54 protein-coding genes and 1 tRNA gene (1 of these 55 running past the window's edge) are annotated in these 57,671 nt (G+C 48.1%); 21 read left to right on the top strand and 34 right to left on the bottom strand.

The window, feature by feature from the left end; translation table 11 throughout:
- Positions 1 to 123: 123 nt before the first annotated feature.
- From BUB16_RS18355 to BUB16_RS18415, 14 genes are all read right to left on the bottom strand, one after another.
- Positions 124 to 579 carry a MerR family transcriptional regulator gene (locus BUB16_RS18355; protein ID WP_211483230.1) on the bottom strand — a complete coding sequence of 152 codons (456 nt, stop codon included), beginning with the start codon at positions 577 to 579 and terminating at the stop codon, positions 124 to 126.
- Positions 580 to 634: 55 nt separating this feature from the next.
- A complete protein-coding gene (locus BUB16_RS21665; protein WP_170864465.1) occupies positions 635 to 781 on the bottom strand; it encodes a hypothetical protein in 147 nt (48 codons plus the stop codon).
- 79 nt (positions 782 to 860) lie between these two features.
- Positions 861 to 1,310, bottom strand: coding sequence for a nuclear transport factor 2 family protein (locus tag BUB16_RS18360; protein ID WP_073067809.1), 450 nt, complete (start codon positions 1,308 to 1,310; stop codon positions 861 to 863).
- Positions 1,311 to 1,318: 8 nt separating this feature from the next.
- Positions 1,319 to 2,395: a DUF2231 domain-containing protein gene (locus BUB16_RS18365; protein WP_244545743.1), complete on the bottom strand. Its 1,077-nt coding sequence runs from the start codon at positions 2,393 to 2,395 to the stop codon at positions 1,319 to 1,321.
- A gap of 60 nt (positions 2,396 to 2,455) precedes the next feature.
- Positions 2,456 to 4,003 (bottom strand): multicopper oxidase family protein, encoded by a 1,548-nt coding sequence (locus BUB16_RS18370; RefSeq protein ID WP_073067812.1) that lies wholly within the window; start codon positions 4,001 to 4,003, stop codon positions 2,456 to 2,458.
- Between the two features lie 125 nt (positions 4,004 to 4,128).
- Positions 4,129 to 5,919: a protein-disulfide reductase DsbD family protein gene (locus BUB16_RS18375; RefSeq protein WP_073067814.1), complete on the bottom strand. Its 1,791-nt coding sequence runs from the start codon at positions 5,917 to 5,919 to the stop codon at positions 4,129 to 4,131.
- A 30-nt stretch (positions 5,920 to 5,949) separates the two neighbouring features.
- Positions 5,950 to 6,525: a TlpA disulfide reductase family protein gene (locus tag BUB16_RS18380; RefSeq protein WP_084088430.1), complete on the bottom strand. Its 576-nt coding sequence runs from the start codon at positions 6,523 to 6,525 to the stop codon at positions 5,950 to 5,952.
- A 13-nt stretch (positions 6,526 to 6,538) separates the two neighbouring features.
- On the bottom strand, positions 6,539 to 7,270 hold the full coding sequence (locus tag BUB16_RS18385) for a plastocyanin/azurin family copper-binding protein (RefSeq protein WP_073067818.1): 732 nt from the start codon (positions 7,268 to 7,270) through the stop codon (positions 6,539 to 6,541).
- A gap of 46 nt (positions 7,271 to 7,316) precedes the next feature.
- On the bottom strand, positions 7,317 to 7,808 hold the full coding sequence (locus tag BUB16_RS18390; protein ID WP_073067820.1) for a DUF411 domain-containing protein: 492 nt from the start codon (positions 7,806 to 7,808) through the stop codon (positions 7,317 to 7,319).
- 18 nt (positions 7,809 to 7,826) lie between these two features.
- Positions 7,827 to 10,355 (bottom strand): heme lyase CcmF/NrfE family subunit, encoded by a 2,529-nt coding sequence (locus BUB16_RS18395; protein WP_073067822.1) that lies wholly within the window; start codon positions 10,353 to 10,355, stop codon positions 7,827 to 7,829.
- A gap of 124 nt (positions 10,356 to 10,479) precedes the next feature.
- The gene (locus BUB16_RS18400) at positions 10,480 to 10,926 is read right to left on the bottom strand and encodes a hypothetical protein (protein WP_073067824.1); all 447 of its coding nucleotides are present in this window, start codon (positions 10,924 to 10,926) and stop codon (positions 10,480 to 10,482) included.
- Positions 10,927 to 11,055: 129 nt separating this feature from the next.
- A complete protein-coding gene (locus BUB16_RS18405; RefSeq protein ID WP_139240378.1) occupies positions 11,056 to 12,318 on the bottom strand; it encodes an Lnb N-terminal periplasmic domain-containing protein in 1,263 nt (420 codons plus the stop codon).
- Between the two features lie 48 nt (positions 12,319 to 12,366).
- Positions 12,367 to 13,158, bottom strand: a complete 792-nt coding sequence (locus BUB16_RS18410) for a cation diffusion facilitator family transporter (RefSeq protein WP_073067828.1) — start codon at positions 13,156 to 13,158, stop codon at positions 12,367 to 12,369.
- 39 nt (positions 13,159 to 13,197) lie between these two features.
- Positions 13,198 to 13,527, bottom strand: coding sequence for an ArsR/SmtB family transcription factor (locus tag BUB16_RS18415; protein WP_073067830.1), 330 nt, complete (start codon positions 13,525 to 13,527; stop codon positions 13,198 to 13,200).
- Between the two features lie 122 nt (positions 13,528 to 13,649).
- Between BUB16_RS18415 and BUB16_RS18420 the strand changes: the two genes are divergently transcribed.
- A complete protein-coding gene (locus tag BUB16_RS18420; protein WP_073067832.1) occupies positions 13,650 to 14,204 on the top strand; it encodes a signal peptidase II in 555 nt (184 codons plus the stop codon).
- A gap of 6 nt (positions 14,205 to 14,210) precedes the next feature.
- On the opposite strand, the gene BUB16_RS18425 is transcribed toward BUB16_RS18420, so the two are convergent.
- From BUB16_RS18425 to BUB16_RS18470, 10 genes are all read right to left on the bottom strand, one after another.
- Positions 14,211 to 14,585, bottom strand: coding sequence for a hypothetical protein (locus BUB16_RS18425; protein WP_073067833.1), 375 nt, complete (start codon positions 14,583 to 14,585; stop codon positions 14,211 to 14,213).
- Entirely contained in the window at positions 14,582 to 15,049 is a 468-nt protein-coding gene (locus tag BUB16_RS18430) for a hypothetical protein (RefSeq protein ID WP_073067835.1), read from the bottom strand. Before BUB16_RS18430 ends, BUB16_RS18425 begins: the two co-directional genes overlap by 4 nt.
- Entirely contained in the window at positions 15,021 to 15,380 is a 360-nt protein-coding gene (locus tag BUB16_RS18435; RefSeq protein ID WP_073067837.1) for a hypothetical protein, read from the bottom strand. Before BUB16_RS18435 ends, BUB16_RS18430 begins: the two co-directional genes overlap by 29 nt.
- Positions 15,377 to 15,814: a hypothetical protein gene (locus BUB16_RS18440; protein ID WP_244545744.1), complete on the bottom strand. Its 438-nt coding sequence runs from the start codon at positions 15,812 to 15,814 to the stop codon at positions 15,377 to 15,379. Before BUB16_RS18440 ends, BUB16_RS18435 begins: the two co-directional genes overlap by 4 nt.
- Positions 15,815 to 15,911: 97 nt before the next feature.
- Positions 15,912 to 16,175 carry a hypothetical protein gene (locus BUB16_RS18445; protein ID WP_073067841.1) on the bottom strand — a complete coding sequence of 88 codons (264 nt, stop codon included), beginning with the start codon at positions 16,173 to 16,175 and terminating at the stop codon, positions 15,912 to 15,914.
- Between the two features lie 585 nt (positions 16,176 to 16,760).
- Positions 16,761 to 17,036 carry a hypothetical protein gene (locus BUB16_RS18450; RefSeq protein ID WP_073067844.1) on the bottom strand — a complete coding sequence of 92 codons (276 nt, stop codon included), beginning with the start codon at positions 17,034 to 17,036 and terminating at the stop codon, positions 16,761 to 16,763.
- A gap of 188 nt (positions 17,037 to 17,224) precedes the next feature.
- Positions 17,225 to 17,647 (bottom strand): ubiquitination-like system serine protease family protein, encoded by a 423-nt coding sequence (locus BUB16_RS18455; RefSeq protein WP_073067848.1) that lies wholly within the window; start codon positions 17,645 to 17,647, stop codon positions 17,225 to 17,227.
- Positions 17,628 to 18,812 (bottom strand): ThiF family adenylyltransferase, encoded by a 1,185-nt coding sequence (locus BUB16_RS18460; protein ID WP_073067849.1) that lies wholly within the window; start codon positions 18,810 to 18,812, stop codon positions 17,628 to 17,630. The genes BUB16_RS18455 and BUB16_RS18460 overlap by 20 nt, the downstream gene beginning before the upstream one ends.
- The gene (locus BUB16_RS18465; RefSeq protein WP_073067851.1) at positions 18,787 to 19,071 is read right to left on the bottom strand and encodes a multiubiquitin domain-containing protein; all 285 of its coding nucleotides are present in this window, start codon (positions 19,069 to 19,071) and stop codon (positions 18,787 to 18,789) included. Before BUB16_RS18465 ends, BUB16_RS18460 begins: the two co-directional genes overlap by 26 nt.
- 35 nt (positions 19,072 to 19,106) lie before the next feature.
- A complete protein-coding gene (locus BUB16_RS18470) occupies positions 19,107 to 19,355 on the bottom strand; it encodes a DUF2188 domain-containing protein (RefSeq protein WP_073067854.1) in 249 nt (82 codons plus the stop codon).
- Positions 19,356 to 19,479: 124 nt separating this feature from the next.
- Between BUB16_RS18470 and BUB16_RS18475 the strand changes: the two genes are divergently transcribed.
- The 3 genes from BUB16_RS18475 to BUB16_RS18485 are packed head-to-tail and all read left to right on the top strand — an operon-like array spanning position 19,480 to position 21,227.
- The gene (locus BUB16_RS18475; RefSeq protein WP_073067855.1) at positions 19,480 to 20,052 is read left to right on the top strand and encodes a hypothetical protein; all 573 of its coding nucleotides are present in this window, start codon (positions 19,480 to 19,482) and stop codon (positions 20,050 to 20,052) included.
- A 13-nt stretch (positions 20,053 to 20,065) separates the two neighbouring features.
- Entirely contained in the window at positions 20,066 to 20,452 is a 387-nt protein-coding gene (locus BUB16_RS18480) for a hypothetical protein (protein ID WP_073067856.1), read from the top strand.
- Positions 20,442 to 21,227 carry an ImmA/IrrE family metallo-endopeptidase gene (locus BUB16_RS18485; RefSeq protein ID WP_073067858.1) on the top strand — a complete coding sequence of 262 codons (786 nt, stop codon included), beginning with the start codon at positions 20,442 to 20,444 and terminating at the stop codon, positions 21,225 to 21,227. The genes BUB16_RS18480 and BUB16_RS18485 overlap by 11 nt, the downstream gene beginning before the upstream one ends.
- A 102-nt stretch (positions 21,228 to 21,329) precedes the next feature.
- Here the strand turns inward: BUB16_RS18485 and BUB16_RS18490 are convergent, their stop codons facing one another.
- The 3 genes from BUB16_RS18490 to BUB16_RS18500 all read right to left on the bottom strand — a co-directional run bounded on the left by BUB16_RS18490 (position 21,330) and on the right by BUB16_RS18500 (position 23,711).
- Entirely contained in the window at positions 21,330 to 22,286 is a 957-nt protein-coding gene (locus BUB16_RS18490; RefSeq protein ID WP_073067859.1) for a nucleotidyl transferase AbiEii/AbiGii toxin family protein, read from the bottom strand.
- Positions 22,287 to 23,012 carry a DUF6088 family protein gene (locus BUB16_RS18495; RefSeq protein ID WP_073067860.1) on the bottom strand — a complete coding sequence of 242 codons (726 nt, stop codon included), beginning with the start codon at positions 23,010 to 23,012 and terminating at the stop codon, positions 22,287 to 22,289.
- A 611-nt stretch (positions 23,013 to 23,623) separates the two neighbouring features.
- Positions 23,624 to 23,711 (bottom strand) — tRNA-Leu (locus tag BUB16_RS18500).
- Positions 23,712 to 24,613: 902 nt separating this feature from the next.
- On the opposite strand from BUB16_RS18500, the gene agaR (BUB16_RS18505) reads away from it, so the two are divergent.
- On the top strand, positions 24,614 to 25,378 hold the full coding sequence (gene agaR / locus BUB16_RS18505; RefSeq protein ID WP_073067861.1) for a transcriptional repressor AgaR: 765 nt from the start codon (positions 24,614 to 24,616) through the stop codon (positions 25,376 to 25,378).
- A gap of 211 nt (positions 25,379 to 25,589) precedes the next feature.
- On the opposite strand, the gene BUB16_RS18510 is transcribed toward agaR (BUB16_RS18505), so the two are convergent.
- Complete coding sequence (locus BUB16_RS18510; protein ID WP_073067862.1) at positions 25,590 to 26,606, bottom strand: amidohydrolase family protein; 1,017 nt, start codon at positions 26,604 to 26,606, stop codon at positions 25,590 to 25,592.
- Positions 26,607 to 26,632: 26 nt separating this feature from the next.
- Here BUB16_RS18510 and BUB16_RS22080 point away from each other — a divergent pair, with 26 nt between their 5' ends.
- Complete coding sequence (locus BUB16_RS22080; RefSeq protein WP_280173670.1) at positions 26,633 to 26,758, top strand: hypothetical protein; 126 nt, start codon at positions 26,633 to 26,635, stop codon at positions 26,756 to 26,758.
- A gap of 76 nt (positions 26,759 to 26,834) precedes the next feature.
- Here BUB16_RS22080 and BUB16_RS18515 read toward each other — a convergent pair whose 3' ends face one another.
- The 5 genes from BUB16_RS18515 to BUB16_RS18535 all read right to left on the bottom strand — a co-directional run bounded on the left by BUB16_RS18515 (position 26,835) and on the right by BUB16_RS18535 (position 31,901).
- A complete protein-coding gene (locus tag BUB16_RS18515) occupies positions 26,835 to 27,746 on the bottom strand; it encodes a DMT family transporter (protein WP_073067863.1) in 912 nt (303 codons plus the stop codon).
- 115 nt (positions 27,747 to 27,861) lie between these two features.
- Positions 27,862 to 28,692: a class II fructose-bisphosphate aldolase gene (locus tag BUB16_RS18520; RefSeq protein WP_073067864.1), complete on the bottom strand. Its 831-nt coding sequence runs from the start codon at positions 28,690 to 28,692 to the stop codon at positions 27,862 to 27,864.
- Positions 28,693 to 28,765: 73 nt separating this feature from the next.
- Entirely contained in the window at positions 28,766 to 29,731 is a 966-nt protein-coding gene (locus tag BUB16_RS18525; RefSeq protein ID WP_073067866.1) for a carbohydrate kinase family protein, read from the bottom strand.
- 6 nt (positions 29,732 to 29,737) lie between these two features.
- Complete coding sequence (locus BUB16_RS18530) at positions 29,738 to 30,652, bottom strand: 1-phosphofructokinase family hexose kinase (RefSeq protein WP_073067868.1); 915 nt, start codon at positions 30,650 to 30,652, stop codon at positions 29,738 to 29,740.
- A 103-nt stretch (positions 30,653 to 30,755) separates the two neighbouring features.
- Positions 30,756 to 31,901, bottom strand: a complete 1,146-nt coding sequence (locus BUB16_RS18535; protein WP_073067870.1) for an SIS domain-containing protein — start codon at positions 31,899 to 31,901, stop codon at positions 30,756 to 30,758.
- Positions 31,902 to 32,825: 924 nt separating this feature from the next.
- On the opposite strand from BUB16_RS18535, the gene BUB16_RS18540 reads away from it, so the two are divergent.
- From BUB16_RS18540 to agaR (BUB16_RS18585), 10 genes are all read left to right on the top strand, one after another.
- Positions 32,826 to 34,160 carry a Gfo/Idh/MocA family protein gene (locus BUB16_RS18540; protein WP_073067872.1) on the top strand — a complete coding sequence of 445 codons (1,335 nt, stop codon included), beginning with the start codon at positions 32,826 to 32,828 and terminating at the stop codon, positions 34,158 to 34,160.
- 42 nt (positions 34,161 to 34,202) lie between these two features.
- Entirely contained in the window at positions 34,203 to 35,531 is a 1,329-nt protein-coding gene (locus BUB16_RS18545; protein ID WP_073067873.1) for an amidohydrolase, read from the top strand.
- 3 nt (positions 35,532 to 35,534) lie between these two features.
- The gene (locus BUB16_RS18550; protein ID WP_073067875.1) at positions 35,535 to 36,770 is read left to right on the top strand and encodes a DUF6807 family protein; all 1,236 of its coding nucleotides are present in this window, start codon (positions 35,535 to 35,537) and stop codon (positions 36,768 to 36,770) included.
- Positions 36,771 to 37,107: 337 nt separating this feature from the next.
- The gene (locus BUB16_RS18555; RefSeq protein ID WP_073067877.1) at positions 37,108 to 38,214 is read left to right on the top strand and encodes a FecR family protein; all 1,107 of its coding nucleotides are present in this window, start codon (positions 37,108 to 37,110) and stop codon (positions 38,212 to 38,214) included.
- Positions 38,215 to 38,276: 62 nt separating this feature from the next.
- A complete protein-coding gene (locus BUB16_RS18560; RefSeq protein WP_084088431.1) occupies positions 38,277 to 41,807 on the top strand; it encodes a SusC/RagA family TonB-linked outer membrane protein in 3,531 nt (1,176 codons plus the stop codon).
- 78 nt (positions 41,808 to 41,885) lie between these two features.
- A complete protein-coding gene (locus BUB16_RS18565; protein WP_073067880.1) occupies positions 41,886 to 43,463 on the top strand; it encodes a SusD/RagB family nutrient-binding outer membrane lipoprotein in 1,578 nt (525 codons plus the stop codon).
- 180 nt (positions 43,464 to 43,643) lie between these two features.
- Positions 43,644 to 45,995 carry a fibronectin type III domain-containing protein gene (locus BUB16_RS18570; protein WP_073067882.1) on the top strand — a complete coding sequence of 784 codons (2,352 nt, stop codon included), beginning with the start codon at positions 43,644 to 43,646 and terminating at the stop codon, positions 45,993 to 45,995.
- 197 nt (positions 45,996 to 46,192) lie between these two features.
- On the top strand, positions 46,193 to 48,466 hold the full coding sequence (locus BUB16_RS18575) for a carboxypeptidase-like regulatory domain-containing protein (RefSeq protein WP_073067884.1): 2,274 nt from the start codon (positions 46,193 to 46,195) through the stop codon (positions 48,464 to 48,466).
- A gap of 18 nt (positions 48,467 to 48,484) precedes the next feature.
- Positions 48,485 to 50,707, top strand: a complete 2,223-nt coding sequence (locus BUB16_RS18580; RefSeq protein WP_073067886.1) for an alpha/beta hydrolase family protein — start codon at positions 48,485 to 48,487, stop codon at positions 50,705 to 50,707.
- Positions 50,708 to 50,949: 242 nt separating this feature from the next.
- On the top strand, positions 50,950 to 51,714 hold the full coding sequence (gene agaR, locus BUB16_RS18585) for a transcriptional repressor AgaR (RefSeq protein ID WP_073067888.1): 765 nt from the start codon (positions 50,950 to 50,952) through the stop codon (positions 51,712 to 51,714).
- A 101-nt stretch (positions 51,715 to 51,815) separates the two neighbouring features.
- On the opposite strand, the gene BUB16_RS18590 is transcribed toward agaR (BUB16_RS18585), so the two are convergent.
- Positions 51,816 to 53,012, bottom strand: coding sequence for an SIS domain-containing protein (locus tag BUB16_RS18590; protein ID WP_073067890.1), 1,197 nt, complete (start codon positions 53,010 to 53,012; stop codon positions 51,816 to 51,818).
- Between the two features lie 203 nt (positions 53,013 to 53,215).
- Here BUB16_RS18590 and BUB16_RS18595 point away from each other — a divergent pair, with 203 nt between their 5' ends.
- From BUB16_RS18595 to BUB16_RS18615, 5 genes are all read left to right on the top strand, one after another.
- Positions 53,216 to 53,869, top strand: a complete 654-nt coding sequence (locus BUB16_RS18595; protein ID WP_073067892.1) for an RNA polymerase sigma-70 factor — start codon at positions 53,216 to 53,218, stop codon at positions 53,867 to 53,869.
- A 193-nt stretch (positions 53,870 to 54,062) separates the two neighbouring features.
- Complete coding sequence (locus tag BUB16_RS18600; RefSeq protein WP_073067894.1) at positions 54,063 to 55,403, top strand: Gfo/Idh/MocA family protein; 1,341 nt, start codon at positions 54,063 to 54,065, stop codon at positions 55,401 to 55,403.
- 89 nt (positions 55,404 to 55,492) lie between these two features.
- Entirely contained in the window at positions 55,493 to 55,699 is a 207-nt protein-coding gene (locus BUB16_RS21285) for a PQQ-dependent sugar dehydrogenase (RefSeq protein ID WP_280173671.1), read from the top strand.
- Positions 55,700 to 55,842: 143 nt separating this feature from the next.
- A complete protein-coding gene (locus BUB16_RS18610; protein ID WP_084088433.1) occupies positions 55,843 to 56,973 on the top strand; it encodes an amidohydrolase family protein in 1,131 nt (376 codons plus the stop codon).
- A gap of 297 nt (positions 56,974 to 57,270) precedes the next feature.
- The coding region annotated (locus BUB16_RS18615; RefSeq protein WP_211483231.1) for a sulfatase-like hydrolase/transferase crosses the window boundary (this coding region is incomplete at its 3' end): on the top strand, positions 57,271 to 57,671 show 401 of its 793 nt. Its footprint extends 392 nt past the window's final position.

Consider the following 57,671-nt stretch of genomic DNA (forward strand, 5'->3'; position numbering starts at 1 on the left):
ATTGAATGTTTTTATGAACTAAAATTTAGAATGAACCGAAAAATAACAGAATCCCATTAAAAACGCACTGAATCAGGGGGTTTTGCAAAGCCTTCATAAAGATAAAAATATCTCTGTTCACTATTATCTTAAATTCTGTCCTGTATCAGTCTCTCCTTCCAAGGCAACAAGAATAGGACAATCTCCCTTAGGTCCTTCACCAGCACACGAATCAATTAAATTTACCAGGGTATTTTTGATTCGCTGTAGATCTTCGATCTTTTCGACCACATCCTGGTATTTTTCCTGTGCTTCGCTTTTAATTTCCGAGCATGTAGTATCTTCATCCATACGCAGCTCCAGCAGTTCTTGGATTTCGCTAAGGGTAAACCCAAGTTCTTGTGATCGCTTGATAAACTTAATCTGATCGATATGCCGTTGGGTGAAAATGCGGTAGCCAGAGCGACGGCGGTCAGGTTTTGGGATTAGTTCTCGTTTCTCATAGTACCGCACCGTTTCTTTATTCACGGAAGCTCTACGGGCCACTTCCCCGATTTTGTATGTGGTGATGTCATATTTTTCCTGCATATCCTCAATCATAATAAACCAATTATTTAAAGCACCTGAGGTACTACACCTCAGGTGCTCGTTAATCTTAATTTTTCTTGACCATGGTTTTACCACAGCAACAGGTCGGGTTTTGAGTGCCCGAGCAGTCGCTGGGCGCCCCTTTGGTTACGGTAACTTCACAACCACAACTATCATCGGGACACCGGTAAACTTCTCCTTTTTTAAGTGGCATAAGAATTCCTCCTTTTATTACAGAATACAATTCACTTATAATATAAGGGCTGTACCATGGTCGAGAGTCAAATAATATATTAATTATTGCTAGACGACCAATGAAGCGCGGTGATTTTCCAGTTTCCTTCTACCTTTTTCAGGACAGCCAGTTCAAGACTGTTCAGATCCAATTTTCTATCGCTGTAGGTGCCCCAAGTTCGCGAGTGAGTTGAGACCCAGGCGGTATTGCCTTCAATCGTAACATTTCGTGCTTCAACTTCCCGTTTCATGGCACTGAGAAATTTCCCATCAGAGTGAAAGTGGTGGGACAAATATTCTTTTTTGGTTTCAATATTTCCGCCTTCCAGGATTCGCACAGATTCTGATAGCAGGTTTTTGGCTGCCTGACTGTCATTATCGATAATTGCCTGATGGAATGCGTCAAGGGTATTGATTACCTTTTTCTCTGATGCAGAAGGTTGACTTACAGATATAGAAGTTCCAATTATAAATAGGAGAACTGCAGTTAATGATATTCGAGGAGACATAATATTAGTTAATGATTATTGAGTTGTGTTAAGGAAATTCTATCGATCAGCACCGTTCCACTTCCATTGAGGCGGAGTCCCACGCTTCCAGCCTCGGGGGCATCACCATGTCCATGGACCACCATCTCTTTGTTGATGTAGCCGCGGAAATGCGTGCCGTTGCCAACCGTACGAATAAAGAGCATGCCCGAAGCTGAATAGGATTCTTCGGCAAATACTTGACGGTTGCCCCCGCTTACCCGTCCCTGGGATACGGTGCCATCAGAAGACAGCATCACAAAATCATAGTTTTGGTCATCCCCCACGTGATTGACGAGAGATATCTCTCCATTGAAATCGGACAGATCCAGGTAGTAGTCAACCTGCACGTTTTGAAATGAGTCCTTTCCTACAAAGAAATTCGTGATAGAGTCAGCCGATATCCTAAGCAGGTGATTGTTGCCGCTGTTAACTATGGTTGGCTGCAGCTGGGAGGCTGACCCTTCCAGCCACCGGAACCGAGAAAGTAGGGTGCTAACGCCATTGGCACCGATTTTCCATGACCAGTTGCCGTTATCACTGACGTTAAATGTTGATTCATCTTGTTGCAGACTATCAGTAGAGACGGAGGTATTGCTTTGCTGCTCTACTAGCTGACCGGTACCCGCTCCATAGCCAAAGACCATTTCAGCACCATGATCTCCTGTTTCATAGAGAAAGAACACTCCGGGCAAGGCAAGGGCAAACAGCCCAATTCTAATCGCTTTATGATCCATTTTTTGATACCAGTGGAGCAGAATCCGCGATGCGGCATAGATTCCAAAGAACCAGACGGTCCACAGGGCCCAATCAGCATGTTCATTCAAAACCGATTGCGCTCCCGAGGGCAAAAACACGCTGTCGGCCGCCCAGGTCCCGGTATAGTAAGCGGCAATAGCTGAGACAGCACCTATACCGTAAAGGATGGTCGATTTTAGATCATCCCACCATTTATCAGGTAGAAAGAAGTTTAGCAAGTCCATCAATACCGCCAGCAAGATAATAGCAATGGGAAAATGTACTAGCATCGGGTGTATGTTGGGGGCCCATTCTGGTATCAATTCCATAAGCATGTGGTTTCAATAGAGTATTTTTGTGATTGACATCTTACAGAGCTATGTACAACATCAGGATATAATCTCGAAATTGGCCATCATTCCGTTGTCGGCATGTTCCAGGTTGTGACAGTGAAATACGAACATGCCTTCAGGCGCATCAAAGTTTACAAGCACTCGTACCGTTTCATCTGTGTTGACCAGCATGGTGTCTTTCCATCCCCGTTCGTGGGGAGCAAGCTCGCCGCCACTGCGGTCCAACACCTTGAACTGCGTAGCATGGATATGCATCGGGTGTGCCATCATCCGATCACCATGAAACTCCCAGACTTCAAGTGCATTCCGAGGCACTTCCTCATCCACTCGCATCATTTCAAAGAAACGACCGTTGATGGATGATCCCTGCATCATCTCCATAGACAGATTAAACCGCCGGGTGCGCTCGGCTTCGGATTCATTTGGAAAAGAGGGGCTGGTAAGTTTTTCGGGAAGTTGGAAGGAGTCCTGTTCCTCTTCTGTGATTCGAAATTCAACAATGGGCACAACTTTATCTGAAGACCGGCTTCTCTGCATCATCATACATCCGCCACCCATTCCTCCGCTGCCTTCATTCTGCATCATTCCGCCACTTCCATCCATCATGCCTTCTCCATTATTCATCATTCCGTCCATCATGCCGCCCATGCCGTTTCGGGTACGGGCTTCGAGACGTAGAGAGTCACCTACTTCATACCGACCGAAATCAACGAGCAGGTCGGCCCGCTCGGCGGGGGATAACGTGACCGAAGAAACTTTATAAGGCTGTTCAAGCAGGCCACCATCACTACCGATAACATAGAAAGGGTTATCATCACTCAAGGAAAGCTCCAGAATCCGGGCATTGGAGCTGTTCAGAAGCCTCAGCCGGTAAAATCGGGTTGTCACTTCATGGTAAGGGGCATGAATGCTATTGACAAACAACCGATTTCCAAAGAAACCCATCATACGATCCATCATGTTAAGGCTGTAGGTCGCCTGCCCCTGCTCGTTGATCTGCTTTTCCTGTATATTTAGCGGCAGCTCATATTTTCCGGAGGGAAGATTCAACGCCTGCTCTTCCTCATCTTCGATGATAAAAAATCCCGCCAGCCCGTGATAGATTTGTGAACCTGTTCGCCCGTGTGGATGAGGATGGTACCAATGGGTCGCTGCCCGCTGGTTCACATCAAAATGGTAATCATATGCTTCGCCCGGCCCTACGACATCTTTGGGATGGCCATCCATCTCCGGCGGTACCGTTAGTCCGTGCCAGTGGAGAATACTCTCCTCGTCAAGCCGGTTTTGAAAATTGATATCGAGAGTTTCGCCTTTCTTGACACGGATGGTAGGGGGCGGAAGAGAGCCGTTAAGGGTATAAACATCCGAATTAACACCACCAATCAGCTTTCGTCGGGCTGTTTCTGCCGCCAGTTCGAATTCAGAGGCACGAATTTCCTCCGGGAACGATAACGGCCGGGAAAAAGCATTTTCAGGCAATGTCAGTTCTTTGCCTGCTTCTGACCTGCAAGCTAGCAACGCCGGAGACAGGGCTAATATTCCCGTGCCGGTGCTCATCAATTTGAGAAACTCTTTTCGTTTCATAACAGTGTAGTTCTATGTTTGATTCTTATTTAGATGTTTTTCAGCTTCTCAGACGGCAAATGTATTACCAAACGGAGCCTAAAAGTATACTAACAACAGTTAGAAATTCAGTAAGTACCAATAGTCTATTCAGGTATTCGTTTCAGAAATTCCTCGGCGTTAACAAATCCCACAATGCGGGCTCCCTCGATTTCATTTCCCTCATCGTCCAGGAAGATAATCGTCGGTACACCAGCCACACCGAATTTTTTGCGGAGTGCCTCGGACTCGGCCGACTCATAATCGGTGAGATCTACCTTGATCGTCCGGTACGGTTGCAATGCCGCGATAACTTCCGGATCGGTAAAGGTGATCCGGTCCAGTTCCAGGCAGGGCACGCACCAGTCGGCCGTAAAATCCAGCACCACAGGGGTGTCTTTAGAAGCCGCGGCCTCCAGTTTGTCCGGGCTGTAGGTCTCCCAGTCCACCGTTGGCTTGGCTAGATTCATGATCACGAGCAATCCGCCGATCATACCGGCGATACCCACTACGCGCTTCACGCGCGAAAATATCTTTAAACTACGTCCCGAGGACTCCAAGAAACCAAGATAAATGCCGCCCAGGATCAATGTTGGAGGCAGGGTGTACAATACGTATTTAGGGAACCAGGCTAACGCCAGGAAAAATAGGGCAGCGCTGACCAACACCACGCCAAACACCTTTTTCACCCATACCATCCACTGGCCGGATTTCGGCAGCTTGGAAAGCAGGTTGCTAAAGGTACCGAGGATGAGATACGGTAGTCCGAGTCCGACGGCCATAACAAAAAAGGTGAAGAAGCCGAACAGGGGGTCGCCCTGGGCTCCCACGAAGGTCAGCAGCGCAATGACCGGCGGACCGATACAGGGCGCGGCAAAAATGCCCACCATGATGCCGGAAAGAAAAAGACCTGTGGGTCCGACAGCCTGTTGAGAACCACCAAGTTTTTGGAGCACCCACTGTGGTGGCTGTAGCTCGTACAGCCCGAACATGCTCAACGCCATTGTCAACAGAATAATACCGACGGCACCCAACACTACCGAACTCTGCAGCCAGCTTCCAAACAGGCTGCCGGTATAGGCAGCGGCTACTCCGAGTACGCTGTACATACTTACGATGCCCAGCACATAGATCGAAGCCATTCCAAAAGACTGCAGGGTATTCGTTTGCTGATCAGCTCGTCCGCCAAACAGGGACACCGTAACCGAGAGCATGGGATACACGCACGGCGTAAGATTCAGCGCCAGCCCGATCAGGAAAATTCCCAGAAAGCCCAGAATCGCACCCCGTTCGTCAAACATGGAAGCAATGGAATTATCTCTGAGTGAGACAGAGGATGAGCTTATAGATTCCCCGGCATTTGCAGAAAAGAGTTTCTGATTGATCGATTTAAAGCCCGTATTGGCTGCTGCAATGTCAACCGGGATTGCAATGTCAATCGTGGACGGTGGCAGACAAGATTTGTCGTCGCAGGCTTGCACGCGCAGGCTGCCGTTCAGCGAATAGGTGCCGGGCTCCAGTTCAGAAGAAGCTTTCAGTGTGACAAATACAGGGGCACTTCCATGGTACACATCCAGTGGTTCCCCGGCAAAAGCAAAGGTAAACCGTTCTGACTTCGGGTATTGAATTCCTGTAATCGTAAATTCAGGGTGGTCGTCAATCTCCAATTCCGTACCAATCAGGTAATCGAGGGTGGGCTCGTGAGCATTGACGTGCCATCCCTCCTCGATATTCATTACCACTGCAGCAGCAACTGTGTCTCCAGCCGGAACCACATTTTGAGAAAGCCTGATCTCTGTGGCCACTTTTCCGGCGCTACCCGTAGGTTGAGCAGAGAGTAATCCTTCAAAACCAAATAGAAGGATTGCCAGTAAAAAGATAACTCGTTGAACTTTCATAGGTGGCTAAAATAATTCTTGGATTTACAATTAGCTGTCTTCCGCCAGCAGTTCTTTAATACGCGGTTCTAATTCTTTGTTGGTTAGCGCTCCGACCGCAAAATAGCGCAGGTTCCCTTGCCGGCCGATAATATAGGTGGTCGGGATGCCCATAGTAGGGCCATATTTTTCCATCACAGTTCCATCAGTGTCGATGTACATCGGATACGTTACGTCATATTCTTCTATAAACGGACGTACCACCGATTCGCCCTGCTCGTCGATGGAAACCCCGAGAGTGACGTAACCCTCGTCTTTATATTTTTCATACAGATCAACGAGGTCGGGGGTTTCTTCTCGGCAGGGCGGACACCATGTGGCCCAGATATTTATCAAGACGACCTTCCCTTTTTGATCGGAAAGCCGGAATGGTTCGCCGCTCAGGAGCGACACTTCGAAATCGGTGGCCGGTGCCTCGTTTTGAGCGGCGTGCAACGGAGCGGAAGTAGGATCAAGCTGCTCGATGCGTTCACTTTTACTGTTTTGCATCTGCTGCGGCGATTCACTTTGTTCCGCTCCACAAGCGGTCAGAAAGACAAATAAACCTGATAATAGTACGTACTTCATAATTTCATTTTGTTTATGATTGAACGATTAATTTTCCCCGCATTCCGGCGGCAAAATGAGCCATAAACGAGCACACGTAATCATATTGGCCGGGCTCTTCCGGGACGGAAAACGTAATTTCTACCGTTTTACCATCGGCAGCCAGACCGGTGTTCGCAATAATGGCATTTTCTCTGCCGGGAGGGATGTAGTCGTTTTTGCGGTTGGCGGCGTTGACAAAAGCCTGAGCATTGACATCTTGATCCAACAGTACCCAATTATGAGCCATCATCTCGGGTTTGTGCTGACTGAGCGTTCTCAGGCGAATCCTGAGCTGCTCTCCAGGTTCGGCCGTTATTTGATTTAGCAACAGATAGGACTTGCCGTTGAAAGCTTCGGTGGACCTGCCTGTACTGATACGCTCACCTTCCTCTTTGACTGTAAACTTCATTTGATCAGTACCGATGATCTCAATAGTTCGGATATTATCATCGATATTTTGTTTTTGTTCCTGGTTCCATTCATCCTTTGGGATAATTTGCCCGGTCGGGGTAATCATTTCTCCGGGCGCCGGTTCTTCCATCGGGAATTTGTTGATGCCGACACCAGCATCTCGGTTTTCCGGCACATAGTGATTATGCGAACCGTGGTTTACCGCCGTGTAGGGCTTCGGATTAAAAAAGCCCAGTGAATCCGCCAGAGCGAAACCGGCGGCAATAAGTACTCCCAGAATAAACAGGTATTTAAGTTTGTTTTTGGATGTCATAGCAAACGTTGGATTAGGTGGAATTGAATTTTTTCCTCGTCATTTATCAGAACCTGTCAAAATAGGCCACTTGTTCTGGTCCGTTGAAAAAATACACGTCCACCGGGCTGGGATCTTCCGCCATTCCCGGCGATTCGGCCGGCATGCCAGGTACGGCGATTCCTTTGGCACCGGGCCGTTCCTTCAGCAGCTTGCTGATCGCTTCCACCGGTACATGGCCCTCCACGATGTAGCCATCGACAACTGCGGTGTGGCAAGAACTGAGCTTGTCTGGAACGCCTTTTTGCTTCTTAACGGAAGCAAGTGTATCCGTCGGCTGTTCTGTTACCGAAAATCCATTTTCCTTCATATAAGTGGCCCATTTGGAGCAACACTTACAGTTCGGATTTTTGTACATGGTTACATTGACCGGTTCGGATTGAGCAAGGATTACATAATCGGTATTGGTTTTATGTTGTTTTTCCTGAGAGCAGCCAGTAATGCCGATAATCAGGACGAGAACTGTCAGGAAATATGATCGTGTAATTTTGTATTTCATATTTTAAAGGATATTTAATTAAAGTTGTGTTGACTTTTTCCGTTCGCGGTCCCAGTGTCGATGGATGGATACGCTGAAACCGGCCATCAGCACGAAGGTGCCCAGCCATACTAAGGAGACAAAAGGTTTCTCCTCTGCCGTAAGCAGGATCCACTCTTCCTTTGGTTTTTCGCTGATACCTTTGACGGTCAGTTCAATTTTGCCGGATTCGGGAAACACGCGGGTAAATTGGACCTCAATATCCTGTTCGGAAAAAATAGCTGGTGGGGAATAGACCCAGTTTTTGCCTTCATCCGAATAAAGCGCGAATAAGGGTTTGATACGGTATGGGGTTTGGTTGGCATCATATTTTATGTCCACCAGTGCCCGAACAGCGATGGAGGTACTGTCGGGAAGCTTGGATTGATCCACTTGACCATATTTCCGGAAAGTGAACCTGTAATTGCCCATGCAAACGGAATCTCCTTTTGCGAAGGTAATTTTCTGTGTTGGCACTGAGTCCTGTTGCGCTCTTTGTACCTTTACTGATTGAGAGGCCGGCTGGATTGTATTTCTATTTTGTTTTTTCTTTCTGTTCCGATAATGTTCATTCTTACGTTCCACATAGGAGCTGCCAGCAACATAGAGATAGATGTCGCTGAAAAATCCAGCCATAACATCCACATCTACAGACCAATTAATTGTGGTGTCTGCCCTGCCCATTGGATACACCTGGGGAGACAGGAAAAAGGTGTCATCGATTCCAGATTTATTCAGCTCTTCAAATTTGATCTTATATTCCTGCTGGCCGGGTCGCTCCTGATTGCGTAGAGTGTATCCTTTGTACGTAACCTTGTATTTATTATTCACTATCTTGGGTTCATTGAGATTCAGTTCCAAAAAGTCGACTGGTTGCGTAACGAGATTTCCTTTTTCGTCGGTCACCTTGCCTTGTTTAATCGCTTCATTGTATTGCCTTACAGAAGGATCCAATAAATTGCCTTCATAGGCCGAGGAAGCCAGAAAACCCAGCAGCATGATGCCGAAACCGATATGGCTGAGCGTTCCGCCAATGAGCTTGGGCTTTTTACGGGCCAAGCGGAACATGATGGATGCATTTCCAAACAAAGCAAACCAGGCGGAAAGCAGGTACAGCATATAATACAGATCGCGCACGTCTCCTATAAAGATGGTAGCCAGCGTAGCGATGCACGCTCCGGCAACAGGCCAGAGCAGTTCATTGGCCAGCGATTCGGCGTTGTGGCGTTTCCAGAATAGGTATTGTCCCAGTACGGTCAACATAGCGGCAAGGATGGCCAGCGGCATGGTCCACTCGTTATAGAAGCTAATTTCAGGCGGCGTCGGGTTCTCCACAAACAGGCGTCCGATGATCGGGGAGCTGGTGCCGAGAGCCATTACCATCCCAATCAGGAACAGTACCATAGCCCCGGCAAAGGTCATAAATTCCCGGCTGAGGAATTTGGACTCATTCTGCTGGGAGGGAAGGTCCTTGTAGCGGTAGATCAGCATGCCTATGCCGACGCCCAGAATGGCTGCCATAAACAGCAACAGCTGATTATATAATCCCAGATCCACAAAACTGTGGACGGAGGAATCGGAAAGTACGCCCGAGCGGGTCAAAAAAGTCTCATAGACCACGGCTACGTATGCCAGCATGGCCAGAATAATGGAAGCTTTCTGTGAGGTGGAACTTTTGCGCTGAATGAGCATGGTATGGATGCCAGCGGTCCCGATCAGCCAGGGGATGAAGGAGGCATTTTCGACCGGATCCCACGCCCAGTAGCCGCCGAAGGAGAGGGTAACATACGCCCAGTAACCGCCCAGAAAAATAGCGGTAAACAGCGACAGGTTGGCCCCGAGCGTCCACGGTAGGGCCGCATTGACCCATGCGTGGTATTTGCGTTTCCAGAGGGCCGCCATGGCAAAGCAGTAAGGCACGGCCATCATGGAGAAGCCCAAAAAAAGTGCTGGCGGGTGGATAATCATCCACGGGCTTTTCAGCAGGTCATTTAAACCTTTGCCATCAGAGGGAACAAAGTCGGGATTGGACTGGATAAACGGGGCATTGGGCATGGCCTCGGCCAGCGAGCGGAAGGGCGAAGCTCCGATTTTGAAGGTTCCCAAGTCAACCCCCAGAATCATCGATAGCAGAAACAGCTGATTCAGGGTCAAAAAGAACAGCACCGGGCCGCGGTAGGGCTCGCGTACCCACCTCATCAGGCCCAATCCCATCAAGGCGGAGAACAAAATCCACAGCATAAAACTGCCTTCCTGTCCACCCCAAAAGGCGGAGATCAGGTATTTAAACTGTAGGCTGCTGCTGGTATAGTTGTAGACGTAATAGTAATTGAACTGGTGCGTCAGAATAAGGTAGAGCAGTATACCGGAAGCAGCAAGAATCAACAGGCCTTTGAGGCCAAAGAGCCAGTTTGAGATGGTCAGATATCGATTGTTCTCTTTTTGGGAATACAGGAAGTATCCGATCAGAGACAAAAAACCTACCAGAAAAGCGGAATTAATTAGTATGTTACCGATTGTGCCAAGCATTGGAAACCTGAATTAGTCGAAATGAAAAATAATGTAGAGGGTATCATAGTATTCCGCACGCGGAATACATGTTAGCGGATGGAAAAGGGGGCCGGAAAGAAGCGACAGTCCTTGCAAGAGATGTCTAATTCAGAAAAGTGCTGTTCATTAGGAAGATCGGAGGAGTAGAAAAAGATAACGAGGTGTTCAGCGAAAGGTAGTTGAATAGTCCTTTATCCTGTATGTGATTGGAAACCGTTTGTGTCGGCCAGATAGCTTTGGCAAACAACTTTTCCATGGGCAACGGGCTCGTCAGGTCGATAAGGGAATGGGAAAAAGATTGCTGGCAAACTGCCCTGAAAGTACAACTTTCAATTTGATCTGTACTTGCCGACTTATCAGCATTCTCTGTCTTAACCTCAGGGCAGCATTCGACAGACTTATCGGAAACACTGGCCACAAGTTGCGGGGTGGTCTCCATTTGACAGAACAGGGTTACCGCATGGTGAGCTGATGGCAAAACTATATTTGCTGCAAACGTGATCAGCAGCAACAATATAGCATGACGGTATTTCCTGATATTTTCTTTCAATGTAGAACCGCGATTATAGAATTCGGTAGGAAGATAAGAAATTAGGTAATCATAATAAATTGAGGGAAACAATAGGTCATGAGGGGATTACAAACCAGGGCTTCTTAAATCGTCTTATCTGGGTTAATATTAATTGGAGTTGACCTCTAACAAGGTAGCATACTTTGGCTTACTCATGAAAAAACACATCCATCCTCTAAAAATTAAAAGAACCAATACGGGATAGAGGGCAGGCGGGATATCCTGATGAATTAAGAAAAATATCATTGCCATGAAAACAATTCCCAAGATGACCGGTTCTGTCAACTTCCATGTTTGTAACCGGCATTTCTTTTTATGGATAACTACGTATAGAATTATGGGAGCTATTAATGTCCATACTATATTGGCATTCCATGTGGTAGTCGGATACGCAGAAAACAACCAAAGAATTAGGATGAGAAATCCAATCCCGCCCACAATCCCAAAGAGCACGCAATCAAACCAACGCCAGAGAGATTGCTTATTAGAGAAAGCAATTCCAAGTGGTATCACAAGAACGAACAACGACCAAAAAACAAGTTTAGGGGTTAAGACCGGCGGGTTAAGGACAGCTTTATTAGCGGGAGTATAAATTGTTTGATCATCGACCAAAGCGACAGAAGTGTCAGCATTTTGAATTTTGGCATTAGCAAAACGTTTTTTGAGAAGATTGGGTAAAAATAGCATTTCTGACCCTGAAGGAATTTCATCGGTTGGAAGACCCAGTACCAGATTAACACCCAGTTTAACCCAAGGAACGGGTTCCAGGTAGGAATTGATAAACTGCCGAAAACTATTCTTTGCCGGATTTATTGGCTTTTGGAGCCGCAGCGAATCACCGATGACTGCGTTAAGGGCCTCATATACTCGGGTGGTGCAATTATCATAAAAGAACTCGTAGGAGTAGTACCGATTTTCGGGCCGAGCGTTGGTTTGTAAATAGCGGAACAATTGTTGGGTTTGCTCCGGGCTTAGGTTTAGTCGTTGCTCGGTGATGGTCCGCCCATCTCCTAGATATGTGTTCTTCGCATTTTCATACGGGGTGGTGGAAAGAAAGTACCGAAGGTTGCCCATAGCGAATTTCCAATAGAAGCCTTTGGTATCGAAATCAAACGTGCCGTAATTATAGGTACGGTCAATTTCGGTTTTAGGATCGTAGATTCGCAAGGCCGTATGGCCAAAAATCGTATAGAGTTCATTGCCCGGTGAGGCTGTGATAAGACTTACCTTAGTCTCCGACGAAAGCTGTGCCTGCTGTGCCCAAAGCGGAGTGGTTAAAACCCCAAAAAATACTGCTATCAGGGTGCAGAACTTTTTGTATTTGTATATGAAACATGGATCAACAGTCAAAAGGGGCATGACTTTATACAATCTCGAAATATTTTCATAGTAAACTAAAATATTATCGCTAATTACATTCTACTTCGATAACTTCAAAATCCGTATGGCGCCCCACATTACAAAACAAAATACGACGGCTCCAATAACTAAGTCCGGCCATTTAGAGCCTGTAAAATAAACCAGAATTCCGGCTGTAATTACGCCGCTATTTACAATGATATCATTCGATGTGAAAATAGAGCTTGCTCTCATGTGGGCTTCCCGACTTTTGGCTTTGTTGATGAGCCAAAGAGTAACGAGATTCGCGACAAGTGCTATAGAGGCAACGATGATCATCCATTGAAACAAGGGCGTTTCGCCTACGCCCAAAAAGCGGCGGAGTACTTCCAAAAATCCCAGAGAAGCCAATCCCATCTGGAGATATCCGCTTATTTTGGCCACCTTCTTTTTCCTTGCAACAGTAGTGCCTACCGCAAACAGGCTAAGTCCATAAACGGACGCATCTGCCAGCATATCCAGGGAGTCAGCAATCAGGCCCATTGAGTTGACGAGCCAGCCGGCCGTCATTTCTATGACAAAAAAGACAGCATTGATACCCAGAACCCACCATAATATATTTCTCTCTTGCTTTTTGTCTGAAGAAGGTACATCTGTCGCTTTTACTGTCGTCTCCAGTGAAGAGTTTAGATTTAATGATTTGAGGGCCTCTTCTATGTCTGAAAGCCCTTCTTCATGGTAAACACTCAATGTACGATTTGGAATATCAAAGTCCAGCGATTGTATAGTTCCAATGTCTTCCAGCTTCATTCGGATCATTTGCTCTTCAGAAGAGCAGTCCATTTGCGTAATTTTAAACGTTGATTTCTTCATGGTTTGTTAACTCAGGGAATATAGTATGGTAAGGCTGTATTACTCGTACCGTGTACATTCGTAGATTCCTTTGGCGCTGTCGGCCAGCAGTTCTTCAGCAAGCTGTATGATTTTGTGCACGCGGGGATCGCTGGCCCGGTAATAGATATGGCGGCCGTCCCTGCGGCTTAGAGCAAGTCCGCACTCGCTGAGGCAGCGCAGGTGACTGGACACGTTGGGCTGGCTCAGGCCGGTCTGTTCCACGATCTCACCCACGGTGGTATCTCCCTCTACCAAAATCTTTAAAATGGAAAGGCGGGAGCCGTCGGAGAAGCCGCGGAACAGTTTCGATTTTAATTCGATGCCGGGTTCAGCTGTTATGGAAGGCATAAAAAGGTTGATTAATTATGTTTATATAAATATATAATTATATATTATTCAAAACAACATAACGATCCAATCCTTGTACCGGATATTCTTCTAACCCCAATATATTTGTAATATCAGCCCTTATGAACAGAAAAAAATTGTGGTTTTTGTTTGCGCCGGTCCTGCTGGCGGCACTCATCGATCAACTCACCAAACAACTGGTTCGTACGACCCCGTCCCTGCAGAACCTGGAAATCATTCCGGGTTGGCTGATCTTTGCCTACACCCAAAATCCGGGTATGGCGCTGGGAATTGACTGGTTTCCCACCTGGGCTATCAGCCTGATTTCCATTGTGGCGGTCGCCGGTATTTTTATATACATAGCAAGGAATTTGAGCCAGGCAACCCCCGGGTACCTTATCTGCATGGGACTGATACTGGGCGGAGCGCTGGGGAATATCATCGACCGGCTGATTATGGCCAAAATAGAAGGCTACGGACATATCTTGCAGGGTCGCGTAAATGACTTTCTGTACTTTACCTTTTCCATCGGCGGTGATCCGGTATTCCCCTATATTTTCAATATGGCGGATGTGTTTATAAGCACTTCTATCATTCTACTATTATTGTTTAATCGGCGCCTGTTACCGGAACCATCAGAACAAAATAAGTCGTTAACCGACCATTCCCCTGCCTGAAATCAGTTATGCCTTATATCCAAACAGCTTATCAAACACCTTCCTAATAAATCCACCTATCCGAATAACTATTTTCCCACCAAATTGCTCAATTACCATCCGCAACTCATGTAGAAAAAGATCAAGCAGTCGCTCCTTTTCCTGTTGAGAGAGTTTTTTACCTTCTTCGCTGGTGGGGTTGGTGTATCGGGCATACAAGCGAAGAATATCTTGGGCTTTTTCAAATAGTGTTCGGATTTGCAGGGATGCGGAAAGGGCAATCATTCCGAGTATAACCACGCCTATCTCAGCCAGATTATTCGGAGTTATCAGGCTGGCTATCCATTCGTTGGTGGTAAGCAGCAGGAGGGCGGTAAATAAAAATGTTAAGAAGATAGTCATTGGTTGTTCTTATTAGGTTTATGGGTTTTGTAACGGGAAATATCCATGGCTTTGACTCGGAGGTCGGAGCGGTCGTCATCAAACAAAGAGTTGCCTGGTAGCTTTTGATGTTGGTTCTTCTGGATCTGTTTGAGCCACTGGCTTCCCAGGGCTTTTGCCTGTTGTTTTTGTAGGCCTTCTCCGTTGCCTTGGAGTAGTTGGTCTATGCCGTTGGTTTGGGCCGCACCTGAAGAAATGGCTATCATGCCATAGAGATATCCTATGATCTCTAGGATGGAGAGGATGAGCAGCAGGGTCGAGTCAATACCAGATGTAGACAGTTTTCCAGTGGAGATAAGTCCAGCTATTGAAAGACTGGCCACTCCGCTTTTTACGATTCCTTTTCCCTTTTCAGGGGTTTTGCTTTTGAACAAACTGATTAAGGACGGTACTGCCTTAATGATGATGTGAATGATCTTTGGCATGTGAAGTGTCTTGGGTTGAAGGGAAGGTCTTTGAGGATGGCTTGTATGGCAGGACCTCAAATTCGATTGTTCTAATTCGCTTATTATGATCGTTGAAACGACCATCCGTGCGCTGGACATGTGTTTCTAAGCTTTTTTCTAATTTGTTTAGATTATTAGCTTGCACTTTGACTTTCTCGTTGATCCCAATCATCAAATCGTACCACTTTTTGATTTCAGCGGTTTGGTTGTTGATGGAATCATATATCCCTGTCAAAAACAGGCAGATAATCGTGGTGACGATCAGTTCCTTGTAGGTTTTGAAAAAGCTGCCAGTTTTAGAGTTGTTCACGGGGCGTACCTCATTATGGCATTATCCAAGGTGATGGATTGCTGGTTGGCCCTGCAGGAGAACAACCCGCTGGCAAGAGATTGATAATAATACTGCCCATTGATTCGCAGCCACCGGAGCGGACGCTGGGACCGACTGTTGCCAGTCCATCCGTCCACGTGCAAACCGATAGCCGGTACTTTGTTACCTTCTTTGTTGGTGTAGCTCCAATCAAAGTACAAGCCTACGCCGTTGAAGCCCCAGGTGGTGGCCAGTAGCCAGTGTTGGAGAGCGGAAGGTTGACTTTCAAGCCATTGGTCAAAAAGAAGTACATCAAATGCCATTCCGTGGCCGTGGGATTTTAGGTCCCCTTTTCGCCAGGCGGAGCTGATCATGGTTGGCAAGCCGTGCCATTGTCGCCAAGACAAAAAGGAGCGCAAAAATCCAATGTCCATGCGTTTGATTGTTCCAGGGCCCTGAATTTCAAGTTCGGCCAGCGAAAAGTGATTGTCGTAGCTGTCTAAAAGGGCTGTGTAATCTTCGGTTTTCATATTAGCGTCGTCGTTTTTTTGCCAGCAGAAGCAGTCCGATAACTCCGATGCCCGCAGCTACTTTTACCTTGGTTGGGATTTCTCCGTTGATATATTTCTTGGCTTCCGTAATGAGGTCCTTTTGCGTTTCCGTAGAATCCTCTGTCGGGGACTCCCCTAAGCCTTGTCCGCAACCACAGGGATTGCTAATAAATCCCGTTGAGTTGCCAAGGCCGCCCTTACATCCACAATTACATTTGTTTACGTGGGTATATTCTGTTTTCATAGTTGGGTACCTATTTCAGTGTTTAATTTGAAGTGAGTTAAAACAGTAGTTTCCAAAGCAGGAGCCCACCGGCCGTGGCACTACCGGCTACGGCGGCATGTTTCTTTTCAATTTCTATGCCTCCGACCTTGACAGTTCCATCCAGAATACCTCCACTTCGATTGACCGTTTTTGCAGCAGTCGGTTTTGCCGAACTCTGAATGCTGACACGTGAGGTAGTTTTTTATCCGACTTAGACCGTTTCTTGGGTTTGGTTATTCTCCTCGGTATAGGTTTAACTCTGGCAGGAGGATGCAGGGGGTTTTTGTCGATAGCGGGTCGCAGTTTTGGTAGGAGTCGTGGTTTTATCGTCGGTTTCGGAAGGGTTATTCGTTTGGGCTGAATAATCCTTCTGTTGCGAACCGTTGGTTTATTAATGGTTGGTAAACTGCGACTGAGGGTAAGGGGCGGGATACGTCCCAGTCCTTGATCCTTTTGGGAGTCAGAATAGATATAGCTAGATTCGCTGTTCATTGGTCTTTTGTGGTCATATAGTTATAAGTTGCAAGGGCGATAAAGGCCATTGGCACCGCGTAAACAGATAGGCTAGTAGCTTTGGAGGTCAATACGAAAGCCGATCACAATATCTTCGTCAATGCCAGTGTGGAGAGAGTAGAGCCCCGGTTCCAGTTTGAATATGGCTTTTACCACATTAAAAGGCTGTCGGAAATTAAAGGGGAGCTCCTTTTCTACTTGCTGGAGCCCGTCGGTGGTACCAGTGATGCGGCCAAAGATGGGTAGCCCCTGCTCCAGCTCTTGCAGGCAGGTGGCGTAATCCCGCTCTTGGGTTTTGTTTGGTTTATTTTCCAGCGTTTCAGGCATCGGGCTTAGCGTTGGTTAGCGTAATGCAATAGCACCACTGTGATCAATAACTGATGCTAACGTAACACTAATTGAAATCAGGAAAAATACCCCGGGATGGGCTGGAACAGGGTGCAATGGGGTGTTAAAGAATGGGACGGGTTGGGAATGAATGAGACAATAGTAATAAGAAAAATTTAAGAGCAGTTCTATTTCATGAGGTTTGAAATCCAACTTTTAAACTTATTCCATAAGCTTTGGTCCTCAGATTCTGACTCTTTAGAACTTGTTTTTGAAGAGTTGAAGTAACGTTTTTTATTTATCTGTTGTTTTGCTCTATTTGCCTGAATCTTTTCTTTAGACCATTTATCTGCCCATCTGATCTCATCATTAATAATCCAGTAATGAGATTGGCATGGATAGCTCCAATTGCCAATTGATGGGTTTAGGGATATAGATTCTCCGTTATATTTTAATTCCCAATCTGTTGGTGAAAGTGGAGTAACAGTTTTATTGCCACAACCACAAGCACATTTATGAACTGCTGTACCAAATCTTATTGAGATATAAAGAACTCCTTCTTCAAGATTTTTTGGTATGTATTCTACAAATCTATGATTCAGTTTCTTCATTCAACATTTTGTTTGAATTAATCCGATAAAAACTAGTATGCTCATTATTTCGGTCATGGTAAAAACCAAACAGCTTTTTCCATTTTATAACAGCAAGGGTCGCATTGAGTGAATTTAGCTCAGCTATTTGAATGTTAGAATCATAATCATTATCCGGATCTTTGGTAAAAGGAATATAATTTTTATCCCAGATATGATCTGTTTTTGAAGGCGTTCCTGTTGTTGTCCTTACTAAACCAGTAAGTGCACCCTGATTATTATTTACACCAATCCCGACATCAATAAATGGGATACCTTCTTTTTCTAAAAACTTGATTATATCCTTTTTAATGTCACCTGAATCTAGAGATAGGAAGACAAAATCAAACTTATCTAACGTCGTAACGGTTTCTGATTTTAGGTATTCAGGATGAGCCTTAATCCCTTTGTGCATCTTGGAGTATATGTTCTGAAGATATACTACTTTTTTCTTGGGTACAGTGAGATCATCTATTGAGGGTGCGCCCGGAGCTCGGAACGCATTATTATTGTAAAACCAGTCTCCATCATAGATATGAATTTGTTCAACTGGCACCTTGGCAACCAAATCTAAAATATATGACCCAGTGCCACCCAGACCAATGATTGCAATTTTTTGTTCTTTGAGCTCATTTTCTAAAGTACTCAATTCAGGCTTACTTGAGTTAGTATTTAAATAGTTAAATACATATTCATCTTTGCTTTGGGTTATCTGCGCCTTTCCTTTTTCAGTTACTGAGTTGTCTTTTGCTTTGGCTGGCGCTGTTATCATAGTGATATAGGTGTTCATCTTATGATGGTAATCTGAATACCCATTGGGTTTGGGCTTGCTAGAAAATCTAAAGTTTACCTCAAAGCCATCGGCAATTTGTTGAGTATTGCTATTATTTAGGATCGAATTAAATTTGGTGCCATCTAACCTGCATGGCATTTCTCCAGACCAATAAACAGTATGTTCAGGGTTCTTTCTCGTTTTATTACCTGACAACTGTAGTTTGGAAACGAATGTCCCATATTTAATTTCACTATTAGAGTTTAAATATGGGATTCTGTGAATCAGCAGGAAGTTATTTTTGATTTCTACAACTAACCCACTCTCTACTAACTTTTTGAGATCCTCATTATGATCTATCAGTTGCGCTGACATCAAACTCTGTACCTTCTTTTATCTTTATGGTTTGTCCTTCAGCTAATGTCCCTTCTTTATTTCCCCGGGCTTCTGAGTATACTACTTGGTACTCAGTGTATTCTCCGTATGGAGGATTTTCGAAAGCTAACTTGGTAACTTCACTAAATGATATCTCTTTGCCGGTCCAAGTTTCAGGGGTTGCATTTACATATATTGTAAACTCCTTATTTTGGCCTGGAGCATCTTCCTTACCTTTTCCTTTATCTGAGTTATTCATAACATTGAAATAATTAATTAAAAATTGACTGTTTGTTAATGTTCCTTATCTCTCGGTGGGAAAGGATCATTGCCCGGAGAGATGGTGTCTTTGCTTCGAATCTTACCATCTGTTCCCATTATTTTTAGTTCACCACCACCTTGGTTTTTTAAATTCTGCTTGGCCGCTTTGGCAGCATCCTTTTGTCTATTGTGAACAGAGGATGCTTTAGATGCAGAATCCTTTTTATTTACCCATTTTCCATCGCTTCTTCGATAAACTGATCTATCCTTATCTTTGTTCATAATTGTATGATTTTTTGTGTTTTTGGTTGCCTTCTATTATATATAGCTGAAAAGTTGACCGGATTTTCCATCCCGTGGAAAATTGTTATGAGAAACCAGCTATAGTTTATGTAGAGATACTACTATGAGTTCAAGAGCTTTTGAATATATTGATGGTTTAACTGATGATGAACTTGATGATCTGTATAAAAATTTAATCAGTTTTGCTGACTTCAGACTTAATTTTATTACTACACAAGGAATGAGTGCCAAAGATTTTGTTGGTAGGGCAATACGAAAGGTATTAGATGAGAACAGTGATGATCATAGATCTTGGGATCCTGATACAAACCCGAGTTTCACGAATTTTCTAAAAGGTTGTATTTCCAGTGAAATTAGCAATCACTTTAATTTAAAAAGTACCTCATCAACTTATCATGCCAGTAATGAGCAATCTGCTGATAGCTTTTTCGATTTGTTGGAAAGTGATGTAAGCGTACTTGAAGAGGTTCACGGAAAAGATTTAAGGGACCAATTGTTTGATCATCTTGTAGAAATAGATGAAGAACTTGCAGAATTGCTTTTTTTCGAAGAAGAAGGTTATTCAGCAGATGAAATAGCGGGTAAATTAAACTATGACTCACGACAAAAGGTATATAATGCTAAAAAAAGGCTTCGAAGAGCTTGTGAAAAGTTTATTGATAATTTGAAAAACTGATGGTAGAACTAATATGAAGAAATTAGCCGAAATACTATCTTGGTTAGGTGAGTTTGAAGATAAAATGGCAAGAGATGAATACCTGAAAAGTAAGGGTTATGATTTGGATAAACTTGAAGAGGAAGGAGTAAATACTTTCAAAAAAGCTTTAGCTGAAAATAAACTTAAAAAAGCACAAGAAAAGAAAAGTCTCCTAAAAAGAGCCCAAGAACTGCTTAAATCACAAAGCCAGGCTATTTCTCTAAAGTCCATACTTTCAAATATGGAGTCGCCTGAGTCTAAGTTTGCCTTTCAATTCTCCAAATTAGATGATATAAGCGATGAAGATGCTTTAAAAATGTTCAATGATGAACAGCTTTTACAACTTATTGAAAAGCTAGAAAAAGAAGATGAGCAATAGGGCTGCAAGAGTCGCTAATCAAATAAGAAAAGAATTTTTTATCCATGGAAGGATAGATCTAGGAGAAATAGAAGACCTTTGTGCAGTTAGAAATGCCTTTGTCAAATATGAACAGATAGATGGGGCGCAAGGAAGAATTCTATTTTCGGGAGCGTCTGATAAATCTATGATTACCGTTGATGATTGTATTGACTATCTACCTAAGGAAAAGTTCGTATTAGCACACGAATTCGGTCACCATTTGTTACATAAACAACTAATGAACTTCGTTTGTCAAGAGTATGATTTCAACAAATGGAATAAAAACTCAAGTCGAACAGATTATCGGGAATACGAGGCGAATAACTTTGCAGCAGAGTTATTGATGCCTAAATACTTGGTGCGAGATATAACAAGTGGCAAAGGATTAAGTGTCAGTCTCATGGAAGACCTTTCTGATGAGCTGGGTTCTAGTATTACATCAGCATACATTCAATACACAAAATATGGGGATATCCCTTGCTATGTAGTTTTTTCTGAGAATGGTTTAATTGAATGGGTGACTAAAACAGATGATTTCTACCTTGGTTTTTTAGATGAAGAAGATTTGCCAATTAATTCGACACCAAAAGTTTTTTTTGATAATGGAAAAAAGAAAAAGAAGGAGGTCTGTGATGCCATTGATTGGTTTCCTAAACTAGGAGATGAAGGTTTGTTGCTTAATGAAGAGTCAATTTATTTAGATAGTTATTCTTCTGTGATTACGCTATTGTGGATTTGCGAAGATTATGGTTGAGCGTCTTTTCTTTTACACATTTAAAAGTAATAATCAGGTTTTAAGAGATGGGGCAAGTGAATGGAATTAAACTTTCGGGATTTAAAGCTCCCAATCAATAGATTACAGCCGATCAGAGACCCTTTTAATATCCTTAAACACGGCATCATCTTCCGGAAGCTTGCCAATAACCAATTCTTTAAAAGTGCCGTTATAAACAGATCTGATCTTATTCCAGGTCTCTTCGGGTTTGTAAAAAAGCAGGGCTGAGGCAGGATGCTCGTATAGCCAATCGTACTGGTCGCCATAACTTTCGATATCATCGGCTCCAACTTGAAGCAGCATCTCATCCAGCTTATCGCTTTCAAAGAATTCTTGAATTGCAGGTTGCTTTAACAGCTTGTGAATATCGTAGGTATGGCGGACTTTATTACCGAGATCCTCATACGGGTTTTCGGCATGTGAAAACCGGACCAACGACATTATTTTTTCGCAAAAGGTCCGTTCTATAGTTAGTACTTTTAAGGGGAAGGGAGCTAATCCATATTTTTCAACAAGCTCTTCCTGACCTCTTGCTTTCATGATGTCGGCTATAAACGAGTGAACCGCTACTTCTTCATGAGGTTCGAAATGTCCCAGCCTCGATATTTCTACAATGATTTTGTCGCGGACTTGGCCATAGGTTTGGTCATATCCATGTTTCGCATACTCGTAGGCTACTTTTCTATTCTTCCCACGTTTCATGGTAATCCCGGGTAATTCTATTTCCTCCAAATCAGTATCATTAACTACTTTGCTAACATTCCTGACTCTTTTATCCATTTGGTTGTTGGATAGGTCGGGATCTTCTAACACCACAAGATCTATATCCTCCGAAAACCGGTTGATCGCCTGGTAACATTTGGAAAGCGATGTGCCGCCCTTAAATACGGCAACGTCTTTCATGTCTGAATGAAAGATCGCATGAAGGGCATAGGTTACCCAGTAGTCTTTCTCGATATAGATTTCCCGAATATTCTTATGATCGGCTGTAGCCCTTATGGCATCCCTAAAAATTTCGGCATCTTCGTGTAGATTCATCTAAACAATATTCCAGTTTTGAGCTGTGGACAAGCTACTACTAAGACTACCAAATTCATAACTTGATAGTGGATTCAAGCTATTCTTCAATTTGGGAAAAGCGCTGTTGAACTCCTGGTCGGTAAGCAAGGCTCCCAGCAGCGCACGGACCCGGGGAGGATATTGCAGGGCAAAGGTAATCAGCTTATTTCTGTCGGTATTACTCAAATCACGTATCCGGTCTTGAAGATGCCCGATAGCACTATCGATATCCAGGTCCGGTATTTTCTTGAAATCCTTTATGGCATCCAGAATCTCCAGGAAACGGATGTTCTCGTCAGTAGGATCCACGTAGCTTTTGACCGATTTTACTTTCAGGCTATCGATCTCGGTATTGATCCTTTTCTTATTGCAGGCCAGGGTAACCGTTTTGGGAACCTGCGTCGTAAGTCCCATCCGATTGTACAAGGACAAGCCGGTGATATAAGCAATACGATTGTTACCTTCGTACATATAGGGTTTTAGCAGCTGCTCTTCATTGGGCTTTAAGTCGCCAAACAACGACTTCTTGGGCTTGTAAAACAGGCCTTTGGAAATCCTTTTTACGACATCGTTGGATATCAACCGCTCAATGGCCTTGGTAGCAGCCCCGTACTCGCTATTATCTATGCCGAGCTGGTCATATTTAAATGTCGTTCCTTCGTCAAAGGAGGAAACTTTCTCTTTTATTTGTTTTGCAGTACTCATAATGCTACGTGTTATGCTAATGGTCTTTTGACTGCTTGTATTAATATACCATTTAATCGTTAGATATGTCAAGTTATTTACGTTATTTACTTGACATTACACGATTAAAAGACAGAAGGGGTTGAATTGCTTGCAGAATATACTGGTTAGAACAGCTTTTGAATGGATTTATCTTAAGTCGGTAACTCAGGGAAAACGGCGATTAATACCCGACTTGCCATAGAAATCATGCTTTAATTAATTTAAAGGGACTTTTATTACTAGAAGACAAATCGTAAGACAATTTGTCTTCTGAAAATTAAACCTATTATTTGTGCGAATAAGTATAAGATTTGCCCTTTTAAACAAGGTGAGTTTTTTATAATTGACTTAATTATTGAGGGGGGGATCAACAGTGCAAAAGTTGTGAATGCATTTTATGAACTAAAGTAAGTAAGAAGGGAGACCGTAGCTATAGGTGAGAATACTTTAAATTTTGTTTAAGTGACATATTATTATCCTTGTACCATTCTTGTACCAGTCTTTAGTTTAATACTAAAAAGAGATCAACATTTAACAAAATAAAAAAGCCCTGTAACTCTATAAGTATAAGATATACAGGGCTTTAGGAGTACCCGAGGCCGGACTCGAACCGGCACTGGTATTTAGATACCAATTGGATTTTAAGTCCAACGCGTCTACCAATTCCGCCACTCGGGCAGGTTCATTTAAAAACAGCAGATTATTGATCATTAAGTAGTAGGAAGCTCATCATAAAGATCCTTATATCAAAATCAATATATCCATAAACATAAAATTGATATCTGCTACTTTTGGTTCCCATGCAATCTTTGCATAAATGCATAACCTGCAGCAGCAAGCAAGAAGGAACTTAAGCCCGGTCAATTCCCTAAACAACTGAAAGATCAATTTTTCGAGAGTCCAAATATAAGATATAATCAATTACTTCTACAATGAATTTATTATTTTCTTCCGTCTTTGGTTCACATGGCCGACTCGGGCTGTTTACTGTAAGCTTGCCGGAATATTTAGTTGAGTGCAGGCAGAAATCCTAAGAAGTACGTGAGATCTACGCTTGGTATGAAGACTAAACGTAGAGAGGTGGACCCTATAGCTGAGGACCTGTGGACTCGTTTCAGGGGTATCACGGGGAAAATGGCAGATTGTCTGGTAATTATATATATCCCATAACGTGACAACTGCTGGCTGTTTTACGAGGCTTGGTGCTGATCTGTTTGAGCGTTTTGAAAACCTCTCTTTATTTTCCCAAAATTCGGGTAGGTATTCCCTGCATTTTACGTGTAGGTAGTTATGAATACGTGTAAGTATTAAGGGAGTTGTGTTGGGGTAAGGTTGTGTAGGATTTTAAGGCTGATCAGTGGATGGACCGTATAATATCATGAAAAAAAATTGAATGGACAGTGAAAAGCATAAAGGTTGAATGAGGAAAAAATATAGGTATAAAGTTGACTTTTTATTACTTTTGGAAAGAATCCTAAAAAAAGAAAAGTTTATTTATCCCTTTGTTGCGGGGAAATCCTGTTGCAAAAATGTAATAAAAACACTTATTTACTCGCAAAATAAATAATAATACTATACATATGAGATCAACCGTAGAGCGGAGAGACAGCATTATTCAAATTATTTATGAAGATGGGAAGGTAAGGGTTGATGAACTCAGCGAACGCTTTTCGGTAACCAGTGTTACGATCCGAAATGACCTGGATTTTCTTGAAAAGAAAGGCATCCTGCACCGGACACACGGCGGGGCCTTATTGCGCAAGAATGTTTACAAAGATCCGACCCTCGAAGAGAAACAAAAACTGCACAGCGAGGAAAAACAGCGCATCGGTAAAAAAGCGGTGGAGATGATTGATGACGGGGATTCCATTCTTCTTGATTCGGGGACGACTACCCTTGAGATCGCGCGACGCCTGGATGAGAAAAAAGAGATTACGGTGATGACCAATGCCATTCAGATCGCCATGGACCTGACGAGCAAAGAAGAGATCATGGTCATGCTGACAGGAGGGACCATCCGAAGCAAATCGTACTCCCTCGTAGGACCCGATGCGGAATCGGTGATCAGCAATTACTTTTTTGATAAGCTTTTCCTGGGGGTGGACGGACTGGATATGGACCACGGGCTTACCACGCCCAATCCCATGGAGGCCCAGCTGAACAGGATGATGGTGGAGCGAGCGCACCATGTCATAGCCGTCACCGACTCCAGCAAGCTCGGCCGTCACAGCTTTTCATTCATATGCGGACTTGAGGTCATTAATACGATCATAACGGACACGAAAATCATCCCGGAATTCGAGCAAAAGCTCAAGAAAAAAGATATCAATGTAGTCAAGGTGTAATTCAGCCTTTGTTATGACGTCCGGGAGCTACTGTGACCGGTTAAAATTAATGTGAGTTTAATGTAATTTTTGAACTCACGTTATTTTCAACATTCGGCTTTGAAATAATGATCTGGAGGGCTTACGATACATGGAATTTACCGTTCCGTGACCTGATCAAGCCGTAGTCCGGTGTATCCTGCCTTCCTGCTTGATGTTCCCTTTATATCATTTATAATCCCGGGTAGTACCGCACCGCGTTGTCCCGGAATATTTTCCGGATAATACCCTTCTCCAGTCCGAGTCCCCGGAAAGGCTTTTTGACATTCCATGCGTTCTGAATGGTGTCGTCCGCAAAAAATTGAAACTCGCTGTGCCATTTCCCTCTGATCTCCTCGCGTAACTCCGGTGCTGAAAGAGAGCCGTCGTCAATCTGGTCGGTACCGTAAATAATCCGGTCCCGGTAGGCCTCCACAAAATGTTTCACTTTTTTAGGCCGGTCGACCGCCTGGTGCTGAAGATGGCATACCCGCTCGGCAAGATCAACCCCCGCATTGGGATAGCGGTCCAGCCACTCAGCCACTTTCTCGACACTCCACTCCAGGCTGGCGAGATGGAGTCCTATAAATGGCAGGTCCGGGTGTTTATCGAGGACACGGTCACGGGCCTCTAACAGTTCGCTGTAGGAGGGAAATTCATCATGCAGGTACATATGATACTCCGGATGGTTGCTGAAATACTCTTTGTCGCTGGTCACGGTCATTTCCTCAAGGGGGAGCCAGCAGTTTTTTGGCTCTGCCTGGTGAGCCAGAAGTGGTATCCGGTGCTCGGAAAGATATTCGTAGATGGGATCGAATGAGGGGTCGTCCGCCATAACAAATTGTCCCTCTTTATCCTTAAGCACCATGCCGACATTTTTCCAGATTTTTACGCCCACGGCGCCCTTTTGCAGCCCTTGCTTGATCTGGTCAATGGCCTGATCCTGCCAGAACGGTTCGCCCCAGTGCTCCGTGCTGAAGGTAGCAATGAAATTCACCGGGGTTGGATGCTGCTGATCGAGGGCGGACGCAATTTCACGCTGGCGAGTGGTTGATGGGAAGTCGGGGATCTCTGTATTGATAGAGAGAAAGCGGAACCCTTCCTCCTCGCCTTCCTGCTGGAGGGCGGTCCGCTCTGCGTTCAGGTGCGTATGCGCATCGATCTTTTCAATTTCGTTGTAGAGTGTTTGGGCGTGATTCGAGAAATCCATAATGGTAAAATTATTATTTTTAGTAAGTGACTGTTGCAATATCGTCCCCCAGACTCGGACTGCGCATCCTGCGGTCAGATGACATAACAGGTAACAAAGAGGCCACCGGTGCCGGCAGTGACCCTTTTTTGGCCGGTGAGTTCGGCGGGTAACAGGTGTCGATAGTATTCACAAGCTGGCAAAAACCAATTGCCGGCTGGGAAGGGGAGCGTTCAAAATTCCATTCCGTTACTCATCAATGATGTCCATTTCATCCACTTTCTCCGTGCTTTCCTCAACGATCGCCAGCAAGTAAGTGGCTGTAATGGCGAATATCATCCCGATCAACGTAACGGTGTGAGGGAACACGGCATAGAGCAGCAGGGAAATGACAATCGTAATGACCGGCGCCACGGCGTTCGTCAGCGGGGAAACGACAATCGCCTTCCCGTAGCGGTAGGCGTACACCAGGCATAATGCCCCGACGGCGTTCAGGACTTGAATCATCGCGGCGAGGTAGGGCCCCTTGAAGCCCCAGTTAATATCCTGTGAGAAATCGGTCATCCATATGGCAAACGGGGAGAGCAGCAGTCCCGTTACGGCCATGTAAAAGAAGATATTTTCGGCCTTCATCGATTTGTTGGCAAACTTCATAAAAAAGCCCTGTACCCCCCAGGCAAAAAATACAAGCAGGGTGAGGGCCAGCCACCAGTAGCCCTCGATGACCGTATTTCCGGGCGGCTGGTAGGACAGCAGCGGGATGGCGATCAAGGCCAGCAGAATGCCGACCCACCCTTTAAACTGCGTGCTCTCCTTGAGAATGAAAATGGAAAGAAGAACCGTCACCACCGGCGAGAGCGATATAATGGGGAAAATAATATATGCCGGTCCCATGCTCAGGACCTGGAACAGCACCAGCTGTCCCCCCGCCCCGAGGAATCCGATGACAGATCCCAGAATAATCGATTTGGTGTCATACTCAAGCTTCCAGTCGATGATTTTCAGGGCGACAAGCGCCGGGGGAATCATGGTCAGTGACCATACGACATAACCCAGGGTGGCCGGAAAACCCGCCTGCTCGGTAATCTCGATAAAAGCCCCCCAAACGCCCCAGAATACCGTTGTAATGAGTGCAAAAACCAGCCAAATTTTTGATTTCATAATATCTAATACCTATGTGAATGTTTATTGAATGATAAACCTGTACATGAACTATTGCCTGTCCGCGCTCGTATTACTGCTGTACTCGTTCTTCCCGGGCCACGTTTAGGTAGCTTCAGGCCGTTTTTGCTCCCTTGATGATCGCCATCTTTCCCTGGACCAGGTGATTGATTTTTTCCGTAGCGGGGGGAAATACTTTTCGAAGATCAATTTCGGTATTCTGCTGCAGCTCTTCCTGCAGGGTTTTCATAAAAATATTCTTGATTTCAGTGGCAACATTGATTTTTCGTATCCCCAGTCGAATGCCCTGCTGCAGCTGAGTGTCGGGAATGCCGGACCCGCCGTGCAGAACCAGGGCACAGGAGGTCGCCCGGTGGATCTGCTCCAACCGCTCAAGATCCAGGTCGGGCTCTTTTTTATAGAAGCCGTGGGCCGACCCGATGGCTACGGCCAGGGCATCCACGCCGGTCTGTTCCACAAATTTCCTTGCTTCGTCAGGCTTGGTGAAGCCCTCCCTTTCATGCGATTGTCCCAGCTTGGCCACATATCCCAGCTCCGCCTCCACATTGGCGCCATACGACCGGGCCAGCTCGGTGACTCTGGACGTAATGGCCACATTCTCGTCGAATGATTTTTCGCTGGCATCGATCATGACAGAGTCAAACCCTTCGTCCAGGCACTCTTCGATGAGTTCGTATGATTCGGCGTGGTCGAGATGAAGCCATCCCTCAACGCCATGTTTTTTCATGGTCGATCGTGCAAGAGAGGCCGCGACGCCTGCCCCGAGATAGTTGATGGTACTCGGACTGGCCTGAAGGATGAGCGGCATTTCCTTCGCTGAGGCTGCCTGGAGCACGCCCGTGATGGTTTCGAAGTTATAAAAGTTCGTGGCAAGAAGAGCCGATCCTTCGTTTTCGAGTTCCTTGAATTTTTGTTGAAGAGTCATAATAGCTGATGGAGTCTAAATGGTTAAGGTGTGGCTGAATGTAATAAATACATATATATCCCTGTATAAGGGCTTATTCCTGTTTCTCGCCCCGCAGTTGAAGGGTGTTACCCAGTTCGGTCACCTGCCGGTAGTTTTGTATGCCGTCGGTTCCCCCGGCCGCGGTGGTCGAAACGGCCGCAGCGAGATTTCCGGCCGCCAGGCATTCCTTCAGGGGCTTGCCTTGTACGAACCCGTGGATGAAACCGGCATTAAAGCTGTCCCCGGCCCCGACCGCATCGACAAAATTACCGGAAACGTCGTAGGCGGGAATCGCATGTTTCGTGCCGTCTTTTTGCATGACTGCTCCCCGCTCCCCGCATTTTACCACGATACAGGTGTCATAGCCGGACAGCTGTTCCAGTGCGCCGTCGACATCGGAGGCGCCCGTCAGCTGCAGCAGTTCCTGGTCGTTGGGCAGGAAAAAATCAAGCAGCGGCAGCAGACGCTCAAAATCCAGGTCCCATTCCTCCTCCGGGTCCCACTGCGTATCCATAGAGGTCGTCAGGCCAAACGCTTTAGCTTTGCGAAAGAGCGGCACGAGATCCTTTTTAATCCCCGGCTGAAGGAAGACGGCGGATGTGTGGATATGGCGGCTTTTTTCGAACAGTTCATCCGGGACTTCCGGGACGGTCATGTGGTTCATGGCTCCGGGATGAGTTACCATCATGCGATCGTTTTCGTAGCGAAAAATCACGGTTGCGCCCGTCTTCAGCTGATCGTCCGTAATCACATAATCGGTATTAACCCCTTTGTCGGCGAGGGCGTTCATGACGAGGGACCCGAACTGATCGGTGCCTACTTTGCCGCAAAAGGCCACATCCACCCCCAGGCTGTTGCTGTTTGCCGCATAGATGGCCGTAGAGCTGCCCAGCGTCAGGGTCATCTCATCGGCGAGCTGTTCTTTTCCGAATTGCGGGGGCTTGTTGAGCTTGTTGAGTATCAGATCCACATTCAACTCACCCACCACCATAACATCAAATTTCTTGTCCTGAGACATTGATCATCAAATTTTGTTACAAGTTACTTTTTTCCTCAAATCATCCACATCGCTACGGTAAAGCATTCCCAGGTCGGGACGCAGGCAGTTTGCTGCCCCGCAGGCCGTTCCCAAAACGGCCATTTCCCGCAGGGACGCGCCCTTGTGCTGGCCAACAAGGAGTCCCGCCAGCAGGCAGTCGCCGCAGCCCACGGTACTGATCACCTTTTCTACGGGACAGTAAGCGTGATAGACGCCGTCGCCGGAGGCCAGGTACAAGCCGTCGGCCCCGTCGGTCACGGCAGCAACCTCGCAATAGTCCAGCAACGCCCGGGCGTAGTTGTCCGCCGTATCCTCCCGTCCCAGCAGCGACCGGGCTTCCGTTGTATTAACATGGATGCCATAGGGATGAATATCAATCGCTTGTTTTAGCCGATCCCCCGAAGCATCAATCCAAACGGAGAAGCGGGGGTCCTCGCAATACGTGCCCAGCGACTGGTAGACCTGGTCCGGCGACCCGTCCGGCCAAGAGCCGCTGACGCAAATCAGGTTAGTCTGCCCGGCCTTTTGATCCACTGCCTCCCAGAAATGGTGCAGGTCCCGTTCGGTAACCGTGGGACCGTGCTCCAGGATTTCGGTATCCTTGAGCTCTTTCCCCGACCGGATCGTCAGGCAGGTGCGGGTCCACCCGTCGATAGCGGGTCCCGAGGAGTCGATGCCCTGGCGGCTGCACATCTGCTTGATCCATTGTCCCGTGGGACCTCCCCAGAAACCGGCCAGGTGGCTTGCAACACCGAGCTCATTGACAGCAAGGGCTACATGCACTCCCTTGCCACCGGGAAAGGCCGCCTCGCCCGTACTTCGGTTGACTTGTCCGGGCTTGATGGAAGAGAGGCTCAGAAATTTATCTACCGATGGATTGGGACAAGCAGTCAGGATCATGAGGTTTAGGTCGAAAATGAATGAAAAATGATGAATAGGCGAATCTCAGTAGCAAAAGCAGCAATAGCATCGACAAAAGGCGTGAATTCCGGCATAATCACTATCAATCTTTAGATTCAGGATAAATTTTAACGCCTTTAACCACTCTCGAAATGGCATTGTTCTTGGATGGAGCATCCGGTTTCAGCCCCAAATCAAGTGATTTGTAAAAGCCGATCATCTGGGCCGGCAGAACGTACGGCAGCAGGTCGTAGTCAGACGGCGCCGGCTCATCTCCCTGCCGGATCGCAATATTCAGATCGAGATCGAATGCCTCTGCCTGCCGCCGGTTGTGGAATACGCCGATACACTTCATAGCCGTATTTTCATGCACGATTTGTTCCACCAGGTCTTTCTCATAACGGAACACATGCTTATCCGAAGAAAAGAGAAAAACCAGTATCGTTTGCTTATCTACCACCGCTTTGGGACCGTGCCGGAAGCCCAGGAACGAATCAAACTTGCCGACGACCTCCCCGTCGCTGAGTTCCTGAACTTTCAGGTGAGACTCCCGTGCAATGCCCAGCAGCGGTCCGGAGCCTAAAAAGACGATGCGGTTAAAGGGTTGCTCCGATATGGATTTCAGGGGCTTCGCCGCCGTATTGATAATATGACGGCTGTCGTCTGCTATCTTCGAAAGAAGACCAGCCGTGCCGTTGTTTTTCAGCTGTCTGAATTTTGAGTAGTAAACAGCACTCAGCACCATCGAAGTGAAACTGCCGGTCATGGCCAGTCCCCGGTCTTCCGAGGCCGGGGGTAATACGACGGTGCACCCATTTTCCAGCTGCTGGATTTTTTGGGCCAGGCGTCCCGATTTGTTACAGGTGATAGCAAGGTGATGGACCTCCCCGCACCGGGATTCCGCAATGTCAACCACCGCAATGCTTTCCGGACTGTTGCCCGATCGTGCGAAAGAGATCAACAGTAAAGGAGTTGAAGTGTCAATATAATCTTTAAAATGGGTGACAAGCGTAGTGGTCGGCAGGGCGCGGGCGGAAGCCTGCCGTCCCTCAAACAGATGCTCGACCGTCTCTCCGATGAAAGCAGAGCTGCCGGCTCCCGTTAGTACGACATTCAGGCGATCCCTGCTATAGACGGAATGTAAAAAATCAATACAGTCACTGTTTTCATGTATTAACTGAAGCGTTTCAAGCCAAAGGTCCGGTTGTCCTTCGATCTCTTTTTTAGTATGTGCAAATGTTTTTTTCACGGTAAATACTTTCTGTTTATAATAGCTGAATTATCAATAATGGAGTTACTTTTTTACGGTACAAGACCCGACCACCTTTTTACACGAACTATTCAGAAGTCTTTGCAGCACCGGCCCCGGTTTCCCCGAGCTTCCGTGCTGTTGTCAGGCGGCCCGGCAAGTAGTCAGCCTCCCCCCGACTCCTGACGGCACAACCAGCCTCCTGATGCATTGCTCTTTCAGGGCCTTCTGTCAGCCTGCCAATGTCGTATCAATGATAGATTGCTATCGACGAGGATGAACCCGGTTTACGGGACCAATGTTTATCTCGCCGGTAAATGATTGAAAGAATATAAAAAACAAAATCCTGAATTTCTTTTTATTTGGTTGTCAGCGGGTCAGAGAAATTAAATAAAATGTGTGTATTTAAATTAAAAAATTCAAGTTTATGTTTACTCATAAAGAAAGGTAAAAAAAACAAATACCTTTTTAATAATAAAAAAAGATAGTATATAATTTTTATTTTATTTCTATTTATTTATTATTTAATAGGGACTTTGGAGGGCCCGGCTTTCGTCCTTAAGGTAGCTGAAGGATTTCTCTTTAAAAACCACAGCTGTTGTTTAGCGATCCTTCTGTTTAGCGATCCTTCGCAGGCTCATAATGAATGACGAACTCAATGGGTTGTCAAAGCCTCCTGAAATACCGGAACGTGCGCAGTTTGCAATTGTAAACTTGATGCAGAGGGAGTGCCGATGAGACTTGTTAGCCGGACTGAAAGAAATTTCTTAGATAGATCAGATATCGTGGGCTGATTATGAAAGCAATAACGTTCCTTTCTCTTTTGGCTGTAGCGGATTGTATGGGAAATTCGGTTACCTTGTCATTTTTTGCCGGCTACGTATTGTTATAAAAGTTATCAGTAACATTTTTAATATTATAACCATGAATATTTCACGGAAAAAATTTTTAGAACATTCAGCTCTCTGTGTTGGGGGAGCTGTGCTCGGCCCCTTGGCCGCAAAAGGAAGTACAGTCAGTCGCACCTCCGGCGCCGGGGACAATACCCTCAAACTGGCACTGATAGGGTGCGGGGGCCGGGGCACCGGCGCCGTTCGGGATGCCATGCAGGCCGATGAGGCGTTAGAACTTGTGGCGATGGCCGATATATTTCAGGATAAGATCGATAGCTGTTACGGGAGGCTTAAAAAAATAGACGGTGTCAAAGAGAAGATAAGCGTTCCGGAACAGCACAGGTTTGTGGGCCTGGAGAGCTATAAACAGGCTATTGAACTGGCGGATGTGGTATTATTGGCAACACCGCCGGCATTCAGACCCTTTCACTTTGAAGCGGCTGTTCAGGCCGGGAAACATGTTTTCATGGAAAAGCCGCTTGCCTGCGATGCGCCCGGGATTCGTAAAATTCTGGCAGCCGGCGAAGCAGCCGACCGGAAAGGATTGAAAGTCGTTGTAGGGTTACAAAATCGCTACGGGGCTTCCCAACGTGATTTTGTAAACCGGATCAACAGGGGTGATATCGGCGATATCACTTCGATGCGATGCCAGTATATGATCGGAGATATAACGCTCGTTCCACGGGAACCGGGACAATCGGAGCTGGAGTATCAGCTGCGCAACTGGCGACACTTTTGCTGGCTTTGGGGAGGATCTCCGGCCGCCCTGACCCTGCATTACCTGGATATCGTTAACTGGGTTAAGGGCACCCACCCGGTCCGTGCTATAGGTACCGGGGGACGAGCAGTGTTTGAGGGAGCGGATCGCGGGAATGTCTATGATCATTTTTATATCGAATATGAGTACGCTGACGGGACCAGGCTGCACAGCACCACAAGGCATGTGATGGGCGGGTGGTCCAACATGGGCTGTTACTTTCAGGGTACGAAGGGGATTGCCAACCTTCATGCCTCCAGAAGAGAAGTGGAGATGAAAAAAATGAACGGCGAAATAGCATGGAACCATGAATATGGCGGCGATGATGGCCCAAGCCGCTATGTACTCGAACACAAAGCGCTTTTTGAAGCTATCAGAGAGGACAAGCCTCACAACGACACGGAATGGGGGGCTCACAGCACGATGTCAACTATCATGGGCCGGATGGCCGTTCATTCCGGTCACCTCATAGAATGGGAGGAAGCCCTGAACTCCGATGTGGTGCTGGTGCCCGAAAACCTGACGTTTGATTCCGAAGCGCCCGTTATGCCTGACGAGGACGGCCGTTACGCCATTCCGGTCCCGGGAAACAAAAGGGGCATTATTTAGCCAGCTGAACTATTAAGCTAATATTATAAATTGACAGGGATTATGATTAAAAAAAGCACTCTTCTGGTACTCCTTTTTTTGTTCAATGCCGCCGGTACGGTGCAGGCCCAAACCGATGCTGTCAAAGAGATCATTGACAGCAATTACGATTATTTGGCGGACCTCTACAAGCATTTTCATGAGCACCCCGAGTTATCGCAGCAGGAAGAACAAACTTCAACAAGGCTTGCAAAAGAGCTGCGGCAGCTTGGATTCTCCGTGACCGAAGGTGTTGGCGGTCACGGGGTCGTAGGGGTGTATGAAAATGGAGAAGGTCCGAATATACTGGTTCGCAGTGATATGGACGCATTGCCGATCAATGAGCAGACAGGGGTGGATTTTGCCAGTACAAAAGTGGTCACGAACAAGGACGGGGAAGACACGCCCGTCATGCATGCCTGCGGACACGATATGCATATGGCTGTTATGGCGGGCACGGCCGGGGTGCTTACGGAAATGAAGGATCAGTGGCAGGGAACGCTCATATTTATCGGACAACCGGCGGAAGAGCTGTTTTCGGGAGCACGCGCCATGATTGGCGACGGATTGTTTGAGCGATTCCCGGAACCGGATTATATGCTGGCGCTTCATGTGGGTTCCTCCAGGGCGGCGGGCAAGGTGGGCATGGCATCCGGATATGCTTATGCCAATGTGGATATGGGAGAGATTATCGTAAAGGGGAGAGGGGGACACGGGGCCTATCCCAATTTAACGGTTGACCCTGTTGTGATAGCATCAAAGCTCGTGCTTGATTTGCAAACCCTGATCAGCCGGGAAATAGCTGCGACCGATATGGCGAATATTTCCATAGGATCCATCCGGGGAGGGACTGCCGCCAATATTATTCCCGACGAGGTGGTCATGGATATAGCACTGAATGTACATAGTGAAGAGACTCGTAAAAAGCTCCTGAACCGGATCAGAGAAATGTGTGAGGGGGCAGGCAGGGCGGCCGGACTGCCGGAAGAGGATTGGCCCGAGCTTAAGTTGAATAAAGATACGCGGGTATCGTCGGTCTACAATGACCCGGAGCTGGTGAGCGACCTACGGGGAACGTTTAACGAGCTTCTGGGTGAGGAGAATGTCCAAAAGACCCAGCCTTCGATGTATGGGGAGGATTTCGGTGAGTATAATCATGCAAAACCGGATATACCGGGCGTGATCTTCGGACTGGGTTCGATCGACCCGGAGGTCATCAAAAGCAGGTCTCCTTCAGAAATTCCTTCTACTCATTCCCCAAAATATATACCCGATCTGGAGCCGACCCTTCGAACGGGCATCCTGTCCATGAGCAGCGCTGTCCTCGATCTATTAAGAGAGAACGGGGACTGAGCGATGATCAAAAAATTACTTTTTTTGTTTCTTTTCTTTTTTTCCGTTCACGGGCTTGCCCGGGGAGACGCGGGAACCTGGACGGTCACCGTAACGGCCGGGGAATTTGACCGGCAGAATACCGTCGTTACCTTTTTGCTCCCCGGACGTGTGGCCGACGGGATCTACGGGATGAAAATGAAAGACAGCAGGAACCACACGGTTTATGCCCAGGTAGATGATAACAGGGCCCATTTTATCCTTGAAGAACTCCCGGCCGGGGAGTCCGTCACCTATATCCTTGACACCGGAGCTACGGTGGAAACCGACGCTATGGCAGGGGTGACCCGCGAGGTTGCGGGTCCCTCCGTAACCTTCCGGGGAGAAGGGCGCGAGTTGTTGAGCTATTTTTATGAGGAAAGCCCGGTACCCGGAGAGATCGCCCCCCGCTTTCGAAGAGCAGGATATATTCACCCGGTGTATACCCCCGGCGGCGTACGGGTTACCCAGCATTTCAACCCGTCCCGGCCGCATCAGTACGGTATCTGGTCTGCATGGAGCAAAACGGAATTCCAGGGAAGAATGCCCGAATTCTGGGGGGCGCATGAGGACGGAGGCCGTGTCGTGGCCGATACGATCGCCTTGTCGGGTGAGGGACCGGTGTTTTCCGGATTCCGGGCAAAGCACCGGTACGTAGATTTTTCCGCCCCTGAGCCTGTGACTGCCCTTAACGAGCAGTGGGACACCTTTGTCTATTTTTTGGGCGGAGATAAAGACTATTATTTCTTTGATCTCCATATTACGGAGTCGGCCAACACGGCGAAGCCGGTCAGGATTCTGCAGCACAAATATGGATACGGTGGGATCAATATACGGGGACATGAGGAGTGGATTGGAGAGAGAGCCATGAATTTTATGACCTCGGGCGGCTATTCCCGTGAGGAAGTAGTGGGTGAGCGTATTCGCTGGAGCTACTTGTGGGGCGATATACAGGGAAAAACAGCCGGCATAGGGCTGCTGGCTCATCCTCAAAATGATAATCACCCGCTAAGCGTATTCATCAACCAGGAAGGAGAGCCCTTCTTTAGCTACGGTCCCCTCCCGCTGAAGAGCATAATCATTGAAGCCGGGACGCCGAGGATAACAAAATACCGGTTTGTCGTACAGGATGGGAAACCGGACCCGCAGCAGCTGGAGCAGTGGTGGAATGACTATGCCTATCCTCCGGGCGTAACGGTGAGGAAAAAACAAAATAAATAACGTTCAACAGGTTCTGTGATTTCGCTTTGACCGCCCCCCCCAAGATAAGCTAAGAAAGCTTTTCTCTCCCCTTCGAAGGGGGCACCACTCTCTTTTTTAAAAAAATAATCTTTTTTGTCACAGAGTCGCCGTTCTCAAGTGTAATAGCTTATAGAGGGCCGGGAAAACCATGGATTTTGTTCAGGGTCAAGGCCGGAGGGAGGTTGGAATCGCAGCATCGTGTACTGTGTGAGGGTTTCAACCGGCCGGTAACGCCGACGTTGGGCAAAGCACCGGTTTAACGGTCCTCCAATAGAAAACATCCAAAAAGTAAGTAAAGAACGGGTTAATAAATCACATGGACCAGCAGATATCCTGGAAGCTATTGGCGAGATATTTCGCCGGTGAACTGAACAGGGAAAAACACGCGGAAATAACCTCCTGGATTAAAGCCGATCCCAAGCGGGAAGCGCAGGTGGATAAGTTATATAAAATCTGGCGGGAATCGGGTGAGCTGCCCTACCGGGTGGATGAGGAAGCCGCGTGGAAGAGTCTTTCCCGGGATATGGATGAGCTTGATAATGCTCCCTATAACGTTCGCCAACAAAACGGCGGAGCTGAAAGTAAGATATCGGTCCTCCATAAAATAACTAACCGTTCTGCAGACCATACCGCCCGGCGCGTTATTATGACGGCGGCTGCGGCTATTTTATTGGTTGTGGGACTCTTTGCCTATTACGGGAGCCTGAACAAAAGCGGAGAGCCCGATATTGGCATCCGCGAGCTGGTGGCCGGGGAAGGCGAACGGGGAACTTACATTCTCAACGACAGCACCAGAATCATCCTTCATGCCGGCAGCCGGCTGGAAATTCCTCTCAACTTTAATATCAGCAAGCGGGAGCTTTACCTGGAAGGGGAAGCCTATTTTGAGGTCACGCACAACCCGGACAAGCCGTTTGTCGTTCGTTCCCGGAATGCCTACACGCGGGTGTTGGGGACCAAATTTTTAGTTCAGGCGTGGTCTGAAAAAGATGACGTTGACCGTGTTGAGGTGGTAGTGTCGGAAGGCAAAGTAGCCTTTGGGAATAATTCAACCGATGATACGGCTAAACCGGAAGAGGCTATTGTCAGTCGCAACCAGAAGGGGGTGCTGTCGGGAAGTGACCGGCCGGTGGTCACCGATAACGCAGACCTGGAGTGGTATTTGGGATGGACCGAAGACCGGATGGTGTTCGACAATCGTCCCCTGAGCGATATTATACCACGCCTCGAGCGCTGGTACGATGTAACCATAACAACAGCAGATCAGCAGATCGCTTCAAAAACGCTTACCGCAGAGATAGATGTCAGTCAGTCGATGGGTGAAGTGATGCGAAATATTGCCTTGTCGCTGGATTTGAATATGGAAAGAGAAGACCGCGTGGTCAGGTTCAGCAGGCGGGGCGAGAACGTAAACGGGAAGTAACTAAAAGTAAACGGGAAATAATTAACTATAAAATTTAATCGTAAATAAAATAAAGAGCAATCATGATGGATAGTAGAGTGATACGAACATTCGGTTTTCGTCTTCAAACGCTTGGTGTTGCCGGGATGATATGTCTAATGGGCTTAGTCCCATCCCTGCTCCTCGCACAGCAGACGCAGACTGAACTGCAAGCTTCCCTTGCCATGCACGAAGATGAGGGGCTGCAACAAAAGGATGGCGCTGTTGCCGACGAGCTAAAACAATCCATGGAGCTGTATCTGGTTGATGTTTCCATGGAGCAGGCGCTGAAAGAAATCGCTGAGAAGACGGATCTCAAACTGATGTACCACAACGCGCTTCTTTCACGGGAAAAGAAAGTGACGCTGATCAATCCGAATATCACCCTTTATGACGCCCTCTGGCAGGTACTGGAGGGGACCGGCATTCGTTTTGGATTGTCTCAAAACCGGCAGCTGGTATTGCTGAAAATGCAGGAATCAGAATCAAATAAGCAAGTACAGGAAACCGTAGCGGGGACCGTTACCGATGCGGAAACAGGCGAACCCTTGCCGGCGGTCAACATTGCGGTTAAGGGTACGGCCATCGGTACGTCTACAAATGAGGAGGGAAGATATGAACTTGATAATGTACCTTCTCTTCAGGATACGCTGCTGTTTTCCTTTATCGGGTACCAGTCCCGGGAAGTTGCTATAGGGGGACGCGGAACCATTGATGTTCAGATGATTTCGCAGACCGTGGAAGGAGATGATGTGGTAGTTACCGCATTTGGCATGGAGAGAGAACAAAAATCATTGGGCTACTCCACCCAGGAGGTCGGCAGTTCATCTTTAAACACCGTAAAAGAAGTAAATGTAGCCAATTCGATACAGGGGAGAGTCGCCGGCGTTCAGGTCAGCCGGTCATCATCCGGCATGGGCGGCAGTAGTTCGATTAATATCCGGGGGGCCAGTTCCCTGACGGGGAACAACCAGCCGCTGTATGTTATCGATGGCGTACCCATGGATAACTCCAACCTCGATGCGGCGAGTTATGCAGGCGGACGGGACTATGGGGATGGCATTGGAAATATTAACCCGGAGGATATTGCGTCGATGAACGTGTTAAAAGGTCCGAGTGCCTCTGCGCTGTACGGATCCAGGGGAGCCAACGGCGTGGTGGTTATTACCACCAAGCAGGGCTCAACCGAGGGGGACCGGATGGAGGTAAGCGTAAGCTCGAATAATACCTTTGATTTCCTGAACGTCATGCCCAACTACCAGAATAAGTGGGGCAGCGGCTACGGCGGAGGTTACGGAATGTTCGGCACCAAGGAAGTGGATGGTGTGGAATACCCCATGTTTACCAATTCGATGTGGGATCACTGGGGCGGCGAGATGGACGGCCGGATGATTACCTATCTGGCATTGCCGGAAGTCGGGGTCGTTCCCTACGATCCGGAGCCAAAGGATAACGTTCGGGAGCTTTACCGGACGGGCGTCACCTCGCACAACAATATTGCGTTCAGCGGGGGGTCCGGTTCGACTGCGTATCGCCTGTCCCTGGGAGATATGCGCAACCGGCATATAGTGCCGAACAGCCGCATGGTAAGGCAAAATATCAGCTTGAATATTAATTCGGCTGTTTATGAGGACCTGACAATTGACGGGCGGTTGAACTATATCAACCAGAAAGGAGTCAACAGGCCGGAACTGGGAATGAGCCGCTCGGGCGGTAACATCATGGCCGCCACCAATGAGCTGCCCCGGGCGGTTCACCTGGAATGGCTGGAGGACTGGAAGCGCCCCGACGGCACCCAGAGGAACCACCGGCAGGGGTTTCCGAATAACCCGTATTGGATCATGAATGAAATGCTGAGTGAAGATGACCGGCGCCGGATTATGGGACATCTGTCCATTACTTATCAGATGACCGATTGGTTAAGCCTCAGGGCAAAGGGAGGAACCGACTTCTATAATGATATGAGGTTCGAGCGTAATGCCCCGGGCACCTATGGCGACATGGAAGGTTCGGTCGTCAACAACGACTGGTCGGTCAGAGAAGACAACTTTGAGGCCCTGTTAATGGCCGAAGGGGATCTGTCGGAGGATTTCAGCGGATCCCTGACACTGGGTGCCAACCAGATGAAGCGAAACCAGGAGGTCCGGGGCTTCCGGGGAGAGCAAATCATCGCCGAGGGTGTATATGACATCAGCAATACGCAAAACGTAATTCCCCGGAACAGTATCAGGAGAAAGCGGATCAATTCCGTTTTCGGGTTAGCTCAAATTGGTTATAAAGATGTCGTATACCTGGATCTTACCGGTAGGAATGACTGGTCGTCGACGCTCAGCAGAGGTAATCGTTCATTCTTTTATCCATCTGCGACAACGAGTTTAATATTGACCGATCTGTTCGATGTCAATTCAGACGTCCTGACCTTTGCCAAGCTGCGGTTATCTGCAGCGTCATCCGGGAATGATGCATCTCCCTACCTTACCAATATCGGTTATTCCATCGATAATAGCCGTTTTGACGGGGCACGGTTTGCCTCGGCGCCCAACACCATTCCCGTTACGGAACTGAAAAATGAGTTGACGACCTCCTATGAAATAGGTACCGACTTGCGATTCTTCCAAAACAGGCTGGGACTTGATTTTACCTATTACACCTCTTCCACAACCGATCAGATTTTGCCGATTGAAATATCCCACACTTCAGGCTACAGCCGGCGGTATATCAATGCCGGCGAAGTGGCGAATGAAGGAGTTGAGCTTGTGGTTAATATTATACCTGTGCAGACTTCTTCGGTGGTGTGGGACTTCAATATTAACCTTTCCCGGAACACCTCCGAAGTGGTGGAGCTTGCAGAGGGACTCGAATCCCTGAGTCTCATAACTCAGGGGAATGCGAGCATAGAGGCAAGACCGGGTGAGCCATACGGTAATATCGTAGGGTATGAATATGTCAAAAATGAAGAGGGACGAAAGATCCTGGATGAAAACGGACAGTTTCAGCGGTCCAGTGAACAGGCGGTACTGGGTAACATTCAGCCCGATGTGCTGGGCGGCATAGACAATACGATCAGCTATAATAATTTCCGCCTTGGAGCCCTTGTTAATTTCCGTTTCGGGGGACAGGTATTCTCGCATTCCAAGTACCGGCAGTATACGCAGGGTATCGGCATGCAGACCATACGGCGTCCGGAGGAGATGTATATGGACGGGGTGATCGAGAATCCCGACGGGACCTTTCGCGAAAATGACCAGCCGGTCACTCCCCAGACCTATTACGCCTTCAGGGGATGGTCGAATGTCGGGGAGGAATTCGTAATCGATTCGGATTACGTTTCCCTGAGAGAACTGTCGCTGGGATATCAATTCGGGCAATCCCTGCTGAAGAATACCCCTGTAAAATCTGCCCGGATTTCCCTTACGGCAAGAAACGTGCTTTATCTCTACAGAACCGACGAATTTGAATTAATGGGACTTGCCCCGGAAGGAACCAATAATACCTCGACGGCCTCCCAGGGATTTGAATCAGCAAATATGCCAACAACGAGAAGCATAGGGATTAATATTAACTTCACGCTATAATTTGATGACTATCCCCTGAACAGTTTAGGGAGGCATAGTTGCTGAATCTTTATTACTAATTATTTAATCATGGATGCTATGAAATTAATAAACAGTTTAACTAAAATTGTTGCGGTAGCGGGCTCATTTATGATGCTCGTGTCATGTACAGACGATTTTGACTCCATAAACACAAACCCGTCCCTGGTAACACCGGAAGTCATGGACGGAGACATGCTGTTAACCAAAGTGCTGAAGAATTCTGTTTTTTCGACTTATCAGTATAATCGTCTCACAGAAATGGCGGGATACGCTGAAAACCAGGGAACTTCAGTGGTGACGGAAAGGAACAATTCGGATCCATTAATGTCCCATACCCGCGAATATATCAAACCGCTGAATCATGCTATCGACCTGTGGGAGGACGATCCATTGAACGCCAATAAAATTGCCATCGCACGAATATGGAAGGCGTGGGTCTTTCATATTATTACGGACTCGTATGGCGATGTGCCTTATTTTCAGGCGGGTTTACCGGTCGATGAAGCTGTGGATCAGCCTGAGTACGACCCGCAGGAAGAGATCTATAACGACATGTTAAACGAGCTGCAGGAAGCGGAAGCGATGCTTACCGACAGCGAAGAACAGCTTGATCTGGGCGCAGCGGACATAATCTATAACGGTGATATAAACAAGTGGAGAAGATTTGCCAACTCGCTTCGGTTCAGGTTGGCCATACGAGTACGGTACGCCGACCCGCAGCTGGCTTCCGATCATATCAGTGATATCATGAGCAATAACAAGCCTCTTATAGAAATGGAGGAAGACATGGCTTATATCCAAACCGAAGGGGAAACAGCCGATAATACGAGCAACCGAAATCCGCTGTACAACCGTTCGATCAATGCGAATATTCCGGTCTATGCAAATATGACCATTTCTGAGGTGTTGCAAATGAGAGACGATCCCCGGCTGCCCATCTACTTGAATCCCGCGCCCGAGCCCCGGGATGGCGATATGTGGCGGGGAAGGCCCACGAATGTCTCGGTGGAAAATCAAAACCAGCTGGCAGGAACGGAGGGACAGTGGGCGGACCGGTATACCCGGGAAGCGACAGCGCGACTGGGCGATTTGTTCCAGGAGGCAGAATACAGGATTAAAGTCCTTCATGCACCGGAAGTCTATTTCCTGAGAGCAGAAGCGGCGCTGTTCGGGCTCACCAATGAAAATGCCCAGGAATTGCACCGCGAAGGGATCAGGCAGGCTATGGCCCTGTATGATGTGGACCAGGCCGAGGTGGACGATTATATGCAGACCGGCGCCGCCAATTTGAGCGGGTCCCAGGAAGATCAGCTCAGGGAAATTATTGTCCAGAAATATATCGCCAACTACTGGCTGTCCCAGGAAAGCTGGTCGGAGCACCGCAGAACAGGGTACCCGGTTACGTGGATTGGCACCAGGGGAGATGTATACGATGACGAAGACCGGGAACTCCAGCGGAGGTACCAGTATCCCTTCGATGAAGACCTCAAAAACAGCGAAAATGTTAATGAAGCCGTCTCTCGTCTCAGCAACGGGGATACCTACCGGAGCAAATTCTGGTGGGATGCAAAAGAGGGCGTCCCCATCCCCCATCCCAACAAGGATATATTTCCTCCCGAAAGAGATTTTGATTGAAGGACAGGTTGATTCAGAGCCTTTTCTTCATACAACGGGCAGGCAGAATAGTCGGATATCACTATTCTGCCTGCTTTTTTAATGGTAAACAATCCCACGATGGGGGACTTTTGCAAAGCTCCCGTTGATTACGTACTGTAAAAAACCAGGTTTATATATAAATAATATAATACAACGTACATGAGTGAACGCAGTTCAAAGGTATCACGCCGAAAATTTTTATCAGGTTCAGCAAAAGCGCTGACCGGAGCCCTGGCGGCCGGAAAGTTAAGGCTGCCCCTGTACCTGTTGGGCGGGAATGGCATCGCTTCTCTGTTCAACGGGTGCACCGACAATGAGAGAGAACTGCAGGATATTACCGAAAACCTCAATGCGGAAGAAATAGCGCGGACCTTTGAGGAATTGCTGATGGATACGCCTCCTGAAAAACTGTATGAGCTGTATAACAAATTTTGTCTGACCCATTTCGGAGCCGAAATCGATCCCGTTGTTTATAACAGCTTTGGAAAGAAACTTGCCGTGGACCCGGGCAGCCGGTGGGAACACTATTCGGAGCGGTCCGCGGTCATATGCCGGACGACCACCCTTCCGGCCCGGTCCTATATAAAATATGGCCCTTCAGGGATGTATGATAAGCGCTCCGACCTCTCGGAACGCTATTTTTATACGCACCTGCACTATCTCAACGATCTGGAACCGGACAGCCGGTATAACTACAAAATCGTTTTTGTCGATGAGCGCGGCAACAGTATGGAATCGGAGGAACGGGTTTTTAGAACGGAACCCAGACCGGACGCCATACGGATACCGGGGGACCTGGGCTCGCCGCCCTTTATGCTCGACAAGGCGGGCGGGTACTATCTGGTGACCGAAGATATCCGGGCCGGAAGAACGGCCTTCAGTGTCGAGGCGGATCATGTTACCCTTGATTTGGGGGGACATACGGTTACCCACGGGAATACATTGATTGAGGATCTTGACCACCGGGAGCTCTCGCAATCGGGAAACGGAATACGCCGGCGGGGACCGTCACCGCTTCGCGGCCTCAGGATCGTGAACGGGAAGCTGAAGCAGGGAGAAGCGGAGAACAATACCGATTATTATGCGGCCGACGATATGCTGCGACCGGATCCCGACCGGAGAGAGCAGCTGGATTACAATATTAATCGCGGGTTCAGCAACATTGAGCTTGCCCATTGCGAAGAGGTGGAAATTGCCGGTGTTACCTCGGAATACCGGTGGCACCAGACCTGGGGGATGCGTTTTGAGCAGGCATTCGGCAAATATGATATCCATCACAATGTGTTTTTGGATAAAGGAACGCAAATGTTCAGCCGTCACGGTGCGGGCGGCGCGCGCTCTCTGGGTTTTCGTGACATGAAAGAGGAGGCGCTGTCTGAACGTAATGACATGAGAATCCACCATAACCTGATCAAGCGAACCCGGCAAAACGGATTCAACGGAGCCCGCATCGTTCATAACAATGAAATATATGTCGACAGCTGGGCCGTTAATTCTTTTGCCGTTTCCCCCTTTAATGATCACGGGCAGGTATATGAAAATAAAATATTCATGACCGGCTATTATGGCTGCGGGATACTGTGGGCCACCGAAGAACTGAGAGCCCGCGACAACTTCATTCATATGGAGAGTATCAATACCATGATTGATCCCCCCGAAGAAGGGCGAAGGTTAATAGAAACCTGGGGAGAACAGGATGTGCTTATCGGCATGAGGATAACGAATTACGGCGAAGGGGGACAGCAGCGAGAGGACTTTTGCTACGAGAATAATGTTATTTTCGGCAGAAGCAGGGGGGATGTGATTATGAGGGGGACCGCCCTGTATTCCGATTATTCCATAGAGGATGTGGTGGTGGAGAACAACCGGATAAAAATCCTGGCGGAGGATGAGACGGTCGAAAAAGCATCCTGCGTGGTGGCCCAGGGGGCTCATAACGACCGGTCAAGACATTTGCCCCTTTATTATAAAGAGTGTGTGCTTGAATCGAATATGTGCAACATCCGGTTTGGAGATGAATACGGGCGCGGAAGCAACCACCGGTTTGTCAACTGCACAATTGTTAAAGCCGGTGATCACCCCCATTACCATACGTTTGTATTCGACGGGGGGAGCTCGGTCTTCAATCACGCGCTGATCGACTGCGATTTTACCGGCGGGGCGGCGTACGACGATGTGTACTGGCGCAACACGCATTCGAAAAGCAATTACAGGATAGACTGGACCCTGACGGTAAAAACCGACCCGAACGCCGATATCAGAATTTACGACAGGAAAAAGAAAAATGTGTTCAACGGGACGTCGGGAGACGGGGGACAAACACAGGTGGTGTTAACCCAAAGTGTCATTCGTCCCCCGGAATGGACCGAGGACGGCGAAGAAACAGCAGTTTTGAAGAAAACCGGTTTTCAGGAAGATAAGCTTTTCCCTTACACCGTGGTCGTGAAAAAAGGGGAGGCGCGAAAATCAAAAACGGTAAAACTCACCCGGCCGCGCACGATCCGTATTTAACAACAGGGGAATAACGGTTGCTAAAACCGGCCGATTTTTTGTTTATTGGAGAAGATCCGATAAAAGATAGCAAAACAAAAACATAGAAGACAGCTCAGGTGCCTTCAATTACGCTAAAAGGACAGGATGGTCCCCTCTCCTGAAGTGATTTCAGTACTAAGAAGTCGGAAAGGTTATAATACAGATATGAGATATACATGAAAATAAATGGCAGCTATTATCGAACAACGTTCCTGGGGATGCTTCTTTTTGGGGCTGTGGCCCTTTGCAGCAGCGCAGTGGCACAGGATAAATCGGTCGGGTACATAGGAGGAGAGGGGAAAGGAGAATCACAGGGGCATCCCGGCGATCAGGTGACAGCCGTTACCACCCCGGGGGTGTATGACCGCGCGGGAACCACCTACAGGCTGACTCGTGACATTTCCAGCGCCCGGAGTGCGGTATTTCTCGGCAAGGATGTCACCCTTGACCTGAACGGGCATACGATTTACTATGCCGACGGCCCCTATGAACATCTCCCCAATATGGGCTTTGAAGAGGGGCTTAAAGGATGGGACGTGTCGAATGCCCCGGGCGCCGAAGTGTTGAGGACGAGCGACTCCCGCCCCTTTATCGGTGAGCACCTCCTAAGCCTGGAGGCCGGAGATGAAATTGTTTCTGAATACATCACCCTCCCCGAAGCCCGCCGCTCCTATTTTGCCATGGCCGGCATAACCGGCCGCCTGTATGAAGATATGGACGGCGGCCTGGACAACGACATGCGAATAAGCATCTACGTGGAAGACGAGTCGGGCAGCGAGGTTCGGCTGAATACCGAGTACAGCGACACCACCATGACGAGCGTCCCCGTCGAGCACCGGTCGCCGCGGCTGGGAGGGGGCGTGATTTATGCCCATCTCAATAACCTGCCCGCAGGAAAATACCGGGTGCGCGTGAAAGCGGAAACGGACTGCCTCGTGGACCAGATCGACATTCGTCCCGCCATGGATGCGGGCATAGGGATTGTGGGAAACACGCATCCCGTGGGACACTATGACCATTTGTATGAAAACAGGCACAGCGCTTTTTTCGATTATACCGGAGACGTATCGAAGGGCGCGCCGCCGGATAGTATACCACGCGTGGAGGGCAAGGGGACGGTAACCATCAAAAACGGCGTCATCCGCAGCGCTGCCCGCGGGGTGCTGTCCTGGGGCATTCAATCGACGGCGGAGGAGGTCAGGGTTATCCTGGATAATGTGAAGATCGTAACGTCGGGAATCAATGCCGTTGCGGTGGATGTGCCTCACGCCACCATTACACAGTCTACCTTCCGGGTGGACAACCCCTTTATTATCAACCGGCACGGGTCGCAGTTTTATGCAGTGGACCTACGGGGCGGCAGGGCCTCCGAAGTTTCCTTTTCGGCGTTTTACGGGGGACAGGGTTGCCTGGTTTTCAAAGGGGAGTACTCCAGGGTTCATAACAATTTCTTTGAAAACCACCAGAAGGTGACCAACCACTACAGCATCATGGCGATGGGCGATGGGTCTCAAATTTTTGAAAATGTATTTGAACCCGAAATCGGGTCGGGCATCGAGATTTTTCGTCACCGGAACATAGCAATCTTTAACAACCGCTTTGAAATTACAGCCGCACCCCGGTCCACCGAATACCACCACCGCTACAGTACGAACGGGATCCGCATTGCAGATTACGGGGCCGCCAAAGGGTCCCCGAGAGGCGCCTACGGCAACAAGGTCTACAACAACACCTTTGTGATCCGGGGGAAAAAGTACCACGAGTTTCCGGATTATACGCCGGTGGCCTCCGCGGTGTTTTACAGCGGCAGCGCCGGGGACGATCACTTTTTTGGTAATGATATTACCGTTGAACAACTGGACCCGCGGACTGATGCCGAAGCCCATGCTTTTTATATCGGGAATGCGGATGGAGGAAAATTTTACGACAATACCATCCGGTCGAATGTAACACCGGTGTGGATAGGGGTAAACTACGGGAACGCAGCAAACATCGATTTCTACCGGAACCGGTTTATCAAAACCCCGGAAAGCGCCGCTGGTTTTATCCCTGTAAAGATTGGAGTACCGGAGGGGGACAAAACCGCTGACAATATAACCCTGCGTTCCAATACGTTCAGAGACCTGGAATTTAGCGTGGACGTCGATACCGATGCCGGTGATCCGGCCGCGCCCCGTTATTCGGTATCCTGGACGCTCGAGGTATCCGTGCGGGATAGCAAAGGGCATCCCGTGGGAGGAGAAGAGGTCGCTGTTACAGATAACAGCGGAGAGGAAGTCTATACCGGCCGCACCGACGAAAAGGGATTCTTAACAACAGAATTGCCGGAATACAGCGCCGGCCGCTCCGGGAAGCGCCGGCTGTCCCCCTACACCGTAACCGTCGGGGACCTGCGGAAAGAGATACCCCTGACCAAAAACCGGAAGATTTCCTTTGAAATTCCGATTTAATAAAAATCCATCTTTGCCATGCGACATACGATTCTTACCCACAGGAAAACACCAGCAGTTCTCACCCTCAGTGCATTTATATGTGCACTTCTGTTTTCGCTTTTGTTGACCCCATCTCCGGCCCTGGCCCAGGAGTCCCTCAAAGTAATAAGGGGAACCTCCTCGAATAACAGCTGGAAAGCCTTCAGCGACGTTCGGAATTCCCTGTATAACCACCTGGCCGGACAGACATACCATGACCTGGAGAATCGATACCAGCACGTGAAGCAGATAACCTCGGCTTCCGGGTGGGAGGAACGGCAGCAGCAGCTCAGGCAGACCCTGGCGGAGATAGTGGGACCCTTTCCCGAAAAAACACCGCTTAACCCGCAAGTCACGCGAACGGTTACCAGGGAGGAGTACCGGGTCGATCACATCGTGTTTGAATCCCAGCCGGGCTTTTATGTGACCTCTTCCCTTTTTATTCCCCGGGATCTCGGTGATGAGAAAGCCCCGGCCGTTCTCTATGTCAGCGGACATACGCCCGACGGCTACCGGTATGAGGCCTATCAGCAGGTCATTTTGAATCTGGTCAAAAAAGGCTTCATTGTCTTTGCTATTGATCCCGTGGGACAGGGGGAGCGGCTGGAGTATCTCGATGAAGAGACGGGAGAATCCATGGTAGGGGGACCCACAAGCGAGCATTCCTATCCCGGGGCGCAGGCCTTTATTACAGGCAGCTCACAGGCCCGTTACATGATTTGGGACGGCATCAGGGCCATAGATTACCTGATGACGAGAGAGGAAGTGGACGCGGACAGAATCGGCATAACAGGGATGTCCGGCGGCGGCACCCAGACGGCCTATATCGCCGCTTTTGATGATCGCATTCACGCGGCTGCGCCGAGCAATTACATAACCAACTTCACGCGCCTGTTTCAGAGCCTGGGTCCCCAGGATGCCGAGCAAAATCTGTTTCACGCCGTAGCGAACGGCATCGATCACGCGGATTTTCTCGCTGTGCGGGCGCCCAGGCCGGCATTGGTGCTGTCGACCACGAACGATTTTTTCAGTATCCAGGGCGCGAGAGAAACCGCACGGGAGGTAGAAGAACTGTATAAGGTATTGGACAAACCCGGAAACTTCAGCATGGTCGAGGATATCGGAGGACATGAAGTGACCCGAAAAAACAGGGAAGCCCTGTACGCCTTTTTTCAAAACCACCTGGATAACCCGGGGAGTCCGGATGACACGGAAATAGAGGTGTTATCCGAAGAGGAGATCAGGGTTACGGCAGCGGGACAAGTGTCCCGGTCCTTCGGGGGAGAAACCGTCTACAGCCTGAACCGCTCGGAAGCGCAGCGGAAGATAAATGAGCTGGAGGAGGCCAGGAAAAATATCGGGGAGCACCTGCCGGACGTCCTCCGGTCGGCCCGGCAACTCTCCGGCTACCGGGAGCCGGCAGAGACCCGCGACCCCGTGTTTACGGGGCGCTTTCAGCGGGATGGATATATGATCGAAAAGTATTTCATGATGGGCGAGGGGGCGTATCCGATTCCGTACCTGCTGGTCATCCCCGACGAGTCCAATGGTAAGGGAATCATCTACCTGCATGAAGAGGGGAAAGCCGCCGAAGCCGGCAAGGGGGATGAGATCGAATGGTTTGCCCGAAAGGGATTTACGGTCCTGGCCCCCGACCTGGTCGGCATGGGGGAAACCGGGACTGAGAGCGGCGCCGGCGAACTCCGAAAAGAGTGGCGTGCGTCCATCCTCGCGGGCAGGAGCATCACCGGCATCCGTGCGGGGGATGTATCCAGGTTGAGAGAGCAGCTGCACAGCGACCCGAAAGTGAATATTGATGAAGTATACGGTGTAGCCCGAAAAGAATTGTCCCCGGTGCTGGTGCATGCAGCCGCCTTCGATCCGGAGATCGCCCGCGTAGCGCTGGTTGAGCCTTTATTCTCCTACCGGTCCCTCGTGACAAACCGCTTCTACCACACCGGCTTCGTTCACGCTGCGGTAGCCGGGGCCCTGCAGGCGTATGACCTCCCCGATCTTGCTGCCACCCTTGCTCCGAGAAAATTGATGGTCGCGAATGTCCTGGACGGTTTAGGAAAGCCTGCTGACTTAGAAAATATGGCGCGGGATGTCTCGATCGTTAAGGCCGCCTACCGGCAGAACGGCAACCGGGAGGATCTGATCTTCTTGGAAGGCGCCCCCCTGGCCAGTCCCGGCGAGTTGTTCGGGGAATGGATTGAATAAGGTAAAGCCGGTCCAGGTGGGCTTGCCCGAAGCGCTTACCTACCCTTGTGAACGTATGAGAGAGAAGGTTTTCACATTTGCATGAAGTTTAAAACCGGATATATAACGCAGAAACCTTGTTTTATGAGAAAAAATTGCATCCTATGGAATTATACTATTGCATTTTGCCGACTTATGATATATATAATTTACCAAGAGAGTATCAGGCAAATATAAAATTAAACGGCAACCTGTTTTTTTAAATGAAATCAACAGTTGACAGAAGGGATAAAATTTTAAGTAAAATACAAAGCAGGGGGGCGGTGCGTGTCGATGAGCTGAGTGAAGAATTCAACGTATCTGCGGTGACCATCCGAAATGACCTGGATTTTTTTGAAGACAAGGGATTAATTCATCGAACCTACGGCGGGGCGCTGCTGCGGAACAATGTCTATAATAATCCTTCCCTGGAAGAGAAGCAGACAATAAATATGGAGAAGAAATCGCGAATCGGCAAGTACGCAGCGGGACTGGTCAAGGATGGGGAGTCGATTATTCTGGATTCGGGGACCACGACGCGCGAAATTGCTCTCCGCCTGAAAAACAAAGAAAATATCACCCTCATGACGAATGCCATCAACATTGCGATGGAGCTGGCGGGGATTCCCACATTGCACCTGATGCTTACCGGGGGCGTGTTGCGGGACAAATCCTACTCCCTGGTGGGACCCGAAGCCGAGCGAACGATGCAAAATTATTATTTCGACACATTTTTTCTGTGTGTTGACGGGATGGACTTTGAACATGGACTTACGACCTCCAATCCCCAGGAAGCCCAGCTGAACCGCCTGATGGTGGAGCGGTCGAACAAGGTCATAGCAGTGACAGACTCGTCCAAATTCGGCCGCCAGAGCTTTTCCCATATTTGTAACCTGGCGTCCATTGAGTCCGTTATAACAGATGATCAGATATCCCGAGCCTGTGAAAAGAGACTCAAAAAGCGGGATATCGACGTTATAAAGGTATAGGTAGTATATAGTAGAAGGTGGAAGGTGTCCGGCGGGGAGGTGACAAGAACAGCAGGCAACAGGAATACTCCGGAGAACTGTTCTCTTCCCGCGGTATCGTATTAGCCGTTCAGGGCCTCGGGCGCATCCTTGTAGATCTTCACCCCTTCAACCACCCGTGAAATAGTGCCGTCCGGCGAGGGATTATCGGGATTGTAACCGAGCATCAGTGATTTAAAGAAGCCGATAATTTGGGCCGGCAGCGTGCAAAGAACCGGCCATAGCTCCCGGTGAATCGTATTACGCTGTCCCACCTGGATACAAAAATCCATATCGGATGTAATGCAGGGGCCTTCAGCTACCGCCAGGGTGGTCAGATCGAAGTCGTGACGGGCTACCTGGTCAATCAGATCTTTTTCATACCGGTTGATATGCTCATCATTCGACAGCAAATAAACGATAAGCGTTTCATTATTGATAATGGCTTTGGGACCATGCCGGAATCCCAGGAAAGAGTCAAATTTCCCCACCACCTGTCCGTCCGTCAACTCCTGCACTTTCAAATGCGACTCCCTGGCAATCCCCCAGTTCGTCCCGCTGCCCAAAAAGACGATACGGTTAAAATCAGACTCGGCAACGGTATGCATCATCGGGATATACTGGTCGAGCACTTGCTGCCCGTAGCTCGCCAGCATGTGGACCTGCCGGTCTATTTCCCCCGCCGGCAGTTCTTTTGTCCCTATCCAGGAAATAATAATTGCCGCCAGAGCCATACTGGTAAAACTATTCGTCATGGCCAGGCTTTGATCCTCCGCTTCCGGCGGCAGTAAAAATACACAACTGCGATCCCGGTCCTTCATCCCGGCCAGTTTCCCATTGGCATTGCAGGTTATGACAAGATGATACACTTCCTCACAATACTGGTCGGCCCGCTGGATAGCGGCGGTACTCTCCGGGCTGTTGCCCGATCGCGCAAAGGAGATCAGCAAAAGGGGGTGACTGGTGGCGATTCGCTCCTGAAAATGCGTTACAAGATCGGTCGTAGGTATGGCCTGGGTGGGACAGGAGAAGCTTTTGAGCCATGATGAGGAAACCGTATCGCCCAGAAAGGCGGAAGAACCGGCGCCCGTGAGTACGATATTTAAGTTCGCTTTTGATTGAAGGGGACGTAAAAAAGAAATGAGCCGGTCGGATTCCCGTTCAATTTTTTTTAAAACTTCTTTCCACGTAACCGGTTGCTGCTCGATTTCTGCGGCAGTAAAAGTACCCTTATTGCGGTGTTCTTTTGTCAAGTAGTCAGGATGCAGTAGTAAGCTCATATAACACAAGTTAGAAATTTTCTGCTATCTATATCTATGCGGCCCTCCCAACATATCCAAGCTATATTAGGACCATAAAATGAAAAGGAAAGGATAAAATATATACAAATAAAAAAAGAAAGAAAAGATAAAACTTGTATTTTATTTATCTTTTATTAAGTTAAAAATGATTTCTTCATTTTATTATGTGATGCCTGACAGATATGATTGATCCTGAACAGTCGGTAAAACGGAATTCGGATACCTCCCCTCCAACCAGTGAAAAGGAGTGGGTCAGAAGGGTGCGTGAAGCGGGTGATCGTTCCGCTTTCGAACAAATATTTCGTGCTTATTATAAACGTCTCCATGGCTATGCTTACAGTTTCGTATCCCAAAAGCAGGAGGCGGAGGATATTGTTCAGACTATATTTTTAAACATATGGGCACAACGGGAAGATTGGGACCCTCCGGGTACGCTAAAGCATTATCTTTTCGCAGCCATCCGTAATGAGGCATTGAACAGGTTAAGGCATCAGCAGGTAGTCCAAAAGACAGAAGATGAGGTAAGCCGCATATTCAGGGAGCTGAAAGAAAGTTCGGTTTCAGAAGAAGATGATGAACTCCGGGAGCTGCGAAAAGATATCCAGCGCGGCATTAATCAGCTGCCCCCCCGTCGGCGCAAAATTTTTGTCTTAAATCGACGAAGCGGATTAACCTACGCCGAGATTGCCGACTTCCTGGATATCTCGGTCAACACCGTGGGCACCCAAATGGGACGTGCCCTAAAATCACTGCGGGAGCATCTGTCCGATTACCTGCATGTGTTGCCGGTCGTTGTGGAATTAACGCCTCTTTTGTTGTACCTGAAGAAGTTGTGATTTTATTGAGGCTGTATTTATCTGCATCTTTATAAGTTGTGAGCAAATCTGTGGTCAATGAGTATGAGGCCTGGTACCCGCTCGGGGAGATTACTGTCCAGGAATAATGATTTATTCCAGAGACAATGATAGAGTTAACTCTAACTAACCCAAAGTCAAAAAATAAATTAGCAATCTAAACAAAAAAACACTTATGCCTGACGACACTAAAATAAGCCGCAAAGAGTTTGTAAAAAAAGCTACGCTAACCGGAGTAGGCGTTTCGGTAGCTCCTTTTTCTATTGTACAAGCAAAAAATAATCAAAAAGTCCGTATCGGGTTTATAGGTGTCGGGCTCAGGGGCACAAGCCATGTTGAAGGCCTGGCTGAACGTCCTGACGTCGAGATACCTGCGCTTTGTGATATCAGGAGAGATAATGCCCTGCAAGCCCAAAAAATAGTTGAAGAGGCGGGGTTGCCATCGCCGGAGTTATATACGCAGGGAGAAACCGACTATAAGAGGATGCTCTCGCGTGATGATCTGGATGGGGTTATTATCGCTACGCCCTGGCTATGGCATGTTCCCATGGCGGTTGAAGCGATGAAAACCGGCAAATACGTCGGTTTGGAGGTCCCGGCAGCTACCACCATTGACGGCTGTTGGGATTTGGTAAAAACATCGGAAGCAACCGGGATGCCCTGTATGCTTTTAGAAAATGCCTGTTACTTTCGCAATATCCTTGCGGTCCTGAATATGGTTCGGGAAGGAGTATTCGGAGAGATGATTCATGCAAGATGTGGATACAATCATGACCTGGTTTCAAATAATGTGCTGATGACCGAAGGGGGCGATTTTGGCCCGGGTACCGGGGCAGAATCGAATTGGCGCACCCGGCATCATATTAATCGCAATGGCGACCTGTATCCCACCCATGGTATCGGACCTGTTGCCCACTGGATGGATATTAACCGCGGCAATTGTTTTAAAACCATTACCTCGACTGCCACAAAATCCCGCATACTTCACGACGAAATTGTAGAACGCGGCGGACATAATCACCCGAAGGCGGATATTGAATTCAAGCAAAGTGACCTGGTAACCTCAACAATCACGACGGCCAACGGCGAATCTATTATCGTAACGTTCAGCACGACTCTTCCACAGGTACATGATCAGGATTACAGGTGTCAGGGCACCAGGGGAATATGGCAAATAGGCAATAACTCCATTTATCTGAAAGGAGTAAATGCTTATGACGAATGGGAGCCGTTCGATAAATATCAAGAAAAATACGACTCAATTCTTTGGAAAAAAGAAGGCGAAAATGCCTCCGGAGAATCGCACGGAGGCATAGATTATTTTGTTAGAAAGGCCTTTGTCGAATCCATTAAAAAGAATACCACTCCCCCCATTGATGTTTATGATGCCGCAGCCTGGAGCTCGATTATCCCGTTGTCCGAAGAATCAGCTGCTCAGGGGGGACATCCTGTGGAATTTCCGGATTTTACAGATGGCAAATGGATGACCAACGAGCGTATTTTTGCTACTCGATAAAAGTCTCCTTATACCATTCGCTGTAGTTGTTGAGGTTTTCAAGGTATTTCTCCGCTTCCAGCAGTTGTTCATCATAGATAAGATAGGACATATCCGGCCTCCGGTTTGCAAAATGGCGGGCCCTCGCCCACCGGTTGCTGATGCGTAGTGTGATAGAAGGAGAACGGGTTGTCGGGGAAGAAACCCTGCTTGAGGGTATCGGACGCGTAAGGAGTGTCCGCCTGGCTCCGGATGGGTTCCTGTACGTGATGACAGAAGACAACGGGCTTGTCGTACGGCTGGTTCCCGTAGAATAAACAAGCCCTTATTTAAAAAAAGGTAGAAAAAAATAGAAAGAGTTTTAAAAAATTGGTAATCTGCAACATAAAATCTTATATATCCTGACCTGCGGCTCACACGATATTATTTTTAAGGTTTCACAAATCAACCTGACAGACCTATGGAAAAATTTATTACGGTTCATCCTCAACTTCATCCTCAACATCTTTTATTTGTACTGGCGATGCTCCTGCTGCCGGCCTCATTGTCGGCCCAGGAGGGGGAGGGGGAGCTGAAACTGCTGGACTGGGAGCCCGAGACCCAGATGGTGGTCGGGGAGACGGAAGTACTGCAGCCCAGGTTTCCGGTCATTGACATCCATAATCACCTGCGGGATCTGGACAGGGCGGAAGAGTATCTCGAGGAGATGGATAAGGCCGGAGTGTGGAAGACGGTGAGCCTGGACGGACGCTCCGCCGATGACTTCTACAAAGAACACCTGAAGGCTTCCCGGGAAGTCTCCGAAGAGCGGTTCCTGGTTTTTTTCAGACCTGATTTCAGCAAAATCGACCAGCCGAACTTCGGGGAAAACGAGGCCCGAAAGCTGGAAGAAGCCGTAGAGATGGGCATCCGGGGCATAAAAATAGCCAAGTCCCTCGGCCTGAGCCACAGGGACGCAAGCGGGGAGCTGATTAAGGTCGACGATCCCCGCATCGATCCGATATGGGCGAAGGCCGGCGAGCTGGGGATTCCGGTCCTTATGCACATTTCAGACCCCAAAGCCTTTTTCACGCCGATCGACCGGCACAACGAGCGGTATGATGAGCTGGGCGCCCATCCCGACTGGTCCTTCTACGGGGAGGAGTACCCGGCAAAGGAAGTCCTCCTGCAGCAGCGAAACCGTGTGATCGCCCGGCATCCCAATACCACCTTCATTGCGACCCACATGGCGAATCTGCCCGAAGAACTGGGACGCGTATCGATGTGGCTGCAGCAGTACCCGAATATGTATGTGGATATCGACGCGCGAATCAGCGAATTGGGACGCCAGCCGTATACGGCCCGGAGGTTTATGATCGAGCACCAGGACCGCATCCTGTTCGGAACCGACACCCCGCCCGATGCGGAGGCCTACCGCGTCTACTACCGCTTCCTGGAAACCGATGACGAGTATATCAATGCCGATCCCAGCCACCACCGGCAGGGACGATGGAGGATATACGGACTCTACCTGCCGGATGAGGTGCTGGAAAAGATCTATAATAAAAATGCGCTCAAGATCCTGGGCATGTACAAAGGCAACAGCAGGTAGAGGTTTCACAAATCCCGGCGGTCACCCCGGACGCCGTTGAAAGCTTTCCGTTCAGAAGCCGCAGCCGGTATTCGCAAAGTGCCCCCGGAGATTGGTCAACAGGCTCAGAAGGAGAAATGTAATGGTTTTTAAAGCCTCCGGATTATACTTGCCGCCGCGCTTGTATTTACAGCATCTTTTTTTAAGTTGCGGTGCCGGCCGAAGGAGTGTTTGCATATCCATGCATGAATCCAAAAGACGGACGGTATTACAATTTCCCGCTATATGGTATTATACAATGCATAAGATAAGCTATAAATGAAGATGAATATAAATATCGATATCCGCTTCGTTTTTTCCCTTTTAATTGTGAGCGTGCTTGCGGGCTGCTCGCCGGACAACAATGGGAATATGGATGGAGAGGGGGAGAGGAAGAGCTCTGATCCCGAATCCCCGAACATCGTGTATATCCTGGCCGATGACCTGGGGTATGGTGATATAGGGGCGTACGGGCAGGAGAAGATCGAGACGCCCCATATCGATGCGCTGGCCGAAAATGGGATGACCTTCACCCGGCACTATTCCGGCGCGCCGGTCTGCGCCCCGGCCCGCTACATGCTGATGACCGGCAGGCATCCCGGCAAGGCTTATGTGCGCGGCAACGACCCGATGGCGGAGCGGGGCGATGTCTGGGATTTCAAGGCGATGTATGAAAACCC

The sequence above is a fragment of the Fodinibius roseus genome (assembly GCF_900129315.1).
GTDB classification, from domain to species: Bacteria; Bacteroidota; Rhodothermia; order Balneolales; family Balneolaceae; genus Fodinibius; species Fodinibius roseus.

What these genes read in the sequence shown, in the direction of transcription:
- BUB16_RS18355 (WP_211483230.1), bottom strand. Translation starts at nt 579, where the DNA reads ATGATTGAGGATATGCAGGAAAAATATGACATCACCACATACAAAATC.
- BUB16_RS21665 (WP_170864465.1), bottom strand. Translation starts at nt 781, where the DNA reads ATGCCACTTAAAAAAGGAGAAGTTTACCGGTGTCCCGATGATAGTTGT.
- BUB16_RS18360 (WP_073067809.1), bottom strand. Translation starts at nt 1,310, where the DNA reads ATGTCTCCTCGAATATCATTAACTGCAGTTCTCCTATTTATAATTGGA.
- BUB16_RS18365 (WP_244545743.1), bottom strand. Translation starts at nt 2,395, where the DNA reads ATGGAATTGATACCAGAATGGGCCCCCAACATACACCCGATGCTAGTA.
- BUB16_RS18370 (WP_073067812.1), bottom strand. Translation starts at nt 4,003, where the DNA reads ATGAAACGAAAAGAGTTTCTCAAATTGATGAGCACCGGCACGGGAATA.
- BUB16_RS18375 (WP_073067814.1), bottom strand. Translation starts at nt 5,919, where the DNA reads ATGAAAGTTCAACGAGTTATCTTTTTACTGGCAATCCTTCTATTTGGT.
- BUB16_RS18380 (WP_084088430.1), bottom strand. Translation starts at nt 6,525, where the DNA reads ATGAAGTACGTACTATTATCAGGTTTATTTGTCTTTCTGACCGCTTGT.
- BUB16_RS18385 (WP_073067818.1), bottom strand. Translation starts at nt 7,270, where the DNA reads ATGACATCCAAAAACAAACTTAAATACCTGTTTATTCTGGGAGTACTT.
- BUB16_RS18390 (WP_073067820.1), bottom strand. Translation starts at nt 7,808, where the DNA reads ATGAAATACAAAATTACACGATCATATTTCCTGACAGTTCTCGTCCTG.
- BUB16_RS18395 (WP_073067822.1), bottom strand. Translation starts at nt 10,355, where the DNA reads ATGCTTGGCACAATCGGTAACATACTAATTAATTCCGCTTTTCTGGTA.
- BUB16_RS18410 (WP_073067828.1), bottom strand. Translation starts at nt 13,158, where the DNA reads ATGAAGAAATCAACGTTTAAAATTACGCAAATGGACTGCTCTTCTGAA.
- BUB16_RS18415 (WP_073067830.1), bottom strand. Translation starts at nt 13,527, where the DNA reads ATGCCTTCCATAACAGCTGAACCCGGCATCGAATTAAAATCGAAACTG.
- BUB16_RS18420 (WP_073067832.1), top strand. Translation starts at nt 13,650, where the DNA reads ATGAACAGAAAAAAATTGTGGTTTTTGTTTGCGCCGGTCCTGCTGGCG.
- BUB16_RS18425 (WP_073067833.1), bottom strand. Translation starts at nt 14,585, where the DNA reads ATGACTATCTTCTTAACATTTTTATTTACCGCCCTCCTGCTGCTTACC.
- BUB16_RS18430 (WP_073067835.1), bottom strand. Translation starts at nt 15,049, where the DNA reads ATGCCAAAGATCATTCACATCATCATTAAGGCAGTACCGTCCTTAATC.
- BUB16_RS18440 (WP_244545744.1), bottom strand. Translation starts at nt 15,814, where the DNA reads ATGGACATTGGATTTTTGCGCTCCTTTTTGTCTTGGCGACAATGGCAC.
- BUB16_RS18445 (WP_073067841.1), bottom strand. Translation starts at nt 16,175, where the DNA reads ATGAAAACAGAATATACCCACGTAAACAAATGTAATTGTGGATGTAAG.
- BUB16_RS18450 (WP_073067844.1), bottom strand. Translation starts at nt 17,036, where the DNA reads ATGCCTGAAACGCTGGAAAATAAACCAAACAAAACCCAAGAGCGGGAT.
- BUB16_RS18455 (WP_073067848.1), bottom strand. Translation starts at nt 17,647, where the DNA reads ATGAAGAAACTGAATCATAGATTTGTAGAATACATACCAAAAAATCTT.
- BUB16_RS18460 (WP_073067849.1), bottom strand. Translation starts at nt 18,812, where the DNA reads ATGTCAGCGCAACTGATAGATCATAATGAGGATCTCAAAAAGTTAGTA.
- BUB16_RS18465 (WP_073067851.1), bottom strand. Translation starts at nt 19,071, where the DNA reads ATGAATAACTCAGATAAAGGAAAAGGTAAGGAAGATGCTCCAGGCCAA.
- BUB16_RS18470 (WP_073067854.1), bottom strand. Translation starts at nt 19,355, where the DNA reads ATGAACAAAGATAAGGATAGATCAGTTTATCGAAGAAGCGATGGAAAA.
- BUB16_RS18475 (WP_073067855.1), top strand. Translation starts at nt 19,480, where the DNA reads ATGAGTTCAAGAGCTTTTGAATATATTGATGGTTTAACTGATGATGAA.
- BUB16_RS18480 (WP_073067856.1), top strand. Translation starts at nt 20,066, where the DNA reads ATGAAGAAATTAGCCGAAATACTATCTTGGTTAGGTGAGTTTGAAGAT.
- BUB16_RS18485 (WP_073067858.1), top strand. Translation starts at nt 20,442, where the DNA reads ATGAGCAATAGGGCTGCAAGAGTCGCTAATCAAATAAGAAAAGAATTT.
- BUB16_RS18490 (WP_073067859.1), bottom strand. Translation starts at nt 22,286, where the DNA reads ATGAATCTACACGAAGATGCCGAAATTTTTAGGGATGCCATAAGGGCT.
- BUB16_RS18495 (WP_073067860.1), bottom strand. Translation starts at nt 23,012, where the DNA reads ATGAGTACTGCAAAACAAATAAAAGAGAAAGTTTCCTCCTTTGACGAA.
- agaR (WP_073067861.1), top strand. Translation starts at nt 24,614, where the DNA reads ATGAGATCAACCGTAGAGCGGAGAGACAGCATTATTCAAATTATTTAT.
- BUB16_RS18510 (WP_073067862.1), bottom strand. Translation starts at nt 26,606, where the DNA reads ATGGATTTCTCGAATCACGCCCAAACACTCTACAACGAAATTGAAAAG.
- BUB16_RS18515 (WP_073067863.1), bottom strand. Translation starts at nt 27,746, where the DNA reads ATGAAATCAAAAATTTGGCTGGTTTTTGCACTCATTACAACGGTATTC.
- BUB16_RS18520 (WP_073067864.1), bottom strand. Translation starts at nt 28,692, where the DNA reads ATGACTCTTCAACAAAAATTCAAGGAACTCGAAAACGAAGGATCGGCT.
- BUB16_RS18525 (WP_073067866.1), bottom strand. Translation starts at nt 29,731, where the DNA reads ATGTCTCAGGACAAGAAATTTGATGTTATGGTGGTGGGTGAGTTGAAT.
- BUB16_RS18530 (WP_073067868.1), bottom strand. Translation starts at nt 30,652, where the DNA reads ATGATCCTGACTGCTTGTCCCAATCCATCGGTAGATAAATTTCTGAGC.
- BUB16_RS18540 (WP_073067872.1), top strand. Translation starts at nt 32,826, where the DNA reads ATGAATATTTCACGGAAAAAATTTTTAGAACATTCAGCTCTCTGTGTT.
- BUB16_RS18545 (WP_073067873.1), top strand. Translation starts at nt 34,203, where the DNA reads ATGATTAAAAAAAGCACTCTTCTGGTACTCCTTTTTTTGTTCAATGCC.
- BUB16_RS18550 (WP_073067875.1), top strand. Translation starts at nt 35,535, where the DNA reads ATGATCAAAAAATTACTTTTTTTGTTTCTTTTCTTTTTTTCCGTTCAC.
- BUB16_RS18555 (WP_073067877.1), top strand. Translation starts at nt 37,108, where the DNA reads ATGGACCAGCAGATATCCTGGAAGCTATTGGCGAGATATTTCGCCGGT.
- BUB16_RS18560 (WP_084088431.1), top strand. Translation starts at nt 38,277, where the DNA reads ATGATGGATAGTAGAGTGATACGAACATTCGGTTTTCGTCTTCAAACG.
- BUB16_RS18565 (WP_073067880.1), top strand. Translation starts at nt 41,886, where the DNA reads ATGAAATTAATAAACAGTTTAACTAAAATTGTTGCGGTAGCGGGCTCA.
- BUB16_RS18570 (WP_073067882.1), top strand. Translation starts at nt 43,644, where the DNA reads ATGAGTGAACGCAGTTCAAAGGTATCACGCCGAAAATTTTTATCAGGT.
- BUB16_RS18575 (WP_073067884.1), top strand. Translation starts at nt 46,193, where the DNA reads ATGAAAATAAATGGCAGCTATTATCGAACAACGTTCCTGGGGATGCTT.
- BUB16_RS18580 (WP_073067886.1), top strand. Translation starts at nt 48,485, where the DNA reads ATGCGACATACGATTCTTACCCACAGGAAAACACCAGCAGTTCTCACC.
- agaR (WP_073067888.1), top strand. Translation starts at nt 50,950, where the DNA reads ATGAAATCAACAGTTGACAGAAGGGATAAAATTTTAAGTAAAATACAA.
- BUB16_RS18590 (WP_073067890.1), bottom strand. Translation starts at nt 53,012, where the DNA reads ATGAGCTTACTACTGCATCCTGACTACTTGACAAAAGAACACCGCAAT.
- BUB16_RS18595 (WP_073067892.1), top strand. Translation starts at nt 53,216, where the DNA reads ATGATTGATCCTGAACAGTCGGTAAAACGGAATTCGGATACCTCCCCT.
- BUB16_RS18600 (WP_073067894.1), top strand. Translation starts at nt 54,063, where the DNA reads ATGCCTGACGACACTAAAATAAGCCGCAAAGAGTTTGTAAAAAAAGCT.
- BUB16_RS18610 (WP_084088433.1), top strand. Translation starts at nt 55,843, where the DNA reads ATGGAAAAATTTATTACGGTTCATCCTCAACTTCATCCTCAACATCTT.